This window comes from Paenibacillus hodogayensis, from assembly GCF_039536325.1.
Taxonomy (GTDB): domain Bacteria; phylum Bacillota; class Bacilli; order Paenibacillales; family NBRC-103111; genus Paenibacillus_AB; species Paenibacillus_AB hodogayensis.
This window is the reverse complement of record NZ_BAAAYO010000006.1, coordinates 344,895-402,565: the sequence shown is the minus strand read 5'-3', so window position 1 is coordinate 402,565 and position 57,671 is coordinate 344,895. Positions and strand designations below refer to the sequence as shown.

At 56.1% G+C, this 57,671-nt stretch carries 51 protein-coding genes (2 of these 51 cut by a window edge); 37 read left to right on the top strand and 14 right to left on the bottom strand.

The annotated features are described in order from the left end of the window. The 7 genes from ABD796_RS12960 to gyrA form a co-directional block, all read left to right on the top strand. On the top strand, window positions 1–1,789 hold the 3' portion of the coding sequence (locus tag ABD796_RS12960) for an ABC transporter ATP-binding protein (protein ID WP_344908435.1). It extends 77 nt beyond the left edge of the window; the window shows 1,789 of its 1,866 coding nt (coding positions 78–1,866); its start codon lies beyond the left edge, outside the window; the stop codon is at window positions 1,787–1,789. A gap of 170 nt (window positions 1,790–1,959) precedes the next feature. Further along, window positions 1,960–3,243: a glycoside hydrolase family 18 protein gene (locus ABD796_RS12955; RefSeq protein WP_344908432.1), complete on the top strand. Its 1,284-nt coding sequence runs from the start codon at window positions 1,960–1,962 to the stop codon at window positions 3,241–3,243. A 222-nt stretch (window positions 3,244–3,465) separates the two neighbouring features. Next, entirely contained in the window at window positions 3,466–4,266 is an 801-nt protein-coding gene (locus ABD796_RS12950; protein WP_344908429.1) for a GDSL-type esterase/lipase family protein, read from the top strand. Between the two features lie 15 nt (window positions 4,267–4,281). Then, complete coding sequence (locus ABD796_RS12945) at window positions 4,282–5,247, top strand: ABC transporter ATP-binding protein (protein WP_344908427.1); 966 nt, start codon at window positions 4,282–4,284, stop codon at window positions 5,245–5,247. After that, the gene (locus tag ABD796_RS12940; protein WP_344908424.1) at window positions 5,240–6,238 is read left to right on the top strand and encodes an ABC transporter permease; all 999 of its coding nucleotides are present in this window, start codon (window positions 5,240–5,242) and stop codon (window positions 6,236–6,238) included. Before ABD796_RS12945 ends, ABD796_RS12940 begins: the two co-directional genes overlap by 8 nt. 129 nt (window positions 6,239–6,367) lie before the next feature. After that, complete coding sequence (parE, locus tag ABD796_RS12935; RefSeq protein WP_344908421.1) at window positions 6,368–8,455, top strand: DNA topoisomerase IV subunit B; 2,088 nt, start codon at window positions 6,368–6,370, stop codon at window positions 8,453–8,455. A 39-nt stretch (window positions 8,456–8,494) separates the two neighbouring features. Continuing rightward, a complete protein-coding gene (gyrA, locus tag ABD796_RS12930; protein ID WP_344908418.1) occupies window positions 8,495–10,939 on the top strand; it encodes a DNA gyrase subunit A in 2,445 nt (814 codons plus the stop codon). 121 nt (window positions 10,940–11,060) lie between these two features. Here the strand turns inward: gyrA and ABD796_RS12925 are convergent, their stop codons facing one another. Beyond that, complete coding sequence (locus ABD796_RS12925) at window positions 11,061–11,231, bottom strand: hypothetical protein (protein WP_344908415.1); 171 nt, start codon at window positions 11,229–11,231, stop codon at window positions 11,061–11,063. A 315-nt stretch (window positions 11,232–11,546) separates the two neighbouring features. Here ABD796_RS12925 and ABD796_RS12920 point away from each other — a divergent pair, with 315 nt between their 5' ends. The 3 genes from ABD796_RS12920 (at window position 11,547) to ytaF (ending at window position 14,221) form a co-directional block, all read left to right on the top strand. Further along, complete coding sequence (locus tag ABD796_RS12920; RefSeq protein ID WP_344908948.1) at window positions 11,547–11,951, top strand: MarR family winged helix-turn-helix transcriptional regulator; 405 nt, start codon at window positions 11,547–11,549, stop codon at window positions 11,949–11,951. A 328-nt stretch (window positions 11,952–12,279) separates the two neighbouring features. Further along, window positions 12,280–13,410, top strand: coding sequence for an FtsW/RodA/SpoVE family cell cycle protein (locus ABD796_RS12915; protein WP_344908411.1), 1,131 nt, complete (start codon window positions 12,280–12,282; stop codon window positions 13,408–13,410). 178 nt (window positions 13,411–13,588) lie between these two features. Next, on the top strand, window positions 13,589–14,221 hold the full coding sequence (gene ytaF / locus ABD796_RS12910; protein ID WP_344908408.1) for a sporulation membrane protein YtaF: 633 nt from the start codon (window positions 13,589–13,591) through the stop codon (window positions 14,219–14,221). Window positions 14,222–14,351: 130 nt separating this feature from the next. On the opposite strand, the gene ABD796_RS12905 is transcribed toward ytaF, so the two are convergent. After that, the gene (locus ABD796_RS12905) at window positions 14,352–15,056 is read right to left on the bottom strand and encodes a DUF1232 domain-containing protein (RefSeq protein ID WP_344908405.1); all 705 of its coding nucleotides are present in this window, start codon (window positions 15,054–15,056) and stop codon (window positions 14,352–14,354) included. Window positions 15,057–15,226: 170 nt separating this feature from the next. Next, complete coding sequence (locus tag ABD796_RS12900) at window positions 15,227–16,093, bottom strand: class I SAM-dependent methyltransferase (RefSeq protein WP_344908402.1); 867 nt, start codon at window positions 16,091–16,093, stop codon at window positions 15,227–15,229. Window positions 16,094–16,247: 154 nt separating this feature from the next. Between ABD796_RS12900 and ABD796_RS12895 the strand changes: the two genes are divergently transcribed. From ABD796_RS12895 to ABD796_RS12885, 3 genes are all read left to right on the top strand, one after another. Beyond that, window positions 16,248–16,871 (top strand): phosphatase PAP2 family protein, encoded by a 624-nt coding sequence (locus ABD796_RS12895; protein WP_344908399.1) that lies wholly within the window; start codon window positions 16,248–16,250, stop codon window positions 16,869–16,871. A gap of 84 nt (window positions 16,872–16,955) precedes the next feature. Continuing rightward, window positions 16,956–17,663, top strand: coding sequence for a response regulator transcription factor (locus ABD796_RS12890; RefSeq protein ID WP_344908396.1), 708 nt, complete (start codon window positions 16,956–16,958; stop codon window positions 17,661–17,663). Beyond that, the gene (locus tag ABD796_RS12885; RefSeq protein WP_344908393.1) at window positions 17,660–19,009 is read left to right on the top strand and encodes a sensor histidine kinase; all 1,350 of its coding nucleotides are present in this window, start codon (window positions 17,660–17,662) and stop codon (window positions 19,007–19,009) included. Before ABD796_RS12890 ends, ABD796_RS12885 begins: the two co-directional genes overlap by 4 nt. Window positions 19,010–19,114: 105 nt before the next feature. On the opposite strand, the gene ABD796_RS12880 is transcribed toward ABD796_RS12885, so the two are convergent. Beyond that, on the bottom strand, window positions 19,115–19,540 hold the full coding sequence (locus tag ABD796_RS12880; protein WP_344908391.1) for a C40 family peptidase: 426 nt from the start codon (window positions 19,538–19,540) through the stop codon (window positions 19,115–19,117). A gap of 273 nt (window positions 19,541–19,813) precedes the next feature. Between ABD796_RS12880 and ABD796_RS12875 the strand changes: the two genes are divergently transcribed. The 8 genes from ABD796_RS12875 to ABD796_RS12840 all read left to right on the top strand — a co-directional run bounded on the left by ABD796_RS12875 (window position 19,814) and on the right by ABD796_RS12840 (window position 26,817). After that, window positions 19,814–20,452, top strand: coding sequence for a serine/threonine protein kinase (locus tag ABD796_RS12875; protein WP_344908388.1), 639 nt, complete (start codon window positions 19,814–19,816; stop codon window positions 20,450–20,452). A gap of 317 nt (window positions 20,453–20,769) precedes the next feature. Further along, a complete protein-coding gene (locus tag ABD796_RS12870; protein ID WP_344908386.1) occupies window positions 20,770–21,573 on the top strand; it encodes a DUF4184 family protein in 804 nt (267 codons plus the stop codon). 287 nt (window positions 21,574–21,860) lie between these two features. After that, on the top strand, window positions 21,861–22,973 hold the full coding sequence (locus ABD796_RS12865; RefSeq protein ID WP_344908383.1) for an alcohol dehydrogenase catalytic domain-containing protein: 1,113 nt from the start codon (window positions 21,861–21,863) through the stop codon (window positions 22,971–22,973). Between the two features lie 43 nt (window positions 22,974–23,016). Next, complete coding sequence (locus ABD796_RS12860) at window positions 23,017–23,850, top strand: glycerophosphodiester phosphodiesterase (RefSeq protein WP_344908381.1); 834 nt, start codon at window positions 23,017–23,019, stop codon at window positions 23,848–23,850. Between the two features lie 243 nt (window positions 23,851–24,093). Next, the gene (locus ABD796_RS12855) at window positions 24,094–24,297 is read left to right on the top strand and encodes a WYL domain-containing protein (protein ID WP_344908378.1); all 204 of its coding nucleotides are present in this window, start codon (window positions 24,094–24,096) and stop codon (window positions 24,295–24,297) included. Beyond that, complete coding sequence (locus ABD796_RS12850; protein WP_344908375.1) at window positions 24,294–24,464, top strand: hypothetical protein; 171 nt, start codon at window positions 24,294–24,296, stop codon at window positions 24,462–24,464. The genes ABD796_RS12855 and ABD796_RS12850 overlap by 4 nt, the downstream gene beginning before the upstream one ends. Window positions 24,465–24,725: 261 nt before the next feature. Next, on the top strand, window positions 24,726–25,433 hold the full coding sequence (locus ABD796_RS12845; protein WP_344908373.1) for a sulfite exporter TauE/SafE family protein: 708 nt from the start codon (window positions 24,726–24,728) through the stop codon (window positions 25,431–25,433). A 160-nt stretch (window positions 25,434–25,593) separates the two neighbouring features. Continuing rightward, window positions 25,594–26,817 carry a multidrug effflux MFS transporter gene (locus tag ABD796_RS12840; protein WP_344908370.1) on the top strand — a complete coding sequence of 408 codons (1,224 nt, stop codon included), beginning with the start codon at window positions 25,594–25,596 and terminating at the stop codon, window positions 26,815–26,817. Between the two features lie 154 nt (window positions 26,818–26,971). Here ABD796_RS12840 and ABD796_RS12835 read toward each other — a convergent pair whose 3' ends face one another. After that, window positions 26,972–27,709, bottom strand: coding sequence for an EAL domain-containing protein (locus ABD796_RS12835; RefSeq protein WP_344908367.1), 738 nt, complete (start codon window positions 27,707–27,709; stop codon window positions 26,972–26,974). Window positions 27,710–28,018: 309 nt separating this feature from the next. On the opposite strand from ABD796_RS12835, the gene ABD796_RS12830 reads away from it, so the two are divergent. Beyond that, entirely contained in the window at window positions 28,019–28,579 is a 561-nt protein-coding gene (locus ABD796_RS12830; RefSeq protein ID WP_344908365.1) for a DEAD/DEAH box helicase family protein, read from the top strand. Between the two features lie 37 nt (window positions 28,580–28,616). Next, a complete protein-coding gene (locus ABD796_RS12825) occupies window positions 28,617–29,039 on the top strand; it encodes a GNAT family N-acetyltransferase (RefSeq protein ID WP_344908362.1) in 423 nt (140 codons plus the stop codon). A 9-nt stretch (window positions 29,040–29,048) separates the two neighbouring features. Here the strand turns inward: ABD796_RS12825 and ABD796_RS12820 are convergent, their stop codons facing one another. The 3 genes from ABD796_RS12820 to ABD796_RS12810 form a co-directional block, all read right to left on the bottom strand. After that, on the bottom strand, window positions 29,049–29,531 hold the full coding sequence (locus tag ABD796_RS12820; RefSeq protein ID WP_344908359.1) for an anthrone oxygenase family protein: 483 nt from the start codon (window positions 29,529–29,531) through the stop codon (window positions 29,049–29,051). A gap of 190 nt (window positions 29,532–29,721) precedes the next feature. Then, on the bottom strand, window positions 29,722–30,147 hold the full coding sequence (locus ABD796_RS12815; RefSeq protein WP_344908356.1) for a MarR family winged helix-turn-helix transcriptional regulator: 426 nt from the start codon (window positions 30,145–30,147) through the stop codon (window positions 29,722–29,724). A gap of 101 nt (window positions 30,148–30,248) precedes the next feature. After that, window positions 30,249–30,485: a DUF3977 family protein gene (locus ABD796_RS12810; protein ID WP_344908353.1), complete on the bottom strand. Its 237-nt coding sequence runs from the start codon at window positions 30,483–30,485 to the stop codon at window positions 30,249–30,251. A gap of 249 nt (window positions 30,486–30,734) precedes the next feature. Between ABD796_RS12810 and ABD796_RS12805 the strand changes: the two genes are divergently transcribed. Then, window positions 30,735–32,051, top strand: coding sequence for an ABC transporter substrate-binding protein (locus ABD796_RS12805; protein WP_344908351.1), 1,317 nt, complete (start codon window positions 30,735–30,737; stop codon window positions 32,049–32,051). A 2-nt stretch (window positions 32,052–32,053) separates the two neighbouring features. Here ABD796_RS12805 and ABD796_RS12800 read toward each other — a convergent pair whose 3' ends face one another. After that, window positions 32,054–32,950, bottom strand: a complete 897-nt coding sequence (locus ABD796_RS12800; protein ID WP_344908348.1) for an AraC family transcriptional regulator — start codon at window positions 32,948–32,950, stop codon at window positions 32,054–32,056. 111 nt (window positions 32,951–33,061) lie between these two features. On the opposite strand from ABD796_RS12800, the gene ABD796_RS12795 reads away from it, so the two are divergent. Together ABD796_RS12795 and ABD796_RS12790 are read left to right on the top strand one after the other, a co-directional pair. Beyond that, window positions 33,062–38,944, top strand: a complete 5,883-nt coding sequence (locus ABD796_RS12795; protein WP_344908346.1) for a carbohydrate binding domain-containing protein — start codon at window positions 33,062–33,064, stop codon at window positions 38,942–38,944. A gap of 221 nt (window positions 38,945–39,165) precedes the next feature. Then, the gene (locus tag ABD796_RS12790) at window positions 39,166–39,642 is read left to right on the top strand and encodes an 8-oxo-dGTP diphosphatase (RefSeq protein ID WP_344908947.1); all 477 of its coding nucleotides are present in this window, start codon (window positions 39,166–39,168) and stop codon (window positions 39,640–39,642) included. Window positions 39,643–39,785: 143 nt separating this feature from the next. Here ABD796_RS12790 and ABD796_RS12785 read toward each other — a convergent pair whose 3' ends face one another. Next, window positions 39,786–40,271: a hypothetical protein gene (locus ABD796_RS12785; protein WP_344908343.1), complete on the bottom strand. Its 486-nt coding sequence runs from the start codon at window positions 40,269–40,271 to the stop codon at window positions 39,786–39,788. 295 nt (window positions 40,272–40,566) lie between these two features. Between ABD796_RS12785 and ABD796_RS12780 the strand changes: the two genes are divergently transcribed. Next, complete coding sequence (locus tag ABD796_RS12780; protein WP_344908340.1) at window positions 40,567–43,044, top strand: NHL repeat-containing protein; 2,478 nt, start codon at window positions 40,567–40,569, stop codon at window positions 43,042–43,044. Between the two features lie 57 nt (window positions 43,045–43,101). Here ABD796_RS12780 and ABD796_RS12775 read toward each other — a convergent pair whose 3' ends face one another. Then, window positions 43,102–43,752, bottom strand: coding sequence for a TetR/AcrR family transcriptional regulator (locus tag ABD796_RS12775; protein ID WP_344908337.1), 651 nt, complete (start codon window positions 43,750–43,752; stop codon window positions 43,102–43,104). A 268-nt stretch (window positions 43,753–44,020) separates the two neighbouring features. Between ABD796_RS12775 and ABD796_RS12770 the strand changes: the two genes are divergently transcribed. After that, window positions 44,021–44,674 carry a helix-turn-helix transcriptional regulator gene (locus ABD796_RS12770; protein WP_344908334.1) on the top strand — a complete coding sequence of 218 codons (654 nt, stop codon included), beginning with the start codon at window positions 44,021–44,023 and terminating at the stop codon, window positions 44,672–44,674. 86 nt (window positions 44,675–44,760) lie between these two features. Here the strand turns inward: ABD796_RS12770 and ABD796_RS12765 are convergent, their stop codons facing one another. Beyond that, window positions 44,761–45,408, bottom strand: a complete 648-nt coding sequence (locus ABD796_RS12765) for a pyridoxamine 5'-phosphate oxidase family protein (protein WP_344908332.1) — start codon at window positions 45,406–45,408, stop codon at window positions 44,761–44,763. Between the two features lie 127 nt (window positions 45,409–45,535). Here ABD796_RS12765 and pdxR (ABD796_RS12760) point away from each other — a divergent pair, with 127 nt between their 5' ends. Then, a complete protein-coding gene (gene pdxR / locus ABD796_RS12760; RefSeq protein WP_344908329.1) occupies window positions 45,536–47,017 on the top strand; it encodes a MocR-like pyridoxine biosynthesis transcription factor PdxR in 1,482 nt (493 codons plus the stop codon). Between the two features lie 12 nt (window positions 47,018–47,029). Here the strand turns inward: pdxR (ABD796_RS12760) and ABD796_RS12755 are convergent, their stop codons facing one another. Beyond that, window positions 47,030–47,659: an FMN-binding negative transcriptional regulator gene (locus ABD796_RS12755; protein WP_344908326.1), complete on the bottom strand. Its 630-nt coding sequence runs from the start codon at window positions 47,657–47,659 to the stop codon at window positions 47,030–47,032. A 506-nt stretch (window positions 47,660–48,165) separates the two neighbouring features. Here ABD796_RS12755 and ABD796_RS12750 point away from each other — a divergent pair. From ABD796_RS12750 to cyoD, 4 genes are read left to right on the top strand one after another with little or no spacing between them, the layout of a single operon-like run. Further along, on the top strand, window positions 48,166–49,173 hold the full coding sequence (locus ABD796_RS12750) for a COX aromatic rich motif-containing protein (RefSeq protein WP_344908323.1): 1,008 nt from the start codon (window positions 48,166–48,168) through the stop codon (window positions 49,171–49,173). A gap of 21 nt (window positions 49,174–49,194) precedes the next feature. Further along, on the top strand, window positions 49,195–51,177 hold the full coding sequence (locus tag ABD796_RS12745; protein WP_344908320.1) for a cbb3-type cytochrome c oxidase subunit I: 1,983 nt from the start codon (window positions 49,195–49,197) through the stop codon (window positions 51,175–51,177). A 1-nt stretch (window position 51,178) separates the two neighbouring features. Beyond that, complete coding sequence (gene cyoC, locus ABD796_RS12740; RefSeq protein WP_344908318.1) at window positions 51,179–51,814, top strand: cytochrome o ubiquinol oxidase subunit III; 636 nt, start codon at window positions 51,179–51,181, stop codon at window positions 51,812–51,814. Between the two features lie 2 nt (window positions 51,815–51,816). Continuing rightward, window positions 51,817–52,143, top strand: a complete 327-nt coding sequence (cyoD, locus tag ABD796_RS12735; RefSeq protein ID WP_344908315.1) for a cytochrome o ubiquinol oxidase subunit IV — start codon at window positions 51,817–51,819, stop codon at window positions 52,141–52,143. Between the two features lie 45 nt (window positions 52,144–52,188). Here the strand turns inward: cyoD and pdxR (ABD796_RS12730) are convergent, their stop codons facing one another. Continuing rightward, window positions 52,189–53,652, bottom strand: coding sequence for a MocR-like pyridoxine biosynthesis transcription factor PdxR (gene pdxR / locus ABD796_RS12730; protein ID WP_344908312.1), 1,464 nt, complete (start codon window positions 53,650–53,652; stop codon window positions 52,189–52,191). Between the two features lie 384 nt (window positions 53,653–54,036). Between pdxR (ABD796_RS12730) and ABD796_RS12725 the strand changes: the two genes are divergently transcribed. The 4 genes from ABD796_RS12725 to ABD796_RS12710 all read left to right on the top strand — a co-directional run. Beyond that, window positions 54,037–54,696 carry a response regulator transcription factor gene (locus ABD796_RS12725; RefSeq protein WP_344908309.1) on the top strand — a complete coding sequence of 220 codons (660 nt, stop codon included), beginning with the start codon at window positions 54,037–54,039 and terminating at the stop codon, window positions 54,694–54,696. Beyond that, complete coding sequence (locus tag ABD796_RS12720; RefSeq protein WP_344908306.1) at window positions 54,697–56,136, top strand: sensor histidine kinase; 1,440 nt, start codon at window positions 54,697–54,699, stop codon at window positions 56,134–56,136. After that, window positions 56,133–56,873, top strand: coding sequence for a hypothetical protein (locus ABD796_RS12715; protein WP_344908303.1), 741 nt, complete (start codon window positions 56,133–56,135; stop codon window positions 56,871–56,873). Before ABD796_RS12720 ends, ABD796_RS12715 begins: the two co-directional genes overlap by 4 nt. Window positions 56,874–57,166: 293 nt before the next feature. Next, on the top strand, window positions 57,167–57,671 hold the start of the coding sequence (locus ABD796_RS12710; protein WP_344908301.1) for an ABC transporter substrate-binding protein. 929 nt of this gene lie beyond the right edge of the window; 505 of the gene's 1,434 nt are visible here — the first part of the coding sequence; the start codon lies at window positions 57,167–57,169; its stop codon lies beyond the right edge, outside the window.

Genomic DNA, 57,671 nt, shown 5'->3' with positions numbered 1-57,671 from the left:
GGAACGCTTTGTTTACCAGGACGACGACAAGATGGAGAAATCGTTCGACTGGGGGCAGCTGAAACGGATGGGCAGCTATTTGAAGCCGTATCGCCGTCAATTGCTGCCGATCATTCTTGTCACGATGATACTAGGCACGATGTCCAAGCTGGCCATTCCGTATTTGATCAGCCTGGCGATCGACCAGGCGATATTCAACGGAGACGGCGACCAACTGCTCATCTACGCATCCACGATGCTCGGTCTTTATGTTTTGCAGTGGTTCGTCAACAATTACCGGATTCGCTACATTAATGTAATCGGGCAAAAAGTGTTATACGATTTACGCTACGCCTTGTTCAGCCATATCCAGCAGCTGTCGTTCCGCTTCTTCGACAAGCGGCCCGCGGGTTCGGTGCTCGTGCGCATTACGAACGACGTCAACTCGCTGCAGGATCTGTTCACGAACGGCGTGGTCAATCTGCTGATCGACTGCGTGCAGCTGATCGGGATCGTCATTATCCTGCTCTCGCTCAGTCCCAAGCTCGGCATCGCCATCATAATAACCGTGCCGCTTATGTTTATCGTGTCGACGTCGCTGCGCAAACGGATTCGTTGGGCGTGGCAGGACGTGCGGATGAAGCAGTCGCGGATCAACTCCCACTTGGCCGAGTGCATTCAAGGCATCCGGGTGACGCAGGCCTTCACGCAGGAGAAGGAAAATATCAAATATTTCGACGGCATGAACACGATCAATAAGAAGTCGTGGGACAAGGCTTCGATGCTCAATCAGGCGTTCGGCCCGATTATCGAGGTGACCGGGGCGATCGGGACCTGTATCTTGTTCTGGTACGGCTCCCACCTGATCGAAAGCAAGGAGCTGACGATCGGGATGCTGGTCGCCTTCGCCAACTACATCGGCAACTTCTGGGAGCCGATCAACCGGCTCGGCCAGATGTACAACCAGATGCTGGTGGCCATGGCTTCGTCGGAGCGGATTTTCGAATTCCTCGATGAGAAGCCGACCGTAGGCGAGAAAGAGAAGCCGCTGACTCTGCCACCGATCAAAGGGGACGTTCGCTTCGATCATATCGTGTTCGAATATGAAAAAGGCCGTCCGGCGCTGAAAGACGTCAGCCTCGAAGCGAAAGCCGGGCAGTCCATTGCGCTGGTCGGACATACCGGCTCAGGCAAAAGCACGATTATTAACCTGCTGTGCCGGTTTTACGATCCGGTCGAAGGACGCGTGCTGATCGACGGTATCGACATCCGCGACGTCACGCTGCAAAGCTTGCGCTCTCAGGTCGGCATCGTGCTGCAGGATACGTTCATCTTCTCGGGCTCGATCCGTGACAATATCCGTTTCGGACGACTCGATGCGACGAACGAAGAGGTGGAGGCGGCCGCGAAGGCGGTGCATGCCCACGACTTCATCGTCAAGCTGCCGGATGGATACGATACCCAGGTCGAGGAGCGCGGCAACATGCTGTCGATGGGCCAGCGTCAGCTGCTCTCGTTCGCCCGGGCGCTGCTTGCCGATCCGCAAGTGCTCATTCTGGACGAAGCGACGGCCAGCATCGATACGGAAACCGAGCTGAAAATCCAGGAGGCGCTGAAGACGCTGCTTGTAGGCCGGACCTCCTTTATGATCGCTCACCGTCTGTCGACGATCCGCAATGCCGACAAAATCGTCGTGCTCGACCATGGCAACATCATGGAAGAGGGGACGCACGACGAGTTGATGCGGCATCAAGGCATCTACTTCGGCCTCGTCGAAGCGCAATACAAATTTTTGGGTGAAGCGGGCTGACGCTTGCTTGATACGCCGGCCGACTTTCCGACATTGCCGAAACCTCCGGGCGCTTGCGCGTCCGGAGGTTTTTTTGTTCGGACTGGCAAGTAACGGGCTGTTCCCGAATAGGCTTGGAACGTAGAAGCGGAAGCAGGCGGATAAGGAAACGGTAAGGAGGTGGGCGATTCATGCAGATCGAAGTGGTCAACCCCGGCGACTCGTTATGGGCGATCGCCAAACGATACGGGGTGACGGTGGACGATATTGTACGGATCAATGGAATCGACGAGCCGACCAGACTGGCGGTCGGCCAAGCGCTTGTCATCCCCACAAGCGATACGGATCATGTCGTCCGTCCCGGCGAATCGCTGTGGACGATTTCGCGGCGTTACGGCGTCCCCGTCGAGGAAATCGCCCGTGCGAACGGCTTGCTGGACCCGTCCAGATTACATGTCGGCCAGCGGCTGCGCATCCCGCGGGCGGGACCGAAGCCGACGATCGAGACGAACGGTTACCTGCAGCCGTCCGGAACCGAGAAGGACCGGGAGATCGTTGGCCAGACGGCTCCGTATTTGACGTACTTCAGTATGTTTCAGTATGTGGTCCGGGGCGACGGAACCCTGGTTCCGCCCAAGGACGAAACGGCTTTGGCGGCGATAGCCGACACGAGCGCCGTGCCGATGATGGTCATCACCAATTTCGAGAACGGCACATTCTCCTCGGAAGTGGCCCGCCAACTGTTCGACAGTGCCGAGGCGCGCAGCCGGCTGATCGACAATGTGCTGGCGACGCTGGCAGACAAACAGTTTTATGCGCTTAATATCGATTTCGAGCATATTTTTCCGGAGGACCGGGAAAAGTACAACGACTTCCTTCGTGAAATTACGGCCCGCGTGCATGAACAAGGGCTTCCCGTCTCTACGGCGCTCGCCCCCAAGATCAGCGCCACCCAAGCCGGCCGTTGGTACGAGGCGCATGACTACAAGGCGCATGGCGAGATTGTCGATTTCGTCATCATTATGACCTACGAGTGGGGCTGGTCCGGCGGTCCGCCGATGGCGGTCGCTCCGATCCCGCAGGTGCGGCAGGTGCTCGATTACGCCGTCTCGGTCATTCCGCCCGGCAAAATCATGATGGGCGCTCCGCTGTACGGCTACAATTGGACGCTGCCTTACGTCAAGGGCGGGAAGTTCGCCCCGACGCTCAGTCCTCAAGCCGCGGTCGGTCTAGCCCGGGACGTCGGCGCCTACATTCGGTTCGACTATACGGCGCAGGCTCCCCATTTTACGTATTACGACAACGAGGGCCGCGAGCACATCGTCTGGTTCGAGGATGCGCGCAGCATGCAGGCGAAGTTCGACCTGATCAAGGAGTATGGGTTGCGCGGCATCAGCTATTGGGTGCTCGGGCAGGACTTTCCGCAGAACTGGGCTTTGCTTGAGGCGAATTTCACCATCCGAAAGCTGCGTTAAGTCAAGCACGCGAAGGAGATGCTCCGGGTTGCCGGATGTTTCTCTCCGCGTGCTTTTTTTTGCCGCGGAACCGCTTTTTCTGCTTTTTTCGCGCCGTACCTGCCATTTGCAAATTGCAAGCGGAACCTTTACTCTAGAATTATATGCCAACGCGCAGCTTGTACAAAGTCGAGAGCTGACGAGAAATGACTTTGTACCTTTACTTTCGGGAGGGGGCTTATTGTGAAATCGACGCGAACGCTGTGGAGAACGGTTGGAACGGCGGCTCTGATCACGTCGCTGCTCTTTGTGGGCGGGCTTGTCTATGCCGTCAATGACGTCCTGAACCCGAAGCCGGCCGATTATATGCAAGCCGAGGAGCCGAAGCCGGCGGAAGAGGAGAAGACGACGATCGATATCGTCGCGCTCGGCGATTCGTTGACCGTCGGGACAGGCGATGTAACCGGCAAAGGCTATGTCCAGCATGTGCGGGAGAAGCTGGGCGAAGTGACGAAGAAGCAGGTCAACGTCATCGGCAACTATGCCGTCAACGGCGCTCGCACCGATGCCTTGCTCAGCGCCCTGCAAACGTCCAAAGGCATTCCTTACGGCATCGAGAAGGCCGACGTCGTGCTGTTTACGATGGGCGGCAACGATCTGTTCGCCATCGGCCAGGACGTGCTTGGCTCGAAGTCGGACGAGCTGGACCCGGTGAAGGTAAGAGAGAGAATGCCGGAGCCGCTCAAACGCCTGGAGCAAATTATGACCAAACTGTCCGAATTGAATCCGCGGGCGAAGATCGTGTACGTCGGGATGTATAACCCGTTCTATGATATACCGGATATGAGGCCGGCTACGGTGTACGTGCAGGAGTGGAACGATCAAGCGTTCCGAATCGCCAGCCGTTTTCCGAATATGGTCTATGTGCCGACGCTCGATCTGTTCCAGCTGAATTTCCAGAAATACATCTACAGCGATCACTTCCATCCGAATCAGGAAGGGTATGTGCGGATCGCCGATCGCGTCGTGCAGGCGCTTGAATAGGGAGGTTGAAGAAACGTGTCCGTCGATCCGAACGTCGTGCTGTCCGTCCATCAATTGAAGAAGCGAATCAAAAACAAGGAAATTATAAAGGGCGTATCGTTCGACGTGCGGCGCGGGGAAATATTCGGCTTTCTCGGCCCGAACGGCTCCGGCAAAACGACGACGATCCGCATGCTGGTCGGTTTGATCAAGCCGACCGCAGGAACGATTACGCTCGGCGGCTACGATGTGGCGAAGAAGCCTACGGAAGCGCTGCGTCATGTCGGCTGCATCGTGGAAAACCCGGAGCTGTACGGCTATTTGACCGGCTGGGAAAATCTCGAGCAGTTCGCGAGGATGATTCCCGGCGTCACCGAATCGCGCATTCGCGAGGTGACGCATATCGTGGGCCTCGGCCAGCGCATTTACGATAAGGTCAAGACGTATTCGCTCGGCATGCGCCAGCGGCTTGGTATCGCCCAGGCGCTGCTCGGCAGCCCGAGCCTGCTTATTCTCGACGAGCCGACGAACGGGCTTGACCCCCAGGGAATCAAGGAAATGCGCGACTTTATCCGCCGGTTGGCCGCGGAAGGGCTGAGCCTGTTCGTCTCGAGCCATCTGCTGAGCGAGATTCAGCAAATGTGCGACCGGGTGGCGATTATCAGTCATGGGAGCGTCATCGCCGTCGGGGCGGTGGACGAGCTGCTGCGGCAGACGAGCAGCACGGTCGTATGGAGCGTGTCGCAGGCAGGTCGTGCCCGGGAGCTCCTCGAAGGCGAGGCAGGCGTAGCTCTGCTGGATGGAAGCCCCTATGGGACAAGCTCTCCCGAAGGCGGAGAGGCGCTAGGCAGCCCGCTTGCGGTGCAGATGGATCAGGAAGCGATACCGCGGGTGAACGAGGCGATGGTAGCGGCAGGTATTCGCATATACGGCATCCACATCATCAATCCGACGCTGGAAGAGCTGTTCCTGCGCGTGACGGAGGGGGAGCAAATTGAATAACATCGGCCTCTACCCATTGGTTCAGAACGAAACGATTAAAATATGGAAGAAAAAACGGTTTCTCGTCATTCTGCTTATTCTTGCGGCCCTCATCCCCATCTTTACCTATGCGCAGATGAAGGTGGCCCAGAACAGCAAGAAGCAGTTCGGCTCGCAGGACTGGAGACTGGAAACGCAGCAGCAAATCAACGACTATACGAACCGTCTCGCAAGCAACCGGGTGCCCGAGGAATGGAAAAAATATATGCGGGTACAGGTCAGGGTGCTTCAATATTATTTGGACAAAAACGTCGATCCGAAAGCGCCCAACGGCGTTACGTTTACGAATACGTTCGTGGCCAACTCGATCGGTTTGTTCATTCCGCTGATGGTGATGGTTATCGCTTCCGACCTTGTCTCCTCGGAACACTCGACGGGGACGATCAAGCTGCTGTTGACCCGGCCGGTCCAGCGATGGAAGGTGCTGGCGAGCAAATATATTGCGCTGCTGCTGTATATATCGCTTACCGTATTCGCTACGATGGCGCTCGCCTATCTCATATCCGGGCTCATATTCGGCTACGGGGGGTGGACGCTGCCTTCCTTTACTGGCTTCAAGCTGGTCGGCGCCGAGGTCGACATGACTTATGTGCATCCGGTTCCGCAATGGCTTTATTTGCTGATGGAGCTCGGTCTTGTCTGGTTCTCGGCCGTTATCGTAGGGCTGATGTCGCTGATGGTGTCGGTGCTCGTGCGCAGTACGGCGGCGGGCATGGGCATTATGCTCGCGGTGCTGATCGCCGGAAGCATCCTGACGAATATGGTGTCGTCCTGGCAGACGGCGAAATACTTGTTTATGGTCAATTTGACGCTTACCGACTATTTGTCGGGCCGGCTGCCGCCCATCGAAGGAATGGATCTGGCGTTTTCCATGACCGTGCTGGCGGTTTGGGGGCTTGCTTCCCTGATCGTTTCCTTCCTTGTCTTTACGCGCAAGGACGTGCTGAATTAAGGGGCGATTCGCGGGAAATGTACGGCTTTTGTCGCGCGGGGCATGGTAAAACGAAACCGCTTTGAGTATAATGCATAATAGCTGTCGCTTGCGACAAGCGATTGAATCGGAATATGGGGGGCGCACGGATTGACAGAACAGCTGGACTTGTTTTCGGAATCGGCATCTTCGGAGGGTAAAAAAACGGCGGGCCTATCGTCAAGCGGCAAGCAACCGGCAAGCGGCGGGAACAAACCGGCCGCCGATCGGCAAGCGTCAGGCGCAGCGGCTTCGGCCGGCGGCTCCGCGACCGGGTACGATGCCGACGATATTCAAGTCCTGGAGGGCTTGACAGCGGTACGGAAAAGGCCGGGGATGTACATCGGCAGCACGAGCTCATCGGGCCTCCATCACCTGATCTGGGAAATCGTCGACAATGCCGTCGACGAGCATTTGGCCAAGTATTGCTCGAAAATCGATATCATCATACATAAGGATCAATCGGTCACCGTAAGAGACAACGGCCGGGGCATTCCGACCGGGATGCATAAGACGGGCATTCCGACGCCTCAGGTCGTTTTTACGATGCTGCATGCCGGCGGTAAATTCGGCGGCGGCGGCTATAAGAAATCCGGCGGCCTGCACGGCGTGGGCGCTTCGGTGACGAATGCGCTATCCGAATGGCTGGAAGTGGAAATTTGGCGCGACGGCAAGACGCATCGCCAGCGCTTCGAATATTGGGTCGATTCGAACGGCAAGGAGCATGTCGGACAACCGGTGACGGGGCTCGAGGTGATCGGCAATACGAATCGGACCGGCTCCCAGATTACGTTCAAACCCGACAAGCGCGTATTCCAGGGCGGGACGACGATCAATTACGACACGCTGTCGGAAAGGCTGCAGGAGATCGCTTTCCTGAACTCGGGCTTGAAGGTAACGCTGAAGGACGAGCGTTCCGGCAACGAAGAGACGTTTGAATACGCCGGCGGGGCGAAGCAGTTCGTGCAGTTTCTCAATGAGGACAAGACGGTGCTGCACGACGTCATTCATTTTATGGCCGAGAAGGAAGATATCGAGGTGGAGGTCGCCTTTCAATACAACGACGGCTACACCGAGACGATCGCTTCCTTCGTCAATTCCATTCCGACCCGCGGGGGCGGCACGCACGAGACCGGCTATAAAACCGCCTATACCCGGGTAATGAACGAATACGCCCGCAAAGCCGGACTTCTCAAGGAGAAGGATAAAAATCTGGAGGGCGTCGATCTGCGCGAAGGCATGATGACCGTTATCAACATCAAGATGGGCGAAGTCGAATTCGTCGGCCAGACGAAAGATCAGCTCGGCAGCGCCTCGGCGCGGGGCGCGGTCGATGCGGTCGTTTCCGAGAAGATGGCCGTTTATCTGGACGAGAATCCGCAAGTGGCGCAGCAGCTGTTAAAGAAGGCGGTCCAATCCGCCAAGGCGCGGGAAGCGGCTCGCAAGGCGCGCGAGGAAGTGCGCAACGGCAAGAAGGGCAAAAGCGAAAGCTCCAATCTGGGCGGCAAGCTGACTCCGGCGCAGTCGAAAGACCACATGCGCAACGAACTGTTCATCGTCGAAGGCGATTCCGCTGGCGGCTCCGCCAAGCAAGGCCGCGATTCCCGGCATCAGGCGATATTGCCGCTCAAGGGCAAGCCGATGAATCCCGAGAAGGCGAAGCTGGTCGATATTTTGAAAAACGACGAGTACAAGGCCATCATTGCCACGATCGGCGCGGGTGTAGGCTCGGACTTCGAGATCGAGGAAATCAATTACGGCAAAGTGATTATCATGACCGATGCCGATACGGACGGGGCACACATCCAGGTGCTGCTGTTGACCTTTTTTTACCGTTACATGAAGCCTCTTATCGATGCGGGACGGGTGTTTATCGCCCAGCCGCCTCTCTATAAAGTGACAAAGAAGGCCGGCAAAAACTCGGTGATGAAATATGCGTTCTCGGACGAGCAGCTGGCGCAGTTCATGAAGGAGCTGGGCAAGTCGGTCGAGCTGCAGCGCTACAAAGGGCTCGGCGAGATGAACCCGGAGCAGCTGTGGGAGACGACGATGGACCCGGAGGCACGGATGCTGCTGCAAGTGCAGATCGAGGATGCCGCCAAGGCCGAACGCCGCGTCTCGACGCTGATGGGCGACAAGGTCGACCCGCGCAAACGGTGGATTATAGACAATGTGGACTTTACGGAATTTGTAGAATGAGCGAAGTGCGTTGAAACCTGAATTGAGGTGACTATCAGCTTGAGTCTATCGGAGCAGCATTTGCCCGCATTTCTGGAAGAGGTGGTCGGGGACCGGTTTGGCCGCTATTCCAAATATATTATTCAGGACAGGGCGATTCCGGATGTCCGAGACGGTTTGAAGCCGGTACAGCGGCGTATTCTATACGCCATGTACGAATCCGGCAATACGCCGGACAAGCCGTACCGCAAGTCGGCGAAGACGGTCGGGGACGTGATGGGCAACTACCATCCGCACGGAGATTCCTCCATCTACGACGGTATGGTGCGGATGGCCCAATCGTGGAAGATGTCGCATATGCTCGTGGACGGCCACGGCAACTGGGGCTCGATGGACGACGATCCGCCGGCGGCGATGCGTTATACCGAGGCGCGGCTGTCGAACATCGCCATGGAGCTGCTGCGGGACATCGACAAGCGCACCGTGCTGTTCAAGGACAACTTCGACAATACGGCGAAGGAGCCTGTCGTGCTGCCTTCCCGTTATCCGAACCTGCTCGTGAACGGAGTAAGCGGCATCAGCGCCGGTTTTGCGACGGAAATTCCGACGCACAGTCTGCGCGAGGTGATCGATGCCTGCATCGCTCTGATCGACAATGCAGACATTACGCTCGAGCAGCTTATGCAGGTCGTTAAAGGCCCCGACTTCCCGACCGGCGGCATCATAATGGGCGAGGAAGGTATCCGGGAAGCTTACCGGACCGGCAAGGGCCGGATCTATATCCGCGCGAAAACGGCCATCGAGGATATGAAGGGTGGCCGCCAGCAGATCGTCATTACGGAGATTCCTTACCAGGTAGTTAAATCGAAGCTGGTGACGGCGATCGAGATGATCCGCATCGAGAAAAAAATCGAAGGCATCGCCGAGGTACGGGACGAAAGCGGGCGGAACGGCCTGCGCATCGTCATCGAACTGAAGAAGGATGCGGACGCTTCCGGCATCCTTACTTATTTGCTGAAAAAAACCGACCTGCAGGTCGCTTATAGTTTCAATATGGTCGCGATCGTCAATAAGACGCCGAAGCAGTTCGGCATCAAGGAGCTGTTGGAGGCGTACGTCGAGCACCAGAAGGATGTCGTGACGCGTCGTTCCCAGTTCGAGCTGGAGAAGGCGGAGGACCGCGCTCATATTCTGGAAGGGCTGGCCAAAGCGCTGAACATCCTCGATGAGGTGATCGCGACGATCAAGGCGTCCAAAAACCGTCTGGATGCGCAAAAAAACCTCATCGACCGATTCGGCTTCACCGAGCGTCAGGCCGACGCGATCTTGACGCTGCAGCTGTACCGGCTGACCAATCTGGAAATTACTTCGATCGAAAAAGAGCTGAAGGATATCCAGAAAACGATTCAGTATTTGCGCGGCATTTTGTCCAGCCATACGAAGCTGATGGCCGTCATCAAGCAGGAAATGGGCGAAATTCGCGAGAAGTACGGCATTGATCGCCGTTCGGCGATTCAGGAGGAGATCGAGGAGCTCAAGGTTAACCTGGAGGTGATGGTGGCGCCGGAGGACGTGCTGGTGACGCTGTCGAACGAGGGCTATCTGAAGCGGACGAGCATGCTGTCCTATACCCGGTCGGGCGGGGAAATCGAGAGCTCGGGGGTCAAAGAGAACGATTATATCCGCCACCTGCTTGAGGTAAATACGATCGACAACCTGTTGATCTTTACCCGTAAGGGGCTTTCCTACCTGCTGCCGGTTCACCAAGTGCCGGAGTACAAGTGGAAGGAGAACGGAACGCCGATCGTAAACGTCATCCCGATCGCCAAGGAGGACCGGATCGTAACCGTCATTCCGACCAAGTCGTTTGACGAGCCCGGCAGGTCGCTCGTATTCGTCACCCGCCGCGGCCAGGTAAAACGGACGGAGTTGAAGGAATACCAGACGAACCGTTCCTCGGGCTTGGTCGCCGTCAAGCTGTCCGAACACGACGAGGTCATCGACGTACTGCTGAGCGACAATACGAAGGAGCTGCTGCTCGTCAGCAGGCTCGGCATGAGCATTCGCTTCAAGGAAATGGAAGTCAGCCCGATGGGACGAGCCGCCGCAGGCGTCCGGGGCATTCAATTGCGCGACGAAGACGAGGTCATCGCCTCGGAGTGGGTCGAAGGCGAGGAGGGCGAGATCTGGGTCGTGTCGGATCTGGGTTACGCCAAGAGCTCGCTGCTGCTCGACTATCCGGTACAAGGGCGAGGAGGCAAAGGCATCGTCACCTTCGAATTCAAGGAAGGCAAGCGGGTCCGGCCCAACGGCTCCGTGCTGCTGGAGGCGTTCTTCGTCAAGCATGCCCTCCGGCTGACGGCGTTGCTGAAGAGCGGCGGCCAGCATACGTTCACGACCGAGGAAGCATCCATCGAGGACCGCAAATCGCCGGGCAAGTCGGTCGTGCCGCTCGTCAAGGGGGACACCGTCGTCGCGGTCGTCAAGCGCCCCGCTCCGGTATAAGCGTTCTCGGAACGTTGCTTGGCGCTGCATTCCGCGCGGCGCTCCGTGCATCCGGACAGGGGCCGACTCGGTAAGTAGGGTTGCTGTTCCTGGGAGGACGCTGGGCGATGATTGTATTGCCTTAATCGTACGTCTCGTAAGGCGGATCGAGCTTCTCCAGCAATTTCACGAGCATGTCGATAACGGCCCACGCGGGCATAGGCTCATCCAGCCTATGCAGCCACTGTGGGTCGTTTATTATGCCTGCGGTCAATGCCCGTTTGACGATCTCCGCTTTATGCGCCTGATCCATATTGGCGTCCTCCTTCTCCGTCGGTCTTGTCGTCAAGTTCCGCACCGTCTGTAATGCAATATATGTTGAATCCTATCAAAACGTTAAACGGTTCCCCGCATTGTGTTGCAAAATATTAATAGTATTAACCTTTAATCCGACAATCTCGATTGTTATAATAGAATCATAAGCGATGTTCAAGGGCGGCACCCGCCCATCTGAAGCGAAGTTGAATGCAGTGATCCTTACGAAGTCAACTTTTTCTTGCGAAAAAGTTCAGTGTATGCTTACGAAGTCAACTTTTTCTTGCGAAAAAGTTCTTAGGAGGTGTTCATGTTGTTTTCCGATCAATTTGCAAAACTGTGGAGCAAAATCAGCAAGGACTTGCGGTCGCACATGGAAACGCAATTGGCGCCGGCTTTGACGGAGGGCCAATTGAACGTACTGGAGGTACTGCTTACCCAGGACAGGATGAAGCCGTCGGATTTGCTGGATTATCTGAATACGACCCCTGCGGCGGTGACGACGCTGCTCGACCGGATGGAGAAAAACGAGCTAATCGTGCGCAAGCGGGACGAGAAGGACCGCCGGATCGTCTGGATTATTCCAACGAGGAAGGGCGAGACCGAATGCGTTCGCGGCGTCGACATCCGCAACGAATTCATCCATTCGCAGCTGGACCGGATTTCCTCGCACAACCAGCAGCTTCTCGTCTATTTGCTCGGCAAAGTAGCGAACTGAAGGGCAGCCCCGGCGAGGATCGATAGACCTATTGCGAATCAAGCGCAGAGCGTATGTCTCTGTGCTTTTCTTTTTGCTCGCCTTTTACCGGTTTTTAACGATTTAGTGTCCCCGGCCGATATTCCTCAACCCGTCAGCCATTGTCTCCGTCTAATACTAAAGTGACTTTTTACAGGGCGAGGGACCGATCCTGCGGAAGACGCAGCTTCGCTCTGAATTCGTACCCGTTCGCCATGACCGGCCTTGGCGGAAAGCTGCGGTCAGGCCGTTCTGGCGGAAGGTGCGCGGCACATCATGAAACACTCATAAAGGGGCGGGCCATTTCACGATGATACAAAAATTAAAACAACTGGATCGCACCATCCTGATCGTTTTGTTTGGCTTCGGTGTTATTAGCACCGCGGTTATTTATAGTGCTACGTTCGGTACGAAATATGAAGGGCTTCATATGAGCAACGCGATTTTGTTCGGCGTTTTTTTCGTAGCGATGCCGTTTGCCGCTTTGTTCGATTACCGTCTCTTGACTGGCAGGCTCGCTTACGTGCTGTATGCGGCAGGCATCGGCATGCTTCTGCTCGTTATCTGGAAAGGGGAGGATATCAACGGCTCAACGCGTTGGATCGGTATTGGCGGCGTGCAATTTCAGCCATCGGAGCTTGCCAAGGTATTCACGATCCTGCTGGTTGCCCACCTGCTCGCCAAGCGAGGAGGCGAGCAGCTGCAGCTGTTCCGGGACGTCGTACCGTTGTGCGCGGTCGTAGCGGTTCCGTGCGTGCTCGTGCTCAAGCAGCCCGATCTCGGAACGGCGATCGTCTTCGTCAGTATTCTGGTCGGCATGATCTGGATCGGCAATATCGGCAAGGTGCCGATGATCGCAGGCATCTCGGTTTTGAGCGGACTGGTGTGGGCGGTTATCTGGCTGTTCCACAATAACTACGTCTTGCTCCAAAAGTTCGTGAAGCCGCATCAGTTGGCGCGAATCCAGACGTTCCTCGATCCGGCCAGCGACCCGGATAAGTCGTGGCACGTCCGTAATGCGATGAGAGCGGTCGCTTCCGGCCAGATGTCCGGCCAAGGCTTTAAGCAGGGCCATCTGGTGCAGCACGGATTTATTCCCTACTCCTATTCGGACTCGATCTATGTCGCTGTGGGGGAGGAGTTCGGGTTTCTTGGCTCTGCCGTGCTATTGCTGCTCTATTATGTGCTGATTTACCGGATGGTGCGCATTGTGTCGGGCAGCGGGGATTTGTCCGGCCAATATTTGGTAGTCGGCGTCATCTCTATGCTCGTCCTGCAAATATTCGAGAATATCGCCATGCATATCGGTCTTATGCCGCTAACCGGCATAGCGCTGCCGCTGCTCAGCTACGGCGGAAGCTCCCTGCTGACGAATATGCTGTGCATCGGATTGGTGCTGAGCGTCAAAGTATACGGCGCCGAGCCCCGTCTGCGCAGTTAAAGGACAGGAGGACGACAAGAGCGGGACGTTACCGGCTGGATATGCGGTCGCCGCCCTCTCATTGCGGGAATCGCAACGGTTGTGTTGAAGGGCGTTCAACAAAAACGTTACGGGACGTGCACAACGGCTCAACATCATCCATATACTGATACGGAAATCAAACGGAGGTGTTGAGCGGATGCATTGGTTTATGATTTTGGGGCTGGCGGTCTCATCCAGCATCGACAATTTAGGCGTAGGCATTTCGTACGGGATTCGCGGGATCCGGCTGGAACTTTGGAAAAATGCGCTTATTTCCGTCATTTGTTTGGCTTTCAGCTATGCGGGGATTTACTTCGGGAAATGGATCTCAACGATACTGCCCGGCATTCTCCCGGTGCTGCTCAGTACGTTCCTGCTGGTCGTAATCGGCATCCGCATCATGCTGCTGGCGCTGCCAAGAAAGCGCCAGACGCCGGAGGTGCCCTCCGCCGAGGAGAAGTCGGGCGGGCTGAAGGGCATATTGCAAAACCCGGAAAAAGCCGATATGGACCGGTCCGGAGACATCGGGTGGTGGGAAGCGGTCCTGCTCGGCGTGGCGCTGTCGGCGAATGCGTTGACGAACGGCCTCGGCGCCGGTTTGATCGGCTTGTCGCCGCTGGCGATTTCGCTTTCCGCCGCGGTCGGCAGCTTCGTGACGCTCTGGCTCGGCGGGGCAGTCGGGGGGAAAGCGGCGAATATCCGCATCGGCTCGTTCACCGTCGGGCAGTTCGGCACGCTGCTGAGCGGAATCATGCTGCTGATCGTGGCGGCCAATATGCTGCTCGATTAACTGCGTACCGCTCTGCAATAGAAGAGAGACGGCAGGGGAACGTCATTTTTGAATAAAAGCAGCTCATTTCCGCAAAACGGCGGAGCGGGCTGCTTTTTTGGAGGGTTAATTGGAGGGTTATCCGACCCTGCTACGTATCGGTTTCAGAGCCGGACATTTGGGCCAAGCGGCGCAAGGTGAGATGAACCGCGATCGCGTCGTCGAGATAGCCGATCGGGAACAAGTAGTCGGGAATAATGTCGGTGGACAGGATGAAGTAAAGCAGCGCGCTCCCGAGCAGCGCCCGTTCGTCCTCGGAGGTTCCGGTTTTGGAAAACGTTTCATACATGGTCTGCAAATGCTCGATAAAAGGCCCCATGCCGTCCACCTGCTGCATCTTCGCGGCAAAACCGTCGTGGATCAGTCGCCGGCCTTCCTCTGTCCGGGCGTATCGCTCGTAATTGGCCAGCTCCCGCTCGACCTGCACTGTCGTGTAGCGGACATCGAACCAGTCGGAGCCGGCCAGCGTCTCCTGGATGGAATCGACGGACCGCTGCAGATCCGAAGGAGCATCCGGCCCGTTCAGCTTTAATCCGCTGGCTTCAAGCAGCAGCCCGACGGGGACGTTCAGATTGTCGGCGATTTTCTGCAATTGCCCGGCTTTGGCCGCCTGTTTCCCAGCGGCAATCCGCGAGATCGTCGCCACGTCGATTCCCGTCAGCCCGCCCAGCTTGCGCATGGATAGGGACCGCTCTTGCAGGAGCGTTTTCAACAGCTCGCCGAGCCGTTCGCCGTTACCGCCGACCCTGCCGTTGCTATCGTTGAAGTCGTTCGGGTCGTTCAAGTCGTTTGCCATACGCGCCCTCCTTTAGTCCGTCTTTCTTCGACAGAGCAGGCACCGGTTGTACTGCAAGTATATGAGCGGGGAGGGCGGCAATTGACTCTCTTTGGGGGCAAGATTGCAATTCGGCAAAGATCCGGAACAGCAAAAAGGAGGCCGGAGCCCCCTTTTGCCGAATCGCTTGCTTATTTGCTCTCCCAGCGGCTCAGTATGCCTGCCGGCAAAAACAGCTTGGACGACGTAATCGGCAAGCCGATCTCGCCGCACGTGATCGACCCGCCGTACTTGCGGCCGACGGTCATGGATAAAATGTTGTGCATCACTGTCGGCGACAGTCCGGTCGTGTAGGAGTTGATCAGGAAAAACAGCGGCTTGTCGCTCAAAATACCGGAGCAAAACTCGACGAACGGATACAGATTCGTCTCCAGCTTCCACGTTTCTCCGTTGGGCCCACGCCCGTAAGAAGGAGGGTCCATAATGATCGCATCGTATTTGTTGCCGCGCCGCTCTTCGCGTTGCACGAATTTGAAGACGTCATCGGTAATGAAGCGGACCGGACGGTCCGCAAGGCCGGACAACTGCACGTTTTCCTTGGCCCACTGCACCACGCCCTTGGAGGCGTCCACGTGGCATACTTCCGCGCCAGCGCTCGCGCAGGCGACGGTCGCCCCGCCGGTGTAGGCGAACAGATTCAGCACCTTGACCGGCCTGCCTGCCGCGGCGATCTTGTCCATCATCCAGCGCCAGTTAACCGCCTGCTCGGGAAACAGCCCGGTATGCTTGAAGCCGGTCGGCTTGATGTAGAAGGAAAGCTTGTCGTAGCCGATTACCCAGCGCTCGGGAAGCGGCCGTTTCGTTTCCCATTGCCCGCCGCCCGAGGTGCTGCGGTGATAGTGCGCGGCCGCCTGCTGCCAAGCGCCATTCCCTTTGCTGATCGGCCATATGATTTGCGGGTCCGGCCGCCGAAGCACGACGTCCCCCCAGCGCTCGAGCTTGTCGCCGTCCCCCGTGTCGATCAATTCGTAGTCTTTCCAGTCGTTAGCGTAAAACATTCGCGTATAATCCTTCTTTCCTCACGGTATCCATTCTATTCTACATGATCGGCCATGCCGATATCCACTTTTATGAACGAAAACTATTCATCCCTCGCCGGTTTTGTGATAGCATAGGCTTGGCATAAATTAGCGGAAGGATGTTGGGTATACCATGAAGAGAACGATCCATTGGACGTTGGCGGGTCTGCTGCTCGTGTTGTTTGCCGGTCTGGCCGGTACGCTGGGCAAGAGTGGTCCGACGCCCTTTGACGATGCTGTCGGGGGATGGATACGGGGCTTGCGCAGCGACGGACTTACGGTATTCTTCAAAGCGTTGTCGCCGCTCGTGTCGACGACGGTGTTCGCGGTGCTGTTGGTCGTATTCGCCGCATTATTCGTCTTTGCGTTCAAGAAACGGCTGGAGCCGCTGCTGTTGATCGTCAATCTGGCCGGGGCCTTCGGCTTGTACCGCGTCTTGAAAGGCGTCTTCGAGCGTCCGCGTCCGCCTGCGTCGGATGCGCTGATACACGCGGCCGGCTTCAGCTTTCCGAGCGGCAACGCGCTCATGTCCGCCTCCTTCTACGGTCTCGTCGCCTATTTGCTGTACCGCCATTGGCAAAAACGCAAGCCGGCTGCGGCATGGACAGCGGTGCTTATCGGCGCCGTCCTGATTCTGCTTATCGGCGTCAGCCGCGTCTATCTGGGCGTGCATTATCCGACGGACATTGCGGCCGGCTTCGCTCTCGGGATCGCCTGGATGCTCGTATGCGCCGCCTCGGTCCTGAAACGGGGATAAATCGCGGTTTTGCGGCGAATGAGGACATCCATGAACGAAAATACTAAGCATATCCAAAAAAGTATGTTTCGTCATGGAGGCCTTATGAGCGGTAAAGTATTACTGGTGGAAGACGAGCATAAAATCGCCCGGGTGCTGGAGCTGGAGCTTCGCCATGAAGGCTATGAAGTGACGCTGGCCCGCAACGGACCAGACGGGCTGGAACTGGCGCGCGGCGGGAGCTGGGACGTGATCCTGCTCAATATTATGCTGCCCGGCATTACCGGTTTGGACGTTCTGAAGCAAATACGCGAGACGAACCGGACGGTTCCCGTTATTTTGCTGACTGCCCGCGATACGGTACCGGATAAAGTCAACGGGCTCGATCTCGGAGCCAACGACTATATGACCAAACCTTTCGCCATCGAGGAGCTGATGGCCCGGATTCGCGGCTTGATCCGCACGTCGCGCGTACAAAGCCGAGAGGACGAGGACGTCTATCGGGTCGGCGACCTGTCCCTGGATGCCAAATCTCGGACAGTGAAACGCGGGGAGGAGCCGATCGAGCTGACGCCGAGGGAATTCGAGCTGCTGCTGTATTTTATGAAGCATCCGGGCGAGGTGCTGTCGCGGGAACATATTTTATCCGACGTATGGGGATACGACTTTGCCGGAGACACCAATCTGGTCGACGTCTATGTCCGCTACCTGCGCCAGAAAATCGATGAGGGCTTCAAAACGAAGCTGATCCAAACGAGCCGAGGCGTCGGCTATTACTTGAAGCATCCGCAGCCGGAAGGCAAGCCGACATGAGCCTGCGTCTTCGGCTAATGGTGCTATCTTCGGCTTGGCTTGTTTTCATTCTCGTGCTGTTCAGCACGTTTATTTATTCGTTCTTCGTCAATTCGACCGCCAAAAACGAGAAGGATCTGCTGTTCAGCAAAGTCCAATCGATTTTGGAACTCAAAAAGTTGCAAGATCCGCATAACTGGAGCGATCCCGGCCTGCTGGACGAATTCCTCGTCAGCAACGAAATGATCCGTATTATCGGCATGGACGGCCTCGTCAAGCTGGAGCTGAAGAGCGACGAGATGCTGGTCGTCGAGCCGCCTCACCTAACCACCCGCTACAGCTATTCGATCAAGCGGATCGATAATACCCGTTATCTGTATGTACAGGTACCGATCCTATCCGGCAGCACTCAGATCGGCGTGCTGGAAATGGGGCGGATGCTGACCAAGTGGAGCTTGTACGTCAATGTGCTGACGACGGCTCTCGTGCTCATGTCGGTCGGAGCGGTCGTCATCTCCGCTCTAGGCAGTTTTTTTTATTCGCGCTTCCTGTTCCAGCCGCTCCGGGAATTGAACGGAACGATGCAGTTGATTCAGCAGAGCGGCACGTTCCGCAAGCTGGACTCGGAATTCACCGCCCGCTACGACGAGCTGGGCCGGCTTGGCGTCACATTCAACCAGATGATCTCCCGGCTGGAGGAGCTGGCTTTCAAGCAGAAACGGTTCGTGGCTGACGCCTCCCATGAGCTGAGGACGCCGCTGACGATTATCGAAAGCTATGCCGGTCTGCTGAAGCGCTGGGGCAGCGAGGACCCGGAGATCCGGCAGGAAGCGATCGAGGCGATTCTTGGCGAGTCGAACCGGTTAAAAGGACTTGTAGGCTCGTTGATGCAGCTGGCGGAATCGGAGCAGGAGGACTGGGTTCATTTCGCTCCCATCGAGCTGCTCGGCATTATCCGGTCGGCGGCCGCGGCAATGGAAGTGGCGTTCGACAGGTCGATCATAGTGACATGCCCGGACGAGGACATAACGATCGGCGGCGACGCGGAGAAGCTCAAGCAGCTGCTGCTCATCCTGCTGGACAATGCGGTCAAGTACAGCGCCAAGCCGATCCGGATCGTCGTCATTCCGGGCCAAACCGAGGTGCGATTCAAGATTATCGATCAGGGTATCGGATTGGACGAGAATGCGCTTCCATTTCTGTTCGACCGATTTTTCCGCACCGATCTTGCACGGGATCGCACAACCGGGGGGTTCGGACTCGGACTGGCTATCGCCAAAAGCATCGTGGAGCGGCACGGCGGCAACATTCGTATGGACAGCCGGCCCGGAAGAGGGACCACGGCCATCGTCACGCTTCCCCGCTAAGATGCAAACAACCCTTCCGCCGGAAGGGTGCTGCATCGTAGAAAACTCTTTGTCCAAAATCCGACCGTTGGAGATCGATTCGCTTGCAGCGACTCTGTGTTCGGGTTACAGAACCCGGCGGGCCGACATATAGTGGGAGCTCCAGTAGCTGGAATTCAGATTGGAGACTGTCACGCCAACGCCTTTTTTATAAGTATGCAACAGCTTTCCGTTTCCCATATAGATGGCGACGTGACCGACATTGCCTTTTCCTGTCCGATTCGTCCAGAAGAAGACCAGGTCTCCCTTCTTCAGATTGCTTTTGGAAACGTAAGTACCGACTTTGGATTGCTGCTTGGAAGTGCGGGGAAGCGAGACCCCTTGCTTCTTAAACAAAAATTGGGTAAAGGAAGAGCAATCGAATGCGCTGGTCCGGCCCGATGCCGCTCCGAATACATAAGGGGTTCCTTTGTATTTCAACCCTGTTGAAATAATGCTGTCTGCGCGCGTTGCCGAAATGGAAACGGTTTCGGCATGTGCCGCAGTTGACATGAATCCCAAATTTCCGGATAATGCAATGGTCAGTGCGATAGAAGCGCCGATAACAGGCTTGTACCATATTCTGTTCCGTTGAAGAGCCATTCGAACCTCCTGATAGATGCTTAATATGGCGGCCACCTGAAACTTAGTATAGCAGAGTAAAATATGGATTTTTTTTCTATGTGATCGTCAAACCTTAGAGCGGCACGGGTTGCAGCGCAATTATTAAAATAACATTAAAAAAATGAGGCCGGATCTGACGGAAGCGGCGGAGGGCGTATTGCTATGATAGAAACGTACATGAAACTGGCTCGTACCGGGCTATTGCCGCAGCTTGACGTGCACAGCGTCGATCCCCGCGAGCCGGTGCGGACAGGGGTTTTACCGAAGCCGTGGAAGCTTGTCGGCGCAGGCAATTACGCGGCGGTCGTCGCGCATCCCGATTATCCGGGGATGGTCGTCAAGGTGTACGCCGAAGGAAGACCGGGCCTGCGCGAAGAAGTCGAGGTATACCGCCGCCTTGGCCCGCATCCGGCTTATTCGGAATGCTACGGCGCCGGCGAGCGGTTTCTCGTGCTTAAACGGTTGAACGGCGTGACCATCTACGACTGCTTGCGGCGAGGCATCCGCATCCCGGAGCAAGTAATTCGGGATATCGACACGGCTCTCGATTATTCCCGGCTGCGCGGGCTGAACCCGCATGACGTGCACGGCAAAAACGTCATGATGATCGAAGGGCGGGGCGTCGTCGTGGACGTGTCGGATTTTTTGAAGAAAGAAGAATGCGTCATGTGGAGCGACTTCAAGAAGTCGTATTACGCCCTGTACAAGCCGCTGCTGCTGCGGTGGGCGGTGCCGCTGCCGGATTCCCTTTTGAACGCGCTGCGTAAAGGCTACCGGCTCGTCCGCAGAAGAGTATCCTGAGAAGGCGTGAGGCACAATCCGGGCTCGCGCAACGACGCCCGGGAACGCCCGGGCGTCGGCGTCGGCAGTAAGCGGCTCCGTAACCCGAAGCCGGATCGGGGGGCAGTCGAGGGAGCGGCGTGAAGCGAACGCAATTGCCGGACAGGCGGTCAAAAGCTGCGTAAACCGGCAGCAGAGGAGAAAGTTTGACAATGCCCGCAGACATGGATACAATTTGTATCAAAGACTCTGTTGGCGTTTTGCCGATTCCGAGCAATTGCGGTCGCCCTTTCCGAATTGCGCCGATAGACGGTCTTCTTACCGCCAGGAGGTGACCGATGCCTTATACGCCCGCCCACCCGATTACGGCTATCGTGCTGGACAAGCTGTTCCCCCGCAAGTTGAACCGAACAGGTCTTGTGCTCGGCACGATGGCCCCCGATTTGCAAAATTTTGCCGAGCTGCGTCCGACCGACACCGACTTCGGCCATTCCACGCTCGGGATGTTCACGCTGGGCCTCCCGGCCTCGATTGTGCTCGCGTTTGCTTTTCACCGGCTCGTCCTGCCCGCTGCGGCGGTTTATTTGCCTGCACCGCTTAACCGTATCGCCGGCAGCTATGTGCAGCGAGGCTGGCGCATAAACGGCCTGCGCGGTTGGGCGCTGCTGATCGCTTCCATCGTGCTTGGCATGTACAGTCATCTGTTTCTCGACGGTTTCAGCCATCGCGGCGGACTAATGTATCCGCTCTCGACCGGAGCAGTCCAGTGGCTGCTGCCCGGCATCCGGTCGCCGGGTTCGCTGCTGCAGTTCGGGCTGTCGGTGCTGGGCATCGCCGTCGAGCTGCTGCTGCTCGCCATCTTCGTGTACCGCAGAAGACATATCGGGTCGTCGGCGGGCGAGGATGGGCAGACGCTGCCCAGAATCGGGAGAAGCGGCAAAGCGTTATTCTGGCTGGCAGTCTTGTCCGGAACCGTTCTCGTGACGGCCTTCGGCTTCTGGTTGTACAGCTCGCCGCACTCCCACCGCGGCCTGATTATCGTTCCGGTCGCTCCCTTGAGCGGAGCGGTCGTCGGTTTGCTCGCAGCCTCCGCCCTCCACGCACTCATGCGCAAAAAAACGAGCAGTCAGCTGCAGCAATGAGCCGAAGGGGGCCGACGATTCCTACGCAGCGCTCCATGAAGCTTCGTCCTTTCCGCCAGTAAGCGCGGAACGGACGGAGCTTTTTTTGTTTTTGTCCGAGGAAGTAGGGGCGTTTGCGAAAATATGAATAATATATTCACTAAATGTTTGTATTGACAAATAAAATGTGTTAAATAATAATAATTATTGAATAAAATGAGCACAAATGAACATTTTATTGTAGTTCTTTTGTAAAAGCATGTAAGCTTCGCTTTTTTTGCGTATAATCGAATGGAGGGATATCCCGTATGGGGAACAGGGGGAACTCGGAACCGGCGCCTGCCGGCGTCATGTCCCGCAATTACCGGCTGCTGAAGCCCGGAGAGCTGAGCGAGATCATATCGGAGCGCGAGATCCGCGAAGGGGATGCCGTTATCGAGCCGACGCTCGGCAGCATCTGCCATGCCGACTTGCGTTATTATACCGGCCAGAGGCGGCCGGAGGCGCTCGCCCGGAAGCTGCCGCTCACGCTGATTCACGAAGGGATCGGGCGCGTCTTGTCCAGTCGTTCGTCGGAGGCGGCTGCGGGCCGGCGCGTCGTCATCGTGCCGAACATACCCGGCTTCATTCGCGAGGGCATTGCGCCGGAGCAATGCTGCCCGGCCTGCCGCAGCGGCCTGCCGGAAAACTACTGCCACAACAGCTTGTTTCTGGGCAGCAGCATGGACGGGATCGCCCAGCACAGGCTCGTCATTCCCGCGCCGTGCGCGCTGCCGATCCCGGACGGGGTGCCAGACGAGATCGCCGTGCTGGCCGAGCTGTGCTCGGTATCGGTGCACGCTTTGTCCCGCGTGGCGGGCAAGCTGGCCGCCGGGGCGAATGCCATCGTGTTCGGCGACGGTCCGGTCGGTTATTTTACGGCGGCAATGCTGCATCATGTGTACGGGCTAGAGCGGGACCGGCTGCGGGTATTCGGAGCGATTCCGGATAAAATCAACCAATTCGCGTTCGCCGGACGGGCGCTCGTGCAGGACTGCGATTTTCGTTCGGCAGAGCGGGCAGACATTGCAATAGAATGCACCGGGGGACGGTTCAGCGAAAGCGCGATCAACCAGGCCATCGATATATTGAAGCCCGGAGGCAGTCTTATCCTGATGGGCGTGACGGAAGAACGCGTGCCGGTCAATACGCGGGATACGCTGGAGAAAGGAATCACGCTTCTCGGCAGCAGCCGCAGCACCCGCGCCGACTTCGTCCAAGTGCTGGAGACGATGCGGGACCTGGCGTGCCAGGACACGCTGCGGCGCATTTTACCCGACCGGAATCACGTGATCCGGACGGTGGACGATTTTCGCGAGGCGATGGAGGAGACCGCCCAACACAAAGGGTGGAAGAAGACGGTGCTCGAATTCCGTTGGTAACCGCGATCCGGACGGGTCCAAACCGCATACAGGAGGGAATGGAATGGCAAGCGAACACGACCGTATATACTGGCAAGCCCACCGGGGCGGAGGGGCCAACGAAGCTCCGGACAATACGATGGCGGCAAACCGCTACGCCTGGAGCCTCGGCGGTATTCCGGAGGCCGATATACGCACGACGAAGGACGGGATTATCGTCGCCTTGCATGACGAGACGCCGGCCCGGACGACGACCGCTCCGGACAAAGTAAAGGACCGGCCCATCGCCGAATTCGACTTCGCGGAGATTGCGGAGTGGGATGCGGGAGTCAAGTTTGATCCGAGGTTCGGGGGAGAAACGATCCCATCTCTGGAGCAGCTGTTCCAGGATATGCAGGGCCGGCCGGAGCGGCTCGCTTACCTCGATCTGAAACAGGTCGATTTGTCCGACCTCGGGCGGCTGATCGACCGGTACGGCGTCAACCGGCAGGTAATCTTCACGCATAATGAGCAGTCGAATTGCAAGCAGATGAAGCGGATCGCCCGGGACGTCCGAAGCATGCTGTGGATCGGCGGGAGCGCGGAGCGCATCAAGCGGACGTATGCCGAACAGGCGCGGGACTTGGGATACGACGGGCTCGATCAGGTACAGCTGCATTTGAACGGCAAAACCGCCGATGACGGGGACTCCGATTGGCCGTACGCGATCGATCGGGTGTTTCTGCGCGAGACGCTTGCGGAGACAGCCGCCGCAGGCGTCGATCTGGAAGTGCTGCCGTTCGAATTCGACGAACGTTCCATCCATATGCTGCTCGATCTCGGGCTTCGCTGGTTCGCGACCGACGAGCCGGCGCGGTTTTTGCAGTGCACCCGCACGTGGAGCGGTAGCGTCACATAAAGCCGTCCGCCCGGATCGGCAACGGAACGAAACCTTCATCCCCGTTATGACGGGGTTTGAAGGTTTTGTTCCGTTCTTCGGGAAAACGCGCAAAAACGCGCATCTTGATTTTTCCACTTGAAATCGGAATATAGGTTCGTTTATTGTATATACTAGAAGCGAACATATGTTCTTATATCGTTTGGCGAGAAGCGGACTGATTGTTTCGGCTTGCCGCCGAACGTCAAGGAGGGAACGGGCAGGATGGCGGATATGGAGCGTTATGTGGGACGGACGGTCGACCTGGTTTATATCGACAAGCAGGGCCGCATTACCCGGCGGACGGTGATCGTTCGCGGTATCCGGGGGGAGACGGTCCGCGCCTTTTGCTGCGAAAAGCGCGCGCCCCGGCTGTTTGCGGCCGACCGCATCTTGGCCGTATTCCCGGCAGGGAGGCGGACCGGATGAAGCAGACGCTTCACGGCAAGCATTCCATGCCGTTGGGGAATCGTAAGGGCGGAGGTGGAGCGCACGCTCCGCCTGTATTTGCAGCTGGAGCCGGCGGAATAGCGGGGGCGGCGCCGCCAAACGGCACGAAACGGGTGGGGCTATCGGCGGGAATAACGGAATTATGAAGCTCTCCATCTCTGGCGACAGAGAGCGCTTATTCTGGTACTTGTAACACTCGTATAAAAATATTCTACTAGCCGCGGCGGGCATATAGGTGTACAATCCTCATGTATGCATGGACAACCGTTCCCGGTTTCCTGTTACAAAAGGATAAAAGTGTCGACTAACCGCTGGGAAATAATTCCTGTAGCGGATTTTCCCGTTACCCGTTTTTGGCTATAGCGGGAGTTTCAGGGGGAGAGCTGTCTTTGGGAGCCTATGGATTTGTGTTGCTGATAGGAGTGTTGGCGGGAGCCATCAGCGGCGTGATCGGGACAGGCTCCTCTATCATGCTGCTGCCCGTTCTTGTGTTTACGTTCGGTCCAAAGCAAGCCGTGCCGATCATGGCCGTGGCGGCAATTATGGCCAATTTCTCAAGAGTGGTCGCCTGGAGGCGGGAGATCGACTGGAAAGCTTTCGCCGCATATTCCGTTACAGGGATTCCGGCGGCGGCGATCGGCGCCAGAACGTTGTGGGTATTGCCCGTCCGTCTGATCGATATCGGACTCGGTCTGTTTTTTCTAGCCATGATTCCGGCCAAACGTTGGCTGGATGCCAAAAATAGGCGTATTCGTCTTTGGCAGCTCTCCGTCGCCGGGGGGGTGATCGGTTTCTTGACCGGCATTGTGCTCTCCACCGGCCCCCTCAGCGTTCCGGCCTTCTCTTCCTACGGTTTAATGAAAGGAGCTTTCCTATCCACGGAAGCCGCCAGCTCGTTAGCGCTCTATGTAAGCAAAGCGGTCACGTTCCGCGAGCTTGGAGCGCTGCCGGGGGAAGTGATCGCGCAAGGCCTTATCGTAGGATCGTCATTGATGCTCGGCACGTTTGCCGCCAAACGCATCGTGCAGCGCATGAGCTTGAGCTCGTTCCGCTACGTGCTGGACTTGCTCCTGCTCGGCTCGGGAGTTTCGATGCTGTGGGCGGCGTTCCATTAAGGAACCGACTAATGCAGCGGGCAAAAAGAGTGCTTACCGGCAGGGTGCCGGATATGTGGAGCAGCGGAAAGGAGATGGGCGTGTCCATTGGGGCGCGTGTCAACGAAAGATAGAGATAGAAGATACAGATAGAAGATTCGGATAGGAGAAAAAAGAAAACATGCACAAAACTAAAAAAGATCAGCGGCTCGGACTCGTTTTGCTTCTAGGCTCATTTTCCGCGCTGGGTCCGCTGACGATCGACATGTATTTGCCGTCTTTCCCGCAGATCGCAGCCGATTTCGGAACGCAGGCTTCCCTCGTTCAGCTTAGTCTGACGGCTTGCTTGATCGGACTCGGGCTCGGCCAAATTATTATGGGGCCGCTGAGCGATGTTCACGGCAGACGAAAGCCCGTTATTTTCTCGCTCCTTCTTTACTTGATCGCTTCGTTCGTTTGCGCGATTTCGCCGAATATCGCCTGCTTCATAGCGGCGCGCTTCGTTCAAGGCTTCGCGGCCTCCGCCGGTATTGTCATTTCGCGGGCTGTCGTGCGGGACATGTACAGCGGTCCGGCGTTAACCCGTTTTTTCTCGCTGCTGATGCTGGTGAACAATTTGTTCCCGTTAATAGCGCCTTTGGCCGGCAGCGGCGTCATTTCCTTCACGACCTGGATCGGCGTATTTATCGTGTTGAGCATCGTCGGTTTGGTGCTGGCGATTCTCGCGACCTTCAACCTGAAGGAAACGCTGCCTGCCGAGAAGCGGATTTCCGGCAACTTCGGCGAGCTGCTGACAGGCATCAAAACGCTGCTGAAAGACCGCACGTTCACCGGCTACGCGCTTGCGCAAGGCATTATGGTCGGCGGGGTGTTCGCCTACGTATCGGGAACTCCTTTTATTTACCAAAACATATACGGAGCGTCTCCGCAGCTGTTTGCCGTTCTGTTCGCTTCCAACGGAATCAGCCTGATCATCGGCTCCCAGGTCGTCGGACGCCTGAACCACAAAATTTCCGAACGCCGGTTTCTGGTCGTCGGTCTGCTGCTGTCCGTTCTGTCCAGTCTGACGGCCTTGACGGTAATCGTGATGCACGGTCCGCTGTTCGCCCTCGTTATCCCGCTGTTCTTTTTTGTGGCGTCGATCGGGATGACGTCCACAGCTTCTTTCTCCTTGGCGATGGAGTCGCAAAGCCGCATGGCCGGGAGCGCGTCGGCGTTTCTCGGACTGCTGCCTTTCGTGATTGGAGCCTGCACGTCTCCGCTCGTCGGGATTGCCGGAGAGCACACGGCGGTGCCCATGGGGCTGATCATTTTGGCCAGCAGCGTGCTGGCGCTCTTGGCTTATTTCGGTCTGGTGCGGAAGCCTCGTAAGACCGGATTTCAAAAAACGGCGGTTTCGGATTGAAGCCAGGCTCGCAGCCGGGCAGAGAAAAAGCCGGCGGACGCCGGATGCGTCAGTAGACGATAGAAGACAGGAACCGCAGAAAGCATAGAAACAGGAATGCGAAAGACAGACGATAAAGACGGCAGCCCGAACGCAAAGGCTGTCGTCTTTGTTTTTAAAACCGACCTGAGCCGGGACGCCCCAACAAAAAGCCTTGGCCGATCGGGACCCCGAGCAGGCGGGCCATAGCCAAATCGTCAGCCTCCTCCAGCCCTTCAAGCACGAGTCCGCTCGATCCCGAGCAATAGTCGACGAACAGGGAAACCAGCTTCTGCTTGCCGGGACTCGCAGCCAATTGGTTTCCGAAGTAACGGTCCAGCTTGACGATATCCGGTTCGTACTCGACGATTTTTCTCAAGGAAGCCGCTCCCGAGCCAACGTCGTCCAGCGCGATCAGAAAACCGAGCCGGCGCAGCTCGCGAATTTTGTCCCCCAGAAGTTGGATATCCCACATTTTTTCTTCCTCATGGGCTTCGTTGATTTCCAGCACCATTTGCCCGGACGGCGGGTGACGACGAAACAGATCGTCTTCCATGAACCGATCGAACGACGGGTGCAGCAGCGTTGACGGGAAGATGTTCATGAACAGCAGCGGAGCGCGGCGAGGGTCGGGTATTTCGCCGAAATAGCAGGAAACCGCCTGTCGGATGGCCCCGGTATCCAACTCGTACAAGAAGCCTCCCGCCCGGGCGGTGCGGAATAACCGTTCCGGGGACTCGCTGGCGGCGGAACGCAGCAGCGCTTCGTATCCGGCCGGCGCCCCCGTTTCCAATTGAACCAGAGGTTGAAATACCGGGTAGCAGCTAGCTAGGACCGCGGCAGGGACGTCGTTTTTTACCAACAAATCGCTCATCGGGACGGCCTCCCTCATCGAAAGTGACTTATACATGGCGGGCAAATTATATGTTTTCCTAATCAAAATATGTTTCCTTAAGGAAAGAATTTGTTTTGACTGTTATTCTACAACAGACCGGGCTAGCTTGGCAATATCCGGCAGAGGTTGAATGGGCGAAAAAAACAGTTGTTGGCAGAGGGAGACGGCATTATAATGGTAGGAAACATTTGGAAGTCGTAATGAGGCGTGACGACGGCTGAGCTGTGACGGGATGCAAAGAGCGACTCGGCAGCCATTTTCAAGAATTGTAAAAAGGAGGCGTCTCTCATGAAGTTGATCATTCTCTTCGGCCCCCAGGCGGTCGGAAAAATGACGGTCGGGCAAGAGCTGGAGAAGCTCACCGGATTGAAGCTGTTCCACAACCATATGACGATCGAGCTGGTGACACCCTTTTTCAGCTATGGCTCCTCCGAAGGGAAACGGCTGGTCAGCCTGTTCCGGCAGGAAATATTCGAAGCGGTAGCGAACAGCAGCTTGCCGGGGCTCATTTTCACATTCGTCTGGTCGTTCAACCAGCAAGCCGACTGGGACTACCTGGAGCGGGTCAGCCAATTGTTTGAATCGAAGGGGGCGACGGTATATTGGGTCGAGCTGGAGGCCGATGTGAACGAAAGGCTGGAGCGGAACATAAGCCCGAACCGTCTGCTGCACAAGCCGAGCAAACGAAATACGGAATGGTCCGAACGGGATCTGCTGGAAACGATGAAAAAGCACCGGCTGAACTCCTATGAGGGGGAACTGAACAAGGAGCACTATCTCCGCATTCATACGACCCGTAGAAGTGCGGAGGAGACGGCCAGCCTGATCAAGGACACCTTTCGCTTGTAAGAATGGGGCCGCTCTTGGCCTTCAAGGAGGAACGCTCATGGAAATTCGGTACAAGGACTATCTCATTACAGATGACAAAAGCAAAATCGACAAACAAGTCGTCCTGGACTACTTGGCGCGAAGCTATTGGGGGAGCCGGAGAACGCCGGAGCGGATTTCCCGGTCCATCGACAACTCCGAATGTTATGGCGTGTTCCATGACGGCAGGCAGATCGGGTTCGCAAGGATCGTCACCGATGGTGCCACCGTTTTTTACTTGTGCGACGTGTTTGTGCTTGAGGATTACCAAGGACAGGGCATCGGCAAAAAGCTGATCGAGACGATCACCGGATCGGAGCGATACGAATGGATGACTGGGATTCTCGGAACGCGGGATGCGCATGGCTTGTATGAGCAATACGGGTTTGAGCGGGACCCGGAACGGTTTATGCGCCGAGTCCCCCAAGCCCGCAGTAAATAACGAAACCGTTCACCCTTTGCGCAGCGCGAGGATGAAGCAGGCGAGGGAGGCCAAAGCAGCCAACGTCCGCACGTGATTCCAGGCTACCCAACGGGATAAATAATGCTCCCATACTTGCGCTCCCTCAGCGCTGCCGGGATCGACGGCGGCCAGCGCGTCGTTCAGCGGCACGTTGAAGACGATCGTCACGAGGAAAGTGCCGGCCAAATAAAGAAGACTTCCGGCAAGCACGTAGGGCGCTCCGGCCGCGCCGAACTTCAAAAGCGAGACAACCGCCGCTAGCACCGAGAGGAGAGCTGTCCCCATAAATACCGGGCTGAACAATGTTTTGAGAATGGTTTCGTTGATCGATTGCATGGCCGCTATGCCTTGCTCGGCCGGTAGGCGGGCCAAAGATGCCATTACGAAAGCCGAGAAGGCGAAAAAAATGCCGGCGATCAGACCGGAGCCGAGCGCAGAGAAGAAGGTCATGCCGATCATCCATTTGCCCATAAGCGTCGGCCTCCCGTCCGCTGGCCGCTTTGGCGGCTTTGATCGATCTTCGGGCTTGACCCCGGCAGCTTCAGTAGCCCGTTTCGATGGGGAACATGGGGTTCAAAGAGTATAATCATTTGATTGCCTCCATTGTCTTTTTAGTTGTTTGCTCAAGCAAATGTTTATGTAAAAAAAACCGTTCTGCGCTTCATTCGTTTTTTTCCAACTGGTCGCTGACATTGTAGAGATCGAGCGAAAGCTCCTCGCCGGCGGCCCCCAAGATCGCCGTGTACCGGTCGCGCAGCCGGTTCCAGCATTGGTGGATCGTATCCTCCAGCGCCTTGCCCTTGTCGGTGACGTAGATCAAGGACAAGCGCCCATCCACGCGGTTGTACAGCAAGCCTTTGGCTGCAAGCTTCTCAATAAGTCGCGTTACGGTCGAAGGCTGGAGATGGAGTATGCCGCCTAGTTCCTTTTGCGAAATGCCGTCCTTCTCATAAACCGCCATGAGCAGAAAAGCCGCCGTCGGCGACAAGCCGCTGGCTGCAAAGGCGTCCTCCGCCATCTTTGTAATGACCCGACCGAGACGATTCGCGGTAAAGTACAAGCATTCTTTGAAATAAATGTCCAACATAGGTAAAACCTCATTTCCGGGATAACAAAACATTTGTTTGCTCATACAAATATAAATGGATTTCCGCATTTTGTAAAGAGGGCGCCTGTATTCGTTTTCCGCTAACGACTCGTTATTCCGATAATAAACTTCATCGCAAATCGAGACTTCTTGCTTCTCTTAAAACCTTGTCTTAAGTCTACTATGAGTACAGTCTTTCCAATCCATACTCTCAAGTATATAGATTGTAATCTTATAGGCCGAACTACACCTTTTTCTTCATATTCGGTGCCATCATCCAGCTCCGTCTCCGTCCTAATCAGCCAAGTGTTCCCCAAGCCGAATTCGATGTATTTCAATAGTCATCCCCCTTACTTTAAGCTTCTGCGTTCTTTGATTTCGACAATGTGGAAATGAATTCCTTTGATGATTTCCCTGCAAGTTAAAAACTGGCTCTTTCAAACCGTTATTACGGTACGCCGACTATTTTTACATATGGTACTTTGATTTTGCTTAAGAAAATGTGGCATGTGGGGTGCAAAGCAGCGGGAGTGCAGAGAACGAGAGAGAGAACAGACGAAACTATGACTTATTGCGGGAGGAACAGCATGAGAAGTAAGCTTTTACGCGTTTGTATCGGGAGCCTTGTCGGGATATCGTTACTTGCAGGATGCGGAGGGAAACCAGGTGACGGGAACGGGAGCGGGAGCGGGAGCGGGAGTGAAGGAAGCCAGCCAAAGCCGAAGGAGCCCGTCGAGCTGTACTTGTTCAGCTCCATTCCCCAGAACATGGAATGGTTCGATAAAACGTACGGGGTTTACCTTCGCGAGAAATTTCCCCATATCCAATTTAAAGTGTCCTTTGCGTCGGCAGACCGTACCATTCAAGACTACGTAGCATCCAAGGCTCCTTTGGATATCGTGTTCGGAGCCTACACCAATTTCCATACCGCCATACTGGAAACGGGGCTGCAGAGCGATATTACCGACCTGATCCGGTCGCATAAGTTTAACCTGGATACGATAGAGCCCACCGTCGTTGACCTGCAAAGACAGTTGGCCCGTGGAGGCATCTACGGACTGCCCGCTTATGTAGGCACATCGGGCCTATACTACAACAAAGACATCTTTGACCGTTTTGGAGTCGCTTATCCGAAAGAGAACATGACTTGGGATGAATTGTACGACCTTGCCGTTACTTTAACGCGCAAGGACGGAGCGGTGCAATACTACGGATTCGCCAACGACAATAACACTTATTTGCAAGTCAATCAAAATTCGTTGGACTTAATAAACCCCACTACGCTCAAAGCGAATTTCACTTCGGATGCGTGGAAAAAGGTGGTGCAAAATCTGGCAAGATTCATGACCATCCAAAACTATGACACCAAAGAGGCAACGACTACGGCATTCAACACCAAAGGAACCGTGGCCATGGCGGCGAATTATACGGGCTGCTGCGGGTTTACGCCGGGAGATGCGGTTACCAATTGGGGTGTGGTGAGAATTCCGGAAATTGCCGGATTGCCGAATGTGGGACCGCAAGTATTTCCCAACTACTGGTTTATGAGCTCGACCAGCAAACAACGCGACACCGCATTCGAAGTGATGGCTTACATCGCATCGGAACCGTTCCAGAAATCGTTGAATAGCAGAGGTTTGGCTACGGCGTTGAAGGATACGAAATTGCATGAGAAATACGGGGAAGACCTCCCCAAATACAAAGGCAAAGATACGTCGGTCTTATTCCCCAAAACGTATGCGAAGTTGTCCAATATAACCGAATACCAGATTGTAGCCTCCGGCCAATTAAATGCGGCGATTGTCAGGATGGCGAGAGATGGTATCGATATCAATACCGCGTTGCGCGAAGCGGCCGAAGAAACGGACAAGATCATACAAGCGGCCCAGCAAACGAAAAAATAACTCTATGTTCTCCTCGCGTGGCGGTATTCGCTCGCCGTCAGTCCTTTCAGATCGCGGAACACGCGGGAGAACGTACGAGAAGAATCGAAGCCCACCTCATGAGCAACTTCGATAACGGTCATGTTGGTATGAAGCAATAAGGTGGATGCGCTTTCAATGCGAAGCTCATGTACATATTCCAGAAACCCTTTTCCAATATTCTTTTTAAACAGTCGACTTATATAAGGCGCACTGCAGTGGAATAGAGAGGAAATTTTGTCCAAATGGATGTCGTCCGAGAAGTGAACATGCACATATTGCATGATCGACCAAAACAGAGTGCTCCTCTCTTCCGGCACACTGGGCCCGGAGGCCGAGAAAGGGTCGTTGCCAAAGCGAACGAACAAAAGCAGCGCTTCCGTTAGCTTGGCTCGGATCATATGGCGGCGATAGGTGGTATCGGGTTGCAGAAACTCCTCCATCAACGAGTCGAGAATGGCCTTCATGCGTTCGTGCATCGCTTCGTCAAAATGGACAAACGAAGACAAGGTTGTGCCAATTCCATACAGCAGCACGGAAAGGCCGACGTCGTCATTCGTTCCGAACAGCAGCTCCATATCGAACAGAACGCTGTATTTCCAAGCCGTGTAGGTTTCGCCTGAATCGCTGTGCATCTGGTGCAAATGATGCGGGAGCTTGAATGACGCAGTACCCGGCCGGAAGGTCCCATGGATCGTATTGATCGTTTCTGTTCCGGTACCTTCGAAGTAATAAGATAATTCCGCATAATCGTGATGATGCAATTCATTCTGATATATGGGAGAGATGGAGATACAAAACCTCGGTTGTCCGTTAGCTTGAATATGTTGAAGTTTGTAGATAGTCTCCTGATATTCGGGAAATCGATCGAGATTTTTCATAGTGTTCCTCCGGGTTCAATAAGGCTGTACCTCTACTATCTATTAAATGAGGCAAGTTTGCAATCGCTTGTTTAACGCGACCTTTAGACAAGAAAGGATGGGAATCCCTTGATGAGCAAACGAATGAGGAGTTGCATCGCAATCGTACTGGCAGCGCTGCTTCTGCTGAATATCGCTCCTTCTTTGGCAAAAACTTCTTACGCGCTGCCTCTCGTGAACAATTACGAAACCGCGCTGTTGAACGGCGGCTTTGAGGAGGTCACGGGAAACATGCCCGATCATTGGACTTATGTGAACGGAGCGGAATTGTCGACCGAAAAGGCGCATAGCGGGACTTACAGCGTGAAGCTGAACGATCCGAGCCCCGTACTCAGCGCCGCTGTGCGCAGCAACAAGATAGCGGTCGTGCCCGGCCAAAGATACGACACAAGCGTGTTCTCGTACAACGTTCAGGGCATCTCCGAGCTGTATCTCGAGTTCTGGGATGCCAACAACAACTACAAGCAAATCCTCACCGGCGCGAACCGAACGTTGAACCAGTGGAGCAAAATCGCGGTAAGCGGGGTAGCTCCGGAAGGGACGGCCTACGCCACGCTGCGGTTTTATTTGCACGGAGCGAACGTCGGCTCCGCTTATTTCGACGATGCGGTAGTGGAGCATTGGGTGGCTCCAGTGCCCGGGCTGTTGAATGGCGGCTTCGAGGAAATAACGGCAAACATGCCCGATCATTGGACCTTTTTGAACGGAGCGGAATTATCGACCGAAAGGGCGCGTAGCGGGACTCACAGTGTGAAGCTGAACGATCCGAGCGATGTACTCAGTGCCGCTGCGCGCAGCAACAAGATAGCGGTCGTGCCCGGCCAAAGATACGACACAAGCGTATTCTCGTACAACGTTCAGGGCATCTCCGAGCTGTATCTCGAGTTCTGGGATTCGAACGACAACTACAAGCAAATTCTTACCGGCGCGAACCGAACCTTGAACCAGTGGAGCAAAATTGCGGTGAGCGGGGTAGCTCCGGCTGGGACTGCCTATGCCACGCTGCGGTTTTATTTGAACGGAGCGAACGTCGGCTCCGCTTACTTCGATGACGCGGCAGTGGAGCTATGGGAGGCTCCGGAGCCCGGGCTGTTGAACGGCGGATTTGAGGAGATTACGGCAAACATGCCTAATCATTGGACCTATGTCGACGGAGCGGAATTATCGACGGAAAAGGCGCGTAGCGGGACTTACAGCGTGAAGCTGAACGATCCGAGCGACGCACTCAGCGCCGCTGTGCGGAGCAACAAGATAGCGGTCGTGCCCGGCCAGAAATATGAGGCAAGCGTGTTCTCGTACAACGTTCAGGGCATTTCCGAGCTGTATCTCGAGTTCTGGGACGGCAACAAAAACTACAAGCAAATCCTCACCGGCGCGAACCGAACCTTGAATCAGTGGAGCAAGATCACAGTGAGCGGGGTAGTCCCGGAAGGGACGGCCTATGCCACGCTGCGGCTTTATTTGAACGGAGCGAACGTCGGCTCCGCTTATTTCGACGACGCGGCTTTCAAGGTGGTTGTGCCTCTCCTTGAACCGAGCGCGAACTTGAATAACGGCGGCTTCGAGCTGAGCGTTCAAGGAAAACCGAGGTATTGGAGCGAAGTGGACGGAACGATTATCCACACTTCGGAACGGGTGCGGGGCGGAGGGAGCAGCGTCAAGATCGCGTATGCCGGTACAGGCGCTTCTCCCGGATTGCGCAGTCATAAGCTTCCCGTCGTACCGGGACAAACCTATGAAGCCTCTGTCTATTCCTATGCGACGCAGGGTAAATCGGCTCTATACGAGGAGTATTGGGATGCTGAGGGTGTCCTGATTACCTCCATTGCGACAAAGGGGAATACCTTTAATCAATGGGAGCAACTTACCGTGAGTCATGCTGCGCCGGGGAATGCCGCTTTTGCGACCTTGCGGCTAGCGATGGATTCGGGGCAGGCGGGTACCGCCTTTTTCGATGACGCCGCGTTCTTGTATGCAGGAGCGGCGACGAATGCCAAGACGAGAGCGACTTTTTACACGCCGGCCAAAGTGGCAGCCGCCAGACTGAATGTGCAGACGTACAACTGGGCGAAGACTTTGCGTAATGACGCGGTCGCCAAAGCCGACCTATACTTGTCCAAGGGGCTGGATTTCTTATGGGCGGCTGTCCCTGCGCAGACGCTTCCCCGCAGCTATGGCGTCAATCAGACGCTCGGCAGCCCGATCACCGGCAAGGAGATCGACAAGTTCGGCAACTATCCTTACCAAGCGAATCCGCTGAATGCGCCATGGAAAATCGTCGATCCGAGCAGCGGCTATACATTCCCGACGAACGACTTCGGCGCGTATTACCGAAGCGGGCTCGACGAACACGCGATATTCCGTCCGGAGCTGGCCGATCGCAGTCTGCTAGTCAATACGTTGTATCCGCAGAAGGGACCGACGTGGGGAGTCGATGACGGGTTTGGCTGGATCGACGACAACGGAAAACGCTACACGTTTATCGCTTATTACGTCCATTGGTTCGAATGGTATGCCAGTGGGCTGATTCATGACGGGCTTCGCTCGTTGCGCGACGCGTACTTATATACGGGGGACATCCGATATGCGCGCGCCGGAACGGTGCTGCTGGACCGGGTAGCCGATATTTATCCGGAAATGGATACCATGCTGCATGACCAGACGATATTCCTCAATTCGCACGGAGGCACGGGCTTGGGGAAGGCGGTGGGATCGATTTGGGAAACGGATTTGGTCAAAGACTTAATTACGGCGTACGACGCTTTCTTCCCGGCCATGGACGACCCCGAGCTTGTTCAATTCCTCGATGCCAAGGCCGTTCAGTACAAGTTGACCAACGGCAAGGGCAGCGGCGCGGCCATCCGGCGCAACATCGAGAACGGGATCGTGAAGCAAGTGTTTCCTGCTGTGAAGGCCGCGCAGATTCGGGGCAACGACGGAATGCATCAGAGTGCGCTGGCAGTGGCCGCCGTCGTATACGATACGCTTCCCGCTACGAAGGAATGGCTGGATTTCACCTTCCAAACGGGAGAGTTTGAGCGAAATCCGTACAAAGTCACCGGCGGGAACCTATTAAATACGCTCATGGGCACCATTAACCGCGATGGTAGCGGAAATGAAGCGTCCCCGGAGTATAACGACTATTGGCTGTCTACTTTTCAAATGACGGCTAACGTTTTGAAAGGATACGACTTGTATCCGGCAGCGGATTTATACCAAAACGTCAAGTTTCGCAAAATGTTCGCGGGAACGTATCCGCTCGTGCTCAGCGAAAAGTATACGGCCAATATCGGCGATACCTTGTTTACGGGCAATCCCGGGATCTTGCCGAAAATGGCGGACATGGTCAGGGCGTTCGATGAATTCGGCGAGCCGATCTATGCCCAACTGGCTTACTTCTTGAATAACAATCAAGTGGACGGCATTCACAAGGATGTCTTCTCGGCGAATCCGAATGAAATTGCCGATTCGATCCGGAATGTGATCTCGCAGTTTGGTCCATTGAATTTGAAGAGCGACAACTTGACGGGGTACGGATTCTCTGCTCTGCGCGACGGGATCAGCGCGAACCGCAGTTTCGGTCTGCCGTACGCGTTCCCGCCCATGGAAATAGCGAGCCAGAATACGGAAGTCAAACGATTCGATAGCTCCGGTACGCTCCAATTGGAAGCGGCGAACATCGGCGCCCGGATTACATTCAACTTCAACGTGCTGAATGCGGATGATTACGAAATCGATTTATTGCCGTTCAGAGCCCCAAGCTACGGCATCTACCGGGTCTCGATCGATGGCGAACCGATAACGGATATGGACTTCTTCGGTAGTCGCACGGACGACTATGAGAGGATAGGGCGCAAGCAGCTATCTGCGGGAACGCATCAAATCAGCTTTGAAGGGATCGGGAAACATCCATCGTCCAGCAACTTCAAAATGGGAATACGCAGCTTTAATCTGCTGAATGAAGAAGCGCGCTTACTCCGCGACAACAGCGGCACCCCAGAGGACACACTGCGCGATACGTGGATGTATTACGGCATCAATTACGGCCACGGACATAGCGATACGTTGAATTTGGGCCTGCATGCATTCAAGCTTGATCTGTCGCCGGACCTCGGCTATCCCGAGTTCGCGGACGTGACCGACATGCATCGGGCACAATGGGTCATGAATACGATCAGTCACAATACCGTCATGGTCGACAAGAAGAAGCAGGCGGCGCAGCTGGTAGCCAATCCGCAGCATTTCGACGATAGCGGGATGGTGAAGCTGATCGATGTGGAAGCGCCGAAGGTGTACCCGCAGACGGAGCTTTACAAACGGACAACCGCCATGATCAAGATCGATGATGCCAACTCCTACACCGTAGACTTCTTCCGGGTCAAGGGCGGCAACGATCACTATTTCAGCTTCCACGGAGCGGAAGGGGTCGCCCAGGCGTCCGGCCTGAGTCTGGTCGTTCAGCCGACGGGAACATATGCGGGACCCGACGTTGCATACGGGCAGCGGGTCGACGACATCGAAGGGGCCGGGTATAGGGGGAGCGGGTTTCATTACTTGAAAAATGTTTCGCGCGATACGAATCCCGGCGACCAATTCAGCATCGATTGGAAAGTAGTCGATACATGGAAAGTGCTGCCCACGCCAGCCGATATTCATCTGCGCCTAACGATGCTTACTTCCGTTAACGATGTGGCGCTGGCCGACGGCGTTCCGCCGCAGAACAAGCCGGGCAATCCGAAGTCGTTGCGCTATCTCATTGCCCATCGCAGCGGCACGAATCTGGATAGCTTGTTCACATCCGTGATCGAGCCGTACCAGACGAACCGTAAGATCGACACGATCCAACCCGCTGTGGTCAAAACGGGCGGTTCGGTCGCGAGCGGAAACAAGGTAAAAGCGGTGAAGGTGACGTTGGCGAACGGAAGAACGGATTATATTGTCAATGCGCTTAACCCGGAAATTACCTATACCGTGGATGACAAATTCAAATTCAAGGGATTTATGGGCGTGTATTCGGAACAGAACGGGATACCGGTATACCAATACGTACATGACGGCTCGTTCATCGTTCCCATCGATGCTGTCGCGGGTAGCGTACCGGGGGCTCTGCAAGGCACGGTTGTCGATTTTACGAAAGTACCGTCCTTGCATAACGAAATTACCGTGCAGCTGTCTGCGCCCGGGATGAATACGGCCGGTTGGGTGGGAAGAACGATTGTCATCGCCAACGACGGCGTTCGCAATGCCGCCTACCGGATCAAAGGGGCGACCGACATCGGGAACGGCAAGTACCGGCTCGATTTGGGCGATATAACGCTTATCCGTTCGTTCGTCGATGCCTACGATTTCAGCAAAGGGTATGTATACGATATTGCGGAAGGCGCAAGCTTCCGGGTCCCGTTGACCCATATCGAGTACCCTCTGACAACCGTTGCTTCGGTGGCGGGCGAACAGGGGCAAGGGGGCTGGTATACCGGCCCGGCGACGGTTGCCTTGCAAGTTTACGGAAGTCCCGGTTCCGTGACGTCCACTGTCTACAGCTTAAACGGAGGATCGAGCTGGGCGGGATACACAGCGCCTATCGTACTGAACGATAGCGGCCTGCATGTGCTGCAATACCGCTCGACGGAAGGCGGCAAGGTCGAGCCGACGAAGATGATCACGGTCAACATCGACAGAACGCCGCCTACGTTCGTGCTGTTGGCGAACGGTGCGCCACTGGCCGCGGAATCCGCAATGGGCCATACTCAAACGGTTGCACTGACCTTACATGCGGAAGACGCTGTATCCGGTGTCGCCCAGCAATCGATCCTTGTGGATGGCGTTCCTTATACGTCTGGGACAACAATCGATTGGTCGGGTCATATCGGCAGCCATACTGTGGTTGTCAGTGTGGCGGATCAGGCAGGCAATCGGAAGGAAGCCGCCTACGTCATCCATGTAACGGGCAGTTAAGCTGCCGTCCATTCCCTTGCCCGGAGTGGGATAGAAGTGGCTAAGGTGCATTACCAAAATGAAGGGTATGAATCATGTCCGACAGGCGGCCGAGGCTGCCTGTTTTTTTTGTAAAAAGGGTTCTGGAGTCGACAGCACGAATACCCCTATATAAAGGTACGGTAACGAGAAGAAGCGGAGATGATCCAGTGTCTACAGCAATCACCCACAAATTGTACACGATGTGCATGGTGCAGGACGGCGGCAAGGTGCTATTGATAAACAGACCGGACAAACGGGGCTTTCCGGGATATATCGCACCGGGGGGGAAAGTCGATTTTCCGGAAAGCATCGTCGACGGAGCGATTCGCGAAGTGAGGGAAGAGACCGGATTGACCGTAACCGATCTGGTTTATAAAGGGCTGGACGAGTTTTGCGAGCCGGATCAAGGGCTTCGCTATATGGTGTTTAATTATTTGGCTACTTCGTTCGAGGGAGAGCTGCTGATCAACCCGCCGGAAGGGGAACTGCTCTGGGTAGACATCGAACAAGCTTTGCAGCTGCCGATGCAGGATTGGTTTAAGGAGAGGTTTCCGCTCTTTTTCGAGCCGGGTACGTTCGAGCGAAGCTTTGTATGGAAAGAGAAGGGCGACGAAACGGTCGGACAGACGATTCGCCATTATCCGGCGGGGAGCGCTCTGTCATTGGATAAGACCTGAGTCAAACGCGGCGTATAGCCAGCGGGCTCCCGGCACAACGGAAACGGCAGAGATGCCGTTTTTTTAATTCTCCTAAATAGAACGGAGCAAAGGAAAAAGCCTTGCCGGCGAGCTTTGGCAAGGCGCTTTGTATTCCGATAGAGTCAATCGACCAGCGCAACAAATTGTTGCGGATCGGAGCGTATATAGAGACTGATTCGTTCGATACTGTCGTTCATCGCATCTGCAAACGATTGGAACAGCGGGGAGAGAACCGACTGAACAGTCCCGGCATGATGGGGGACGGCCGTGCTGCGGTGTTCTGTCGCCAGCCGTTCGATTTCTTCAAGCAGCCGCAAAAGCGCAGTCTCGTCAAAGAAGCGTACACCGCCGAGAATACCGGTCCAATAACCGGGTTGCTCGAGCAAATACGCCATCCATGCGCCAAATTCCTCCGGCGAATGAGCGGCGGGATAAAGAAGCCGGAACATGCACAAAGCCTGTTGTTCCTTGTTCAGCCGGGACATCACCTCCAGCTTTACCGACATGTCGCCGCTGCGAAACTGGACAATCATCGGCTCGGTGCATGCCGCAATGAGCTCTTGACCGGTCAATGCCGCGAATTGCTGTCTTTTCATCTGCACTATCATAAACCAAAATCACTCTCCTCCTAAACCATTTTATTTTTGATTGAGAAATAAGTCAATACAAAATCCGCTTGGAAAATAACCAGCCCGTTGTTAACCCTGCGGGTGCGTGAGGAACCTGTCTACGGATGGTGGTGGAACTGTCTACCATTTGATAAGAAATGACCTGCTATGGGGGAGTTCGCCCGCTACAATTTGGGGTAACGGGGCTGATCACATTTGAGAGAAGGAGGCTATTCGGTCTTAGGCAAGTTATTAGCGATAGCTCTTTACTATCCATAACGAGGAGGAATACGGTATGACGTTGAAACGATGGCTCAGTATGCTGCTCACGCTGATCGTGCTCATCCCGCTACTGCCGACAACAGCCGGGGCAGCGGATCTGCTCATTCCGAACTACAGCTTCGAATCGGGGCTGACGTCCTGGACCCAAAACTTCGGAACCGGCGGCATTACCGTCTCGACCGAACAAGCCCATACAGGCAGCAATAGCGTCAAAATCGTCGATACGTTAAACAACAGCCAATTCGGTATCCAGAGCGCTTACATTCCCGCCACCGCCGGCAAAAGCTATTATGCGTACGCCTGGCAGTATATCGTCAGCGGCAGCGCCGATCTGTATCTCCGCTTCTACAACAGCTCCTATACGCTGCTGTCCACCTCGTTCCTGTCGAAGAGCTCGCCGACGAATCAGTGGGCGCCGATCAAGACGGGAGGCGTCGCCCCTGCCGGAACGGCGTACGTAGCGGTGCTGCTCTACTCGAACTCGCCGAATGTCGGGACCGCTTATTGGGACGATGTCATGGTGACGGCAGATCTGACCACGGTCGGGCCAGTCCTGAGCGCGGCCGCCATGCGCAGCGCCACACTAGGCAAGGATGCGAGCGGGAAACCGGCCTTTTACATCGGGCTGAACGGGGCGAGCGGCATCGATGCCAAGATGGTGGAGGTGAACGTCAATACGGGCGCGATCCAAAAACAGATGTCGATGCCCGGGGCGACCTATGCGCATTCCGCCGCAACGACGATCGACAACAAAATTTATATGGGTACGTATCCGAACGGGTACTTATTCCAATACACGCCAGGAGCGGCTAGTCCGGTCAATCTCGGCAAGGCGATCTCCGACGCGACCTATGTCTTGGCTTTGACGCCCGGAAGCACAGCGGGCAAGGTGTACGGCGGGACGTATCCAAAATCGGGCGTATTCAAATACGAGACGAGTCCCGGCTTCTACACCTTCGCCCCCCATCCGTTCTTCGCGGGCTCGGAGTACACATACTCCATCGCTTATGATAGTCCAAACAACGTCCTCTATGCTGGAACCGGCGGCATCACTGCCCAGATCACCCGGCTGGAAAATTCGAGCGGGCAGCGAAACGATAACCTGATTCCTGCGTCCGTCGTCGGAACCGACACGGCCGTCGACAAGCTCAGTTACTCCGGGGGCAAAGTATTCGGGCGGCTCATTCCTTCAAACCGCGAGGTGGTGCTGGATGTGACGGACAATCCGAATGGCACGGTGACGACCGTTGTCGATGCCGTGTTCCCGATCACGTCCTATGGGGTGTCGCCGGAATTGAACGGCAAAGTGTACTATTCGTCAGGCGGGTTGAAGACGTACGATATCGCCACGAAAACGACGGCGGCCGCGTTGAATCCGGACAACACCCCTTATTTGATGCCGACCAATGGCTATGCCTGGGGAATCGCGACCTTGGACGATACGGTGAATTTTCCCGGCCAGTCGATCGTCGGGGTCGGCCACGCCTCGGGGAGCATCATGCTGTTCAAGTACAACCCTACTACCCGCAAGAGCAGCACGACGCTTTTGACGGGCATCACCGGCGTGCCGACGGACATCAGCACCGTCGGTACGGGGCCGGACGGAAAAATCTACGCGGGCGGCTTCCTGTCCGGCAACATGGGCGTCTACAACCCGATGCGCAGCGATCAGAACACGATGCTGTACGGGATTAGCCAACTGGAGGGCATGGTTGCCCAAGGGGACAGCCTGTACTTGGGCGGCTATCCGAATGCGAACATTTACAAGTTCAAGCCGAGCGCGGGATGGGGCAGCTTGACTCGTCTGCTGAGCTTGGGCGAGTCCGATCTCCAGGAGCGCCCGTATGGCATGGCCCAAGGAGACGGCAAAATCTTCATCGGGACGGTAGCCGGGTCCGGGCAGCTGGAAGGGGCGTTGACCGTCTACAATACGGTTACGGATACGGCGCAGGTATACTACAACATCGTGCCGAATCAGAGTGTCGTATCCGTGACGTATCTCAATGGCTACGTATACGCCGGCTCCACGATAGGCGGGGGGAAGAACACGACGCCGACCGCGACGGAAGCGAAGCTGGTGAAGCTGAATGTCGCGACGGGCGCGTATACGACTTACACGATGCCGGTGTCCTCGCAAGGGATCACTGCGCTCACGGTCGGGCCGGACAATAAGATTTGGGGTTTGTCCGAAGGGTATCTGTTCGTATTCAATCCGGCCACGAATACGGTAGAGTATCATGTGCAGAAGTTCACGGACGTAAGCTACACGACGAGCAGTCAGATCACGCGAGACGGATCTCTCGTGATGGGGACCGCGGGCAGCAACAAAATGTTCGGTACGATCAAAAACCATTTCTTCAGCATCGACACGACGACGAAGACGGTGACGACGCATTATACCGGCACGGGGGCGGTCAACAGCGCGGCCGCGGACAGCTATGGCAACATCTACTTCAGCAGCGGCAACACGTTGTTCCGCTGGGCGTATTGAGCGGCTGAAGTCATACGGAAGGCCCGTGACGTTATGTCGCGGGCCTTTGTTGAGGGTTCAGATACGAAACAAAGATAAGGACGATTCGACCACCTGATCCAGCGCCTTGTTTAACTGACGGCGGACCTCGGCTTCCTCCGTTTGCTGCGCCGCCAGCTCTTGCTGCAATTGATCGAGGTAGTTCATCCCCTGGGACACGGAGCCCCAAAACTGCATGGCCATCAGATGGGGATCTCCCTGTGGGATCGTCCCTTGGGCAATGCCTTTCTCGATCGCTTGGGTTATTTGCTGCATAAACTGCTTCACCCATTCGAACGGCGAATATTGCTCCGGCGCGTACAGGTGATGCAAATCCAGACCGATTCGGATATAAAACCGCGAGATCGCGGGATTGTCCAGCACCCGCTCGCAGATCGACCTGGCATAGCTGCGGAACAGATCGAATACCGAGCCTTCTTGCCGGAAATGCGTTTCCGTGTGGCTTTTGGACTGTTCCATCATAAAATGGTAAAGCTCTCGAAACAGAGCTTTTTTATTTTTGAAATAATAATAGACCAGCCCGTGCGCAAGACCGGCCTGGTCGGCGATCTGTCCCATATCGGAGGCGGCGTAGCCTTGATCGACGTACACGCGGATAGCCGCCTGTAATATTTCCTGTTTCCGCTGGTTGCGAATTTCTTCGTTCTGCTCTCGGGTACGAGGGGACATGGTCGGATTCACCTTTGGACTATACGTTTAGTGGCAATTATAGAGAATCCGAATCCGGTTTGTCAACCGGCGCAGGCATCGTCGGTTTTTGCGCCGTCAGGCTGCAACGGCTGCGACGGCCTTTCGGACGGACAGCCGTTTCTGCGCGGATAACGGCAGGAAGGAGGTTGAACATAATGTTTACCTAAGCAAAAATAGTTGTATATATACAAAATATTTTCAATCGTGTACACTTGATTTGAAAGGCTGATACGAGGAGGGGAAATCCATGAACGCGCGAACGGACGAGGCACGGCAGCCGTCGACCAGACGGGACATCTTGATTCTGCTTAAAATAAACGGGCTTCTGACCGTACAGGACATGGCCGACCGGCTGGGATTGACGGGAATGGCCGTTCGCCGGCATTTGCTCGCTTTGCAAAAAGAACGGTACGTCCGGCTCAAATTCGAACGGCGGAAGGCGCGAAAACCGGTGGCGGTCTACCGGCTGTCCGATGCGGCGGAGGAGCTGTTTCCGAACCAGTACGACGGTCTCACGTTAGAGCTGCTGGACAGCATCCGCGATACGTTCGGCGAGACGTTTCTGGATGAGCTGTTCGCCAAGAGAACCGAGAAGCTGAGAAACGAGTTCCGGTCGGTGCAGACGGGCTGCCGGCTGGAAGAACGGCTGACCGCTCTCGCGCGCATCCAGGACGATCTCGGGTATATGGTCAAGCTGGAGAAGGCGGGAAAGGGCATCTATATACTGGAGGAAGCAAACTGTCCGGTATCGCGGGTTGCAAGCCGATACCGTCAAGTGTGCCAGTGCGAGCTGGAATTATTTGCCGAGTTGCTCGATGCGGATGTGAAGCGTATGGAATGCATGGCAGACGGAGGAGCGGCATGCCGCTATCTGGTTTGCGAAAAGCGCGTCAACGCCTAAAACGCCTATGTACGCCAGAGCAACTTGTCCGAATCGGACCGTCTCTGTCGGGCATAGGCGTTTGGATGAACGTGCGCGATTATTCGTTATTCCCCGTCGTGCGGTGCGACAGCGCCGCTTTTACGATGATGCGGGCAGAGCGCTTCCATCATCGCCACCGTTTCCGCGTCCAGTCCTTCGTTCCGTTGCAGCAGTTGTCCGGCTAGTTGTTCGAAGCCTTCTTCCTTCAAATTTTGCCCGAATTTGTATTTGGCCGACAGCTCGCTTACGCTGATGCGGACGACGGAGGTGCTTTTGAGCTGACCGGTATAGTCCGGGTCGGCTGGATCGATCGGAGCATAGCCTCCCTGTGGCTGAAGCTTGCGCATAAAGGCGGCCAGCCCTTCCGCTTTTTCTTCAAGGTCCGATAACAGCTCGGCGTGACCCTTAATCATCACCGATTTGAAGAAAGCGGTCGCCGGGCAGGCCAGCTTCGGGTCCTTGAAGTAGGAAGGAATGATGGCGTATTCCTTGGCGACGACGAATGTCGCCCTTTGATCGGCCTTCAAGTTTTTCATCTTGCGGCCGGCCAGACTGCCGTGAAAATAAAGATGGCTGTTGTGATAAACGAAATTCAGCGGGGTCAGCTCCGGCCAGCCATCCTCGTTGATCGTTCCCAGCACCCCGAAGCTCATTTCCTGCAAAAAATGTTCGGTTTCCTCTTTATCCATCATGTCGAATTCTTTTCTCCGCATGGAACGAGCCCTCCTCTGTATCGTTAACGTTTCCCGATGAGTCTCAGCTTACTGCATTTATTGACAATTCAAAAGATCCAATTTAGATTATTTTTATTGGACCATTTGAAAGGAGGCGGGGGACAGCATGCAATTCCACATTCCCTATCACCTGTATACGGACAGTTATCCGACCAAACGCCTTGCGCTTTACCATGCTCTCCGCGATTGCATCGTTTCCGGGATGCTGGGGGTGGACACGAAACTGCCGTCGAGCCGGGAATTGGCGACGCTGTACGGCATGTCGCGCGGGACCGTGAGCCAGGTGTACGATATGCTGGCGTCCGAAGGCTACATGACCAGTGGAGTGGGCCGCGGCACGTTTGTTGCCTATCGACCTCCCGAGGAGAAGCCGGATGAGCGTTCTGGCCAAGGAGCGTATGTCTACTCGGACTGGGGCAGTCGGCTGCAAGCGCTGAACGACGGAAGGGCGGAAGCAGGGGCGGCGGATAAGGATGCCGGGGCGAAGCGGGGTGTAGACTTTCGGGCAGCAGGTCCCGATCCCGAATCGTTTCCCGACGCGGAATGGAACCGCTGCCTGTTTGCACAGACGAGGCTATTGGCCGAGGCGCGACCGCGCCGCGTCCGCACATCCGTCTTGGGGGACGAAGCGCTCCGGGAATGCTTGGCGCAATATTTGCGGCGCGTCCGGGGGATCGCCGCCGATGCCCGGCACATTGCGGTCTTTAGCGGCTCCATGCAGGCGATCGCTTTGACGGCGCAGCTTTTTATCGACCCGGGCGACCGAGTCGTCATCGAGAATCCGTGCTACACGGGGGCCGCGGACGCCTTTCAGGCAGCGGGCGGCGTTTGCGTCCCCGCTCCGGTTGACGACCAGGGGATTATACCGGAGCCGTGGAAAGCGAAGCTGCTGTTTGTCACGCCCAACCGCCAGTTTCCGACCGGGGCGGTATTGCCCTTGGAGCGTAGACAGCGGCTTCTGGCGTGGGCCTCCGCCAACCAGTCGCTTATTGTGGAGGACGACTACGACAGCGAATTCCGTCACCGCGGCAAATCGCTGGAGCCGTTGAAGGTTTTGGACCGCGAAGGCCGCGTCCTCTACATGGGCAGCTTCAGCAATACGCTGCTTCCTCATGTTCGGATCGGCTATGCCGTACTGCCGGAACCGCTCATCCCGCTGTTTGCCAAAGCGAAGGCGCTGTTCGATCCGCGGCCCTGCAACTTGCTGGAGCAGCGCACGCTGGCGGCCTGGATGCAGAGCGGGGATTACGAGCGCAATCTGCGCCGGATGAAGCGGGTGTACGGCAGGAAGTTCAGGCAGCTGCGCGAGCTGTTCAGCTCGCTGCTTTCTCCTTGGTTTACATGGATCGAAGGGGATGCCGGGTTAAGCGTATTCGGTTGGTGGAATGGCGCGCCGGAACAGTACGTCCGGTTTCGTTCGGCGTGCAGGGAAGCGGGGATACACTGGTCCGATACGTCCGTCCGGGAATCGGACGCTGTCCCGGTCCGATATGGTGCGTTTTTTTATTTTCCCCACCTGACGGAGGAAGCGATGACAGAGGGCGTTCGCACAATGGAGAGGATCGGAAAAGCGCTTGGGGCGCTTTGAGCCTTTTCCCAACTAGCCGTCGTTTGTCTCATCCAACCGTTCTTGCATCAGCTTGGCGATAAGACGGGAGTTGTCGTCGCTTCGCTGCCCCAGCGCGGCAATCGCGCCCCTCCGGGCTTCGAGCGGGTAGTCCTGATGAAGCTTCCAGGCGCCCTCGATCTGCGTCGCTTCTATGGAAAACCCCACAATATGCTTGGCGAGCCGTTGAACATAGGCAGGGTCTACATTGGTCAAGCTCCACGGCTTTTGTTGAGAAGACTCGTAGTAATCGATCGTGTCCTCCAGCAGCTTCAATACTTCTTCGGGATCGGCCAAGATGGAGCACCGCCCGTATACGTGCGCCGACTGGTAATTCCAGGTAGGCACTTCGGGTATTGCATCTCCGTACCACGTAGGGGAAATATACGCATGGGGTCCGGAAAACACGACAAGCGCTTCGCCATCGAGCTCCTGCGATTGCGGATTGGCCCTTGCCAGATGCCCGTACAAGCGGATCGAATCGCCCTCTTGCTTGACCAGAAAAGGCAGGGGGGTGGCTGCAGAACGGGCGGAGTGGGTAATTAGCAGTCCAAAGCTGTTGCGACGGATAAAATCCAGCGTGATTTCCATGTCGTTCATTTGGTACGGTTTCGGCACATACATCGTCTTGCCGCACACTCCTTTGCCCGGTAGTCGAAAGCGGAGAAAACAGGATTGATTTCGACATGCGGCTCCGTAATCCTGCTTCGTCTAGAGCAGCAAAGCGAGGCGGCTGCCGGTATCTCGCAGCCCTAATAAAAACTCTTCGGCCAAGTGTCGAAGAGTTTGTTGGCGTGCAGAAACGCCGTCCTTCTATATAAGTTGAACGAAAGAACTTCTTTGAACTCCTACCGCTAGAAGGTTTATTCCTTAAAAGGGGTTCAAAACAACATGTTTGAAGCGGCAAGGCCATCCTTTTCGGAATGCAACGGGCTTCCTCCGATTCCCCCTAGGAAGCCTCTTAAAACGCGCCGCTTTGGAGTCCCCGCTTGCGGCGATTTTGTTGCAAATTGTTGAACATGGCGGGTTGCAGGTCGGCGTTCAGCGGCTGGTGACATGGTTAGGGTTCTCCTATAAAGTGAGGTTGATTCAAGCCGATAGGCAAATCCAAATCGACAGGAGCTGAGACGATGAAGGGAAGCCAAGCTTTCAAGCGACTGGCGGCCGCATTGATGCCGTTCGTCCTGCTGGTCGCCGCCGGCTGCACGAAATCGATGGTCGTACTGGACCCGAAGGGGCCGATTGCCGAGCAGCAGCGCGATTTGATGACGGTATCGCTCGTACTGTGCGGTATTGTCGTCGTGCCGGTTCTGATTTTGACCGCGATCATCGTCTGGCGTTACCGGGACCGGGAAGGCAGGAAGGCGGCCTACACGCCCCGCTGGGAGCACAGCACACGATTGGAGGCGATTTGGTGGGGCATCCCGATCGCCATTATTTTGACGCTGGCCATCATTACGGTAAAAGGCACGTACAAGCTGGAGCCGTCGCGGCCGCTGGAATCGCCGCATAAGCCGTTAACCGTTCAGGTGACCTCGCTCAACTGGAAATGGCTGTTCCAGTATCCGGAGCAGGGGATCGCCACCGTCAATGAGCTGAAAATTCCTCAGGGGGTCCCGGTCCGGTTCGAGATTACCGCCGACTCGCCGATGAATTCGTTCTGGATTCCGCAGCTTGGGGGGCAAATGTACGCGATGTCGGGCATGGCTATGACGCTGTATTTGCAAGCGGACGAAATCGGCACGTACTGGGGCTCCGGCGCCAATTTTACCGGCACCCATTTCGCGGATATGTACTTCGATGTGGAGTCGATGAGCGGCGACGCTTTCGACCGCTGGGTCGCCGGGATTAAGGAGCGGTCGCCGGCGCTGACGGACGACGGATACAAGAGGCTTGTCGAGCCGTCCAAGTCGCCGGTGCAGACGTTCTCTTCGTTCCCGGACAAGCTGTTCGAGCGGACCGTGACCCAGTACGGGGCGTCCCACGGCGGCCACGGCCAAGCGGCGGCGGAGGAGCACGGGCATGGAAAGCCAGCGCCTTCGACCGGGTCACCGCCGGGTGAAGCTCCGGCCGGTGGTCGCAAGCCGGCGGAGTCGCATCATAGCCAACCCGACGGTCATGCGTCGACGGGCCATTAACCGGAACAGGAGGAGTTGCGCATGTGGGACAAAGTGAAAAGCTTTGCTTCCGATTTTTTTGTAACGGGAGACCCGCTCATTTACGGAGCGGACGTCGCCATCGGGCTGACGCTGATCGCCGTCGTGGCGGGACTGACGTATTTCAGGAAATGGGGCTGGCTGTGGCGCGAATGGCTAACCACCGTCGATCATAAGCGGATCGGCATCATGTACATTTTGGCGGCGTTCCTGATGCTGTTCCGCGGCGGGGTGGACGCGCTGCTGATGCGGACGCAGCTGGCGATGCCGGAGCTCGGATTTTTGGCGCCGGATCATTACAACCAGATCTTTACGACCCATGGCGTTATTATGATTTTGTTTATGGCGATGCCGTTTATGTTCGGTTTGTTTAACGTGATGGTTCCGCTGCAGATTGGGGCGCGGGACGTGGCATTTCCGTTCCTGAACGCGCTCAGCTTCTGGCTGTTTTTCTCGGGCGCGATGCTGTTCAATGTGTCGTTCGTCATCGGCGGCTCGCCGGATGCCGGGTGGCTTGCGTATCCGCCTTATTCAGAGCTGATGTACAATCCGGGCGTAGGCCAGGATTTCTACATTTGGGGCATTCAGATTTCCGGGATCGGCAGCTTGATGACCGGGATCAACTTTATCGTGACCATTCTGAAGATGCGCGCGCCGGGAATGAAGCTGATGAAAATGCCGATGTTTCCGTGGTCGGTACTGTCCAGCTGCATTGCGATCATCTTTTCGTTCCCGATTTTGACCGCGACGCTGGCGCTGCTGTTCCTCGATCGATATGCGGGCGCTCATTTCTTCACGCTGGACGGCGGCGGCAATCCGATGATGTACATCAACCTGATCTGGATGTGGGGCCACCCTGAGGTCTATATTATCGTACTGCCGGCCTTCGGCATATTCTCGGAGATCGTATCGACCTTTTCCAAGAAGAAGCTGTTCGGCTACAAATCGATGGTCTACGCGATGATGATCATCAGTATCTTATCGTTTCTCGTATGGGCGCATCACTTTTTTACGATGGGATCGGGGGCAGACGTCAACGCCTTCTTCGCCCTCACGACGATGCTCATCGCCATTCCGACGGGAGTCAAAGTGTTCAACTGGCTGTTTACGATGTTTCGGGGCCGCATTACGTTCGAGACGCCGATGCTGTGGACGATCGCGTTCATTCCGTGCTTCGTCACGGGCGGCTTGACCGGCGTGCTGCTGTCGGTGGCTCCGGCCGACTTTCAGTTCCATAACAGCTATTTTCTGATCGCGCATTTCCACCATGTCATTATAGGCGGGGTCGTGTTCGGCTATTTCGCGGGCTTGTATTATTGGTGGCCGAAGCTGTTCGGCTTCAAGCTGAACGAGCGTATCGGCAAATGGGCGTTCTGGTTTTGGAATATCGGCTTCTATTTGTGCTTCATGCCGCAATATGCGCTCGGCTTGATGGGTATGACCCGGCGTATAGTCTCTTACGGCTGGGACAAAGGCTGGTGGGAGATGAATCTGGTGTCCACGATCGGAGCCGTGCTGATGGGCATCGCCTTCCTGTTCCAGGTATGGCAAATCTCGCATAGCGTCAAGCATCGCCACGCCAATCAAGACACGACCGGGGACCCGTGGAACGGAAGAACGCTGGAATGGTCGATCCCGTCCCCGGCTCCGCTTTACAACTTCGCGGTGCTGCCTCATGTCGCCCACCAGGACGACTGGTGGGAGCGGAAGCAGCTGCGCGAGCAGGGGATAGTCGTTCCGGAGGCGCCGCGAAAGCTGGAGCCAATTCATATGCCGAGAAATTCGGGCATTCCGATCCTTATGTCGGCTTGCTGGTTTATCGCCGGTTTCGGCTTCGTGTTTCACTGGACGTGGTTTGTGGTCGCGGGCTTGACCGGCGTTGCCGTATGCATGCTGGCCCACTCGTTCAACGACGATACCGACTACTACATTCCGGTCGAAGAAATCGAACGTACGGAAGCGGAGAAAGGCAGGGTGACGCTATAACATGGCTCAAGCTCGCATCGCCCGCATAGGGGAACCGGCGCACCCGACCGGCCCGCAGACGGAACACCACGAGCATCCCGATCTGGAAGGGATGCGCACGTTCGGTTTTTGGATCTATCTGATGACTGACGTCATCTTATTCGGCACTTTTTTTGCGGCCTATATCGTGCTGAAGGGCAATACGAATGGAGGTCCGGGACCGGCGGAGCTGTTCGAGCTGAACGGTATTATCGCCAGCACCGTCATCCTGTTGACGAGCAGCTATACGTGCGGACTGGCCGTGCTGGCCATGCACAAAGGCAACACGCGTGCGCTGATCGGCTGGCTCGGAGCGACTGCTCTTCTGGGCGCGGGCTTCCTCGGTCTGGAGATCAACGAGTTCGTTCATCTCGTGCACGAAGGGGCGACCATCGGAACAAGCGCGTTTTTATCGGCGTTTTATACGCTGGTCGGCACCCACGGCTTGCACGTAGCCGTCGGCCTTGTCTGGATGATCGGGTTGATCGTTCAATTGGCCCGTAAAGGATTGACGCCCGCAAGGAGAAGAAAAGTGAACGTCATCAGCCTGTTTTGGCATTTCCTGGACGTGGTGTGGATATTCGTCTTAACGGTTGTTTATTTGATGGGGGTGAGCTAGGGATGGCATATTCGGATTCGTCCCATTCGTCCGAGGAAGCGCACGGCTCGTTCCGGTCGTACACGATCGGCTTTGTTTACTCGCTCGTCTTGACGGGCATCTCGGTCGCGATCGTGCTGGGCGGCTGGCTGGAAGGAACGGCGAACGCGCTTGCGCTGATGGCCGCCGCCGTTCTGCAGCTATTCGTTCAGCTGGTATTTTTCATGCATTTGCGCGAGGAAAAGCGGCCGCGCTACAATTTGGCCGCGCTGCTGCTCGGCCTGGTCATCCTACTCGTCATTGTGGCCGGATCGATGTGGATCATGATGTATAACCAGGTGGCGACCTGAAACAGCAACAACCGCGGAGGCATAGGCACTCCGCGGTTGTTCTTTTTATTCGGTGCTGTTGCGGACGGACGATTCTCCGGTAAGCTCCCGCAGTGCTTCCGCAAACTTCGCAATCCCTTCCCCGATCCGGTCGGCCGGCGCTCTGGCGAATGTAAACCGGACGAAGCCGGAGTCCGAGCCATATACGCTGCCGGGCACGAACACGACGCCTCGGCGGATCGCGCCTTCCAGCAGCTTGCCGTCGTGGACTTCGGGCTCCAGCTTGCACCACAAATGCAAGCCCCCTTGCGGGATCGTAAAGCGCACCAGGCCGGGGAGCTCCTTGCGCAGCGCTTCGATCACCAAGTCCCGTTTGAACTGCAATTGCATCCGCAGCCGGTCGAGGTGAGGCTGAAAATCGGGCGATTTCAGAAATTGCGCGGCTACCTGCTGCGGGATGACGCTTAGGCCGAAATCCATCTGCTGCCGGGCATCGGCAAGCCTTTCCACGATGGAATGCGGGGCGACCATCCAGCCGATCCGCAGGCCGGAGGCGGCGATTTTGGACAAGGACCCGATATATAGGACAGATCCGACCGCGTCCATCGCCTTGAGTGGAGAAGGAGGCGCTCCGTCGTAAGCGGTCAGACTGAACGGGTCGTCCTCCACGATCGGCAGCCCCAGCTCGCTGGCCACGTCAAGCAGCTGCCGGCGCCGCTCCATATCGAGTACCGTTCCCGTCGGGTTCTGGAAATTCGGGTTCATGAACACCATCTTGATACGGTGCTTTTTGTACAGCGAGCGAATATCTTCGGGACGGGCGCCATGCCGGTCCACGGGAAGTCGGAACAAGCGGAGTCCAGCCGATTGGAACATAGGCAGCGAGTAGCAATAAGACGGATCTTCTATGGCAACCGCATCCCCCGGCGACAATAAGCATTGCGTTACCAAATACAGCGATTGCTGGGAGCCGGATGTAATCAGAATAGACGATTCCGTCGCCTGAATGCCGCGGTATTGCTGCAAATACGCGACCAACGCTTGGCGGAGCGGACTATAGCCTTGCGGGTTGTCGTAGCCGAGATAGGACGTGTACCGATGCCGGCTCATTAACGCCGTAATTTCCTCGATCGGGGCCAAGTCGGCGGAGAGCTCCCCGCTGGCGAAGTCGACCAGCCCCGGATTTTGCGCCAGCGCTTCCCGGATTTTGCGCATGAACGGCACGTTGGGCAAGAAGCTGCCGCCTTCGGCGTATCGGCTCCAGTTTGGCGTATGTTTCGGCGTAGCTCCCCATTTGGTCATGCTTACACGGGTGCCGCTGCCGGTTCGGCTCTCCACGATTCCCATCGAGCGGAGCTCGGCGAACGCCAGGATGACGGTGCTCCGGTTTACTCCCAATTGCTCGGCCAGCTTTCGCTCCGACGGAAGCAGGCTGCCCGGCGGAAATTCGCCGTATGAAATACGCCGCTCCAGATGGTCGGCAATTTGTTCATATAGCGGTTGTTTGCTTTGGCGATCGGGCTTCCACATGACTTCATTCCCCCGGTTGTCGATAAAAAATACTGAGGTTTCTATCATACCACTGATTGTCCAAAAGGAAGACATCGTTTGCATCGCGGTGTTGACAAATGTTTATCGATTCCTTGAACATGGATGGTATATCAGGGTCCAAATTGGATGTAAAGCAGGCGCGAGCCTGTCGGCGATGTAAGCGCCCGAAACCCGCAGCCCCGGCCGGACAGCGCGATCGCGATACGTCCGGAAGCTTCGCGGTCAAGCACCCTGCTCGCCGTATGGAGCGGAGGGATGGAAACAGGCGGCGCCTTGTACAGACGGCGCTTTTTATTGTAACATGCGAATAAGTCCTGGTTGTCGACCGCCGGATTATGCGTAATAAGGAGAGCTGCCTGGAACATGCCCAAAACGATACTGATCGTGGAAGACGACATTCATATTTCCAATATTATCAAGATGAATCTCAAGCTCGTGCAGTATGAGACAGCCGTAGCATACGACGGCTTGGCCGCGCTGGACATGCTGAAGCGGGACAAGTTCGACCTCGTGCTGCTCGATGTTATGATTCCTCGTCTGGACGGCTTCGCGTTGATGGAGAAAATTAGGCCTCTCCGCATCCCGGTCATTTTTCTGACGGCCAAAAACTCGGTCTACGACAAAGTGAACGGGCTGAAGCTCGGCGCCGACGATTATATCGTCAAGCCTTTCGAAGCGATCGAGCTGCTCGCCCGGATCGAGACGGTATTGCGCCGGTACGGCAAGGACGAGCGCGTGATCGAATTGCAGGCGATCCGGGTCGATCTGGACAAGCGGGAGGTCACCGCGCACGGGAAGGCGGTCGAGCTGACCCCGAAGGAATACGAGCTGCTGGTCATGCTGCTGAAACATAAAAATATCGCCCTCTCGCGGGAACAGTTTATCGACAAAGTGTGGGGCGGCGACTATTACGGCGAGACGCGCACCGTCGATATGCATATCAAGTCGCTGCGCAAAAAGCTGGATTTGCAGGAGCAGATCAAAACGATTTACAAGGTGGGCTACCGGCTGGAGGACGGATAAATGAAGTTTTGGCATAAAATTTATCTCTTCTCGATTGTGGTGTTCGTCGTTATTTTCAATGCCGCCTCCGTCATGGTCATCGAACGGAGCCACAACAAGATGCTCTGGCAGGAGATTAACGGCGCGTTAAGCCAGAACAGGAGCATCCATGCCAGCGTCGATGCGATCGTGCCGATTTTACGCATTTACGATTCGCTCGATTACGAGAAGACGGTGCTTACGAGAATCGCCAACGAATTCGTGCAAAAAAACACCGACCAGCGCGTCTATCTCGACATTCGCGACGGACCGGAGCGGGCAATCTTCAACAATACGGACTTTCCGATGCCGGACACGCTCGGAGAGCTGTACAAGCTGGAAGCGGATGAGATCAAATACATGCTGTCGGATATCGGCCCTCGTACGGTACTGTTCACCTCGAACATTACGGATATCAACCGCAAAAGCTACGTTTTCACCTATATGGTCGATGTCACGCACGTGTATCAGGACCGTATGGATCAGTACCGTTTTTTTCTTAAAGTCGATGCGGCCGCCTGTGTCGTGTACATGGTGATCATGCTCTTCGTCAGCCGGGGACTCACGAGATCAATTGATCGGCTGAACCGGACGGCCCGGGTTATTGCCGGGGGCGGCTTCTCCGAGCGGGTGCGTCTGAGATCGAAGGACGAGATTGGCGTGCTGGCGCGCAATTTTAACGATATGGCGTCGGTCGTCGAGGACAAGATTACCGATCTGGAGCGGAACAACGAGCAGAAGCAGCGGTTTATCCAGCATTTCACCCATGAACTGAAAACGCCGCTTACGTCCATTATCGGATACGCCAACTTTTTGCGGACGACCAAATACAACGAAGAACTGTTTGTGGACGGACTGAACGTGATCCATGCGGAAGCGAAGCGGCTGGAGTCGCTTTCATTCAAGCTGATGGACTTGATTTTGCTGCAGGAGGAACGGCTCCGCATTGAAACGCATGAGCTGGCCGAGATCGTGGCCGAGATTAAGCCTGCACTGGATATGGCGGCCGCGCAGAAGCGGGTGGACATTGTCGCCGATTGCGAAGCGGGCAGCCTGGTCGCGGACAAAGATTTGATCCAAGTGTTGGTATTCAATCTGGTGGACAATGCGGTGAAGGCTTCCGCCGAAGGGCAGACCGTAACGATCCGCGTCCGCTGGCACGAGGGCCGGTGCGTGCTGCAGGTGACCGACAAGGGCAGCGGCATTGCCGAGGAGCACCGCGACAACATCTTCGAGCCGTTCTACATGGCCGACAAAGCCCGGACGAGAAGCCGCAACGGAGCCGGTCTCGGGCTCGCCATCTGTCAAAGCATCGCAAGCGCGCATCAAGCGGACATACGGGTTGCCAGTGAGGAGCATCGGGGGACGACGGTGGAAGTCGTCTTTGCTCCGGACCATTCCGAAGGAGGACATCATCGATGAACAGATGGTTGTATGGTCTGCTGGGCGCTTCGCTGCTCTTTGCTTCCGGGTGCGAAGGCTGGCTGGCCGGCGTTCCCAAAAATACGGTCATGGTCAAAAAAATCGCCGGCGAGCGTCAGCCGGAGGAAGCTTACGAGGGGATTTTGTCGCAAGACGCCGTCAAGACGCTCAGCTTGAGCGCGATCAACAAGTTTTACGATCAGCACTTGACGATGGACGGGCTGCAATTCGAGCTGAGGGCCGTCGATCAGAACAAAATCAAGGATTTGCTGGTCGAGACGAATCAGGCGAGGGCGCGTCCGCAGGGCGAGAGCGCCGAGCTCCGCTTCGACTATAAGCCGATGCTGGACCGTATTCCCGGCGGTCTCTATACGATCATCCTGACTCAGCTCAAAGCGCCGAAAGAAGTGTTCGAGGTGGTGCTGAACGCCAGGGACGGCGATGTTCTGAAGCTGTCCAGAACGGGGGCTTCGAGGCAGAGCGAGCCCGCTGTCATAGGCCGGGAGAAGGTGTTTACGCTCGCCGACCGCTTCCTCGAAGAGAAGGGAATCTACCCGTTCGCCGAGCTGGCGTTCAATCCGTCGATGACCCGCTGGGGAGTCGACGCGGAGTTGTATTATACGGACATAACCGGCCAATCGCTGAGGTACGGCGTCACGGTCAGCAACCGGAGGAACGAGGTAGTCGGTTTCAGCAAAGATGTAATGGCGCTGCTCGGCTACTATTCCAGGCTGTAGACGCGATTTTGAAAGCTTTGGCCTTTTGGCCGCGCAGGAGCTGTTCTCCGGTCGTTCCGACCGATCGGGGAGCAGCTTTATTATATTGATGAGGTCAACCAGGCGAGTGCCGGTTGGCCTGTTTGCCGTTCCGGAGCGGGGGCGTTCAACTTTTACAACTTCCATACAAGTCCATCAAACTTATCATATATCGCGGCCCTATACTGGTTCCTGTACGTAAGACGGCGAGAACGCCGGTGCTGCGGCGTTGCTCGTAGCAAGACGGATGAACCGGAGCAGGAGGGATCGCAATCATGAGAAATACGTTAGTCGGGTTGCTTACGGCGGTATCGATGGTGGCCGTCTCCGCATGCAGCGCAGGCGGCACAGGCGGCAGAAGCGCAGCGGGGAACGGAGAAGGGGAAGCCGTCGTCCCGCCGGCGCAGGCCGGGAATGCCGCCAATCCGCCAACCGTTCAGGAGACGATCGGGCAGCCGTCGACGACGGAGAAGAAGACCGTGGTGTTCTCCACCTTTTTCCCCAGCGAGTTTTTGAACGAAGCCAAGCGGAAATATGAGGCCAAGCATCCGAACATTACAATCGATCTGCGGTATGTAGATTCGGACAACAAGCATCTGGAGGAAAATCTCGAGAAGTTCGTCAAAACGACCGGGACGGCGATGCTGTCCGGCAAAGGGCCGGATTTGCTCGAGATGGACCAGCTTCCGTCGGGAAGCTATGTCGGCAAAAAGCTGCTGGCCAATCTGGGGGACCTGATGGACAAAGATCCATCGTTTCGGAAGGAGAACTATTTCAGCA

What these genes read in the sequence shown, in the direction of transcription:
- ABD796_RS12915 (WP_344908411.1), top strand. Translation starts at nt 12,280, where the DNA reads ATGATACAAAAATTAAAACAACTGGATCGCACCATCCTGATCGTTTTG.
- ABD796_RS12890 (WP_344908396.1), top strand. Translation starts at nt 16,956, where the DNA reads ATGAGCGGTAAAGTATTACTGGTGGAAGACGAGCATAAAATCGCCCGG.
- ABD796_RS12870 (WP_344908386.1), top strand. Translation starts at nt 20,770, where the DNA reads ATGCCTTATACGCCCGCCCACCCGATTACGGCTATCGTGCTGGACAAG.
- ABD796_RS12750 (WP_344908323.1), top strand. Translation starts at nt 48,166, where the DNA reads ATGAAGGGAAGCCAAGCTTTCAAGCGACTGGCGGCCGCATTGATGCCG.
- ABD796_RS12820 (WP_344908359.1), bottom strand. Translation starts at nt 29,531, where the DNA reads ATGGGCAAATGGATGATCGGCATGACCTTCTTCTCTGCGCTCGGCTCC.
- ABD796_RS12830 (WP_344908365.1), top strand. Translation starts at nt 28,019, where the DNA reads ATGAAGTTGATCATTCTCTTCGGCCCCCAGGCGGTCGGAAAAATGACG.
- ABD796_RS12720 (WP_344908306.1), top strand. Translation starts at nt 54,697, where the DNA reads ATGAAGTTTTGGCATAAAATTTATCTCTTCTCGATTGTGGTGTTCGTC.
- ABD796_RS12785 (WP_344908343.1), bottom strand. Translation starts at nt 40,271, where the DNA reads ATGATAGTGCAGATGAAAAGACAGCAATTCGCGGCATTGACCGGTCAA.
- ABD796_RS12795 (WP_344908346.1), top strand. Translation starts at nt 33,062, where the DNA reads ATGAGCAAACGAATGAGGAGTTGCATCGCAATCGTACTGGCAGCGCTG.
- ABD796_RS12925 (WP_344908415.1), bottom strand. Translation starts at nt 11,231, where the DNA reads ATGGATCAGGCGCATAAAGCGGAGATCGTCAAACGGGCATTGACCGCA.
- ABD796_RS12805 (WP_344908351.1), top strand. Translation starts at nt 30,735, where the DNA reads ATGAGAAGTAAGCTTTTACGCGTTTGTATCGGGAGCCTTGTCGGGATA.
- ABD796_RS12860 (WP_344908381.1), top strand. Translation starts at nt 23,017, where the DNA reads ATGGCAAGCGAACACGACCGTATATACTGGCAAGCCCACCGGGGCGGA.
- cyoC (WP_344908318.1), top strand. Translation starts at nt 51,179, where the DNA reads ATGGCTCAAGCTCGCATCGCCCGCATAGGGGAACCGGCGCACCCGACC.
- ABD796_RS12855 (WP_344908378.1), top strand. Translation starts at nt 24,094, where the DNA reads ATGGCGGATATGGAGCGTTATGTGGGACGGACGGTCGACCTGGTTTAT.
- ABD796_RS12715 (WP_344908303.1), top strand. Translation starts at nt 56,133, where the DNA reads ATGAACAGATGGTTGTATGGTCTGCTGGGCGCTTCGCTGCTCTTTGCT.
- ABD796_RS12850 (WP_344908375.1), top strand. Translation starts at nt 24,294, where the DNA reads ATGAAGCAGACGCTTCACGGCAAGCATTCCATGCCGTTGGGGAATCGT.
- ABD796_RS12900 (WP_344908402.1), bottom strand. Translation starts at nt 16,093, where the DNA reads ATGTTTTACGCTAACGACTGGAAAGACTACGAATTGATCGACACGGGG.
- ABD796_RS12905 (WP_344908405.1), bottom strand. Translation starts at nt 15,056, where the DNA reads ATGGCAAACGACTTGAACGACCCGAACGACTTCAACGATAGCAACGGC.
- ABD796_RS12875 (WP_344908388.1), top strand. Translation starts at nt 19,814, where the DNA reads ATGATAGAAACGTACATGAAACTGGCTCGTACCGGGCTATTGCCGCAG.
- ABD796_RS12880 (WP_344908391.1), bottom strand. Translation starts at nt 19,540, where the DNA reads ATGTCAACTGCGGCACATGCCGAAACCGTTTCCATTTCGGCAACGCGC.
- pdxR (WP_344908329.1), top strand. Translation starts at nt 45,536, where the DNA reads ATGCAATTCCACATTCCCTATCACCTGTATACGGACAGTTATCCGACC.
- ABD796_RS12755 (WP_344908326.1), bottom strand. Translation starts at nt 47,659, where the DNA reads ATGTATGTGCCGAAACCGTACCAAATGAACGACATGGAAATCACGCTG.
- ABD796_RS12790 (WP_344908947.1), top strand. Translation starts at nt 39,166, where the DNA reads ATGTGCATGGTGCAGGACGGCGGCAAGGTGCTATTGATAAACAGACCG.
- ABD796_RS12835 (WP_344908367.1), bottom strand. Translation starts at nt 27,709, where the DNA reads ATGAGCGATTTGTTGGTAAAAAACGACGTCCCTGCCGCGGTCCTAGCT.
- ABD796_RS12770 (WP_344908334.1), top strand. Translation starts at nt 44,021, where the DNA reads ATGAACGCGCGAACGGACGAGGCACGGCAGCCGTCGACCAGACGGGAC.
- ABD796_RS12825 (WP_344908362.1), top strand. Translation starts at nt 28,617, where the DNA reads ATGGAAATTCGGTACAAGGACTATCTCATTACAGATGACAAAAGCAAA.
- ytaF (WP_344908408.1), top strand. Translation starts at nt 13,589, where the DNA reads ATGCATTGGTTTATGATTTTGGGGCTGGCGGTCTCATCCAGCATCGAC.
- ABD796_RS12955 (WP_344908432.1), top strand. Translation starts at nt 1,960, where the DNA reads ATGCAGATCGAAGTGGTCAACCCCGGCGACTCGTTATGGGCGATCGCC.
- ABD796_RS12745 (WP_344908320.1), top strand. Translation starts at nt 49,195, where the DNA reads ATGTGGGACAAAGTGAAAAGCTTTGCTTCCGATTTTTTTGTAACGGGA.
- ABD796_RS12800 (WP_344908348.1), bottom strand. Translation starts at nt 32,950, where the DNA reads ATGAAAAATCTCGATCGATTTCCCGAATATCAGGAGACTATCTACAAA.
- ABD796_RS12775 (WP_344908337.1), bottom strand. Translation starts at nt 43,752, where the DNA reads ATGTCCCCTCGTACCCGAGAGCAGAACGAAGAAATTCGCAACCAGCGG.
- ABD796_RS12885 (WP_344908393.1), top strand. Translation starts at nt 17,660, where the DNA reads ATGAGCCTGCGTCTTCGGCTAATGGTGCTATCTTCGGCTTGGCTTGTT.
- ABD796_RS12780 (WP_344908340.1), top strand. Translation starts at nt 40,567, where the DNA reads ATGACGTTGAAACGATGGCTCAGTATGCTGCTCACGCTGATCGTGCTC.
- cyoD (WP_344908315.1), top strand. Translation starts at nt 51,817, where the DNA reads ATGGCATATTCGGATTCGTCCCATTCGTCCGAGGAAGCGCACGGCTCG.
- ABD796_RS12865 (WP_344908383.1), top strand. Translation starts at nt 21,861, where the DNA reads ATGGGGAACAGGGGGAACTCGGAACCGGCGCCTGCCGGCGTCATGTCC.
- ABD796_RS12895 (WP_344908399.1), top strand. Translation starts at nt 16,248, where the DNA reads ATGAAGAGAACGATCCATTGGACGTTGGCGGGTCTGCTGCTCGTGTTG.
- ABD796_RS12765 (WP_344908332.1), bottom strand. Translation starts at nt 45,408, where the DNA reads ATGCGGAGAAAAGAATTCGACATGATGGATAAAGAGGAAACCGAACAT.
- ABD796_RS12840 (WP_344908370.1), top strand. Translation starts at nt 25,594, where the DNA reads ATGCACAAAACTAAAAAAGATCAGCGGCTCGGACTCGTTTTGCTTCTA.
- ABD796_RS12725 (WP_344908309.1), top strand. Translation starts at nt 54,037, where the DNA reads ATGCCCAAAACGATACTGATCGTGGAAGACGACATTCATATTTCCAAT.
- ABD796_RS12815 (WP_344908356.1), bottom strand. Translation starts at nt 30,147, where the DNA reads ATGTTGGACATTTATTTCAAAGAATGCTTGTACTTTACCGCGAATCGT.
- pdxR (WP_344908312.1), bottom strand. Translation starts at nt 53,652, where the DNA reads ATGTGGAAGCCCGATCGCCAAAGCAAACAACCGCTATATGAACAAATT.